We start from the raw sequence: 57,671 nt of genomic DNA on the forward strand, positions 1-57,671 counted from the left end.
GGAAAGCAAATCGATTTTCAGTACAAAGTGATGAAATGACTCTAAAAAGTCTCTAAAAATATCCCTTTTCTGATTTTCATCAGAAAGTTTTTCTAATCCTTTGATATTGTTTAGTAATTCAAACCTATCAATCGGTAACTCATTTCTCTCTAAATATGAGTTAAATCCATCAATAACATCTTTGAATTTGTATTGTCCTATTTCGTTTATTACTTCCCCCTCAACCTCTCTAACTAATCGTATTCCATTCATGTCATAATCAATATAGTTTTTATACAGAATTTCAATCTGATGTCTTATTGACATTGGAGTTTGTCCAGTGTTCAACGTTAACATTCTATATAAGATTCCAAATTTATTAATGCCCAGATAAAGCTCTATCCTTAACTTATTGGAATAAAATCTTTCTAATGCATCTGTATCATCCTTAGATAACTCATTCTCGACCTCCAATATTGTGTATGTTCTTTGTAGACCATCCAAAATAACCAGACTATCAATATTATTATTTATATAACCAAGTATCTCTTCATCCGACAGTTCACGAAAATCTTGGTTAGAACCATTTCCATTGCTAAGAGCCAAAACAATAGGCGGAATTATGCATCCTTTTTTAAGATCGTTTCTTAAAAGTGAATACACAGTATTTGATGATTTTACTCTACGTCTTTGCAAATCATTATTTCCTATAATTCTTCTGGCTATCATCAGATATCTCTCATAATTCATTTCAATAAATATATTTTCAGCATCTATTCTTATATCTGTTATCCGTGAAGTTATTTCCATTCTATCGCCTCCTATAACTCTTGCCGTTCTTTAGCGAGTTGTATAAATGAACCCAAATCCATCAACCAACTTTGCTGACGCGACTTGTAGGTGTCGTGTAGACGCTTAGGTAATACCAATTGCAAACTATTGGCCTGCATCTCATCCGTCTGGTTTTCACTGATACCAGGCTCCATTGTAAACAAGTGTTTGTTATTTATTCTGTTTGCTTCAGCAAGTACCTGCCGCCATCTATCCTTACATGTGGACTTAACACCCAGCATGGTCAGTCTGGACTCAGGGAACGACATATCACGGTAATTACTGATATGTGGGAACAAAAAATCCGGTTTTGACTTGTGCTCTGTCATCTGCGTTCGGGAATATGTAAGGCTGTGAGCCTTGAAGATTTCCTCTAGATGGTTTTCCAGTGCGTATCCAACACGGGATTTTCTCCGATTATGAACACTCAGTGAAAACTGGATAAACCCTTCGACATCAGTAGTTCCATCATCTCTGAAGCCTTCTTCCAATCTCCTAGCCACCATGTGCCGCTCAAGACGCTTGAACAGCTTTTCCTCCTGTTCAATCCACTTCAGTAAGGTCTGATCGGGTTCTTCATAAGGAGAAACGTCTCTTAGAGTCTTTCTGGCCAAATCAGAGAATACAGACGTACTTGGGAAGCCTCCGTTAAAGTATGGCTCAAGAATACTGTCCAAATAGCCGCTATCAGGTTCTTCAATGACTATACCCATTTCTTCGAGGATATAGCGGACAGCGTAGTCAACTTCAGGATCATGACCGTCCTCAATAGCCTGAAAGTTGAAACTGAAGTCCACCTGATCCACACCAAACAACCAAAGTAACTGGCTCTCTAAAGTACTTCCGAAAGGCACGAGTATCATATAAATTTCACCATCTGGTCTTTTGGCCACGATCAGCATGTCGAGTTCTCTGGCCTGATCCATGACTTGATTACTCTTAAAATACAATCTGTACTCTGTGCGTGTTGGATGTGCCTCGCGGGCATCGTACCAAGTTAATGAACCTTCGCAAGAAAAGCCCTCGTTCTCTCCGGCAAGCCAAAGAAAACGGGCTTCATGTGAAACTCGATCATCACCAAAAAGAGTACGAAGTGGTCTGCTCCCATTGAACTCATGTTGGTTTGATACTGCTGTATTAACTTCTACCGCGCTCAGACGCTTGATTGCTATACCTTCAAAATATTGTGATAGAAAACCTCTCTTCATTTATAACACCCTCACAGTCGTGGTCTGTTAGCATTGCCCACCAATCTCTATAGATGTCATATCCGTCGCTTCTAACCACTGGGCACATAGTTCTATTACTTCTTCGCTGTTGATGCGGTATTTTCCTGTTAATGAACATTCCCAAACAATCCCGACTCTCCAGTTCATCTCCTGAAGGCGAGACAAGTTCTCCCTGTCCATTTCCATGTTCCGGTTAATCTTGTTATGCCAGAGTTGCTCATTCGATGATGGCCATTTGAACATATGACAGGAATGGCCATGCCAAAAACATCCATTAGCAAAAATGACCGCCTTGTACCGGGGAAAGACCATATCAGGCATTCCCGGCAAGTTTCGGTCATGAAGTTTATACCTGAAACCAAGTTTGTGAAGTCCTTGTCTGAGAATTATTTCTGGCTTTGTGTCTTTGCCTTTGATCCCGGACATCATCCGGCTTCTTGTCTCAGGTGAAACGAAATCATACATAGGCTTCAACCTTCTCAAAAAGCATTTCAACTTGTTCGGTCTCCTTGTTCGTTCTCATAACCTTGAAGAGGTACGGGAGCATGTGCGCCGCTACTTTCTCAACAACAGGTACAGCAACTGAATTTCCGAACTGCTTATACGCCTGCGTATCGGAAACCGGGATTACAAAGGATTGTTGTCCCGGTTTGTCGAACCCCATCAGTCTTGCACATTCGCGAGGAGTCAGCCGCCTCGGATTCTTGCCTTCCTGCCTGATCAAAATTTCGGAGCCATCTTTGTAATACCGTGCAGACAAAGTGCGCGCGATATCATCAGGGCCAAACAATCCATAACCAAAACCATTTCCCTTCGCCCTGTGCTTCTCCGCATAGTTTTGAAGGTATTCCCACAGCCTATCACTCAAAGTGTACTTTTCCGCAACTCTGCTTTCAGGTTCTTCTGTATATGGTGGTTCAGGCACTTCTGTTCCGTTTTCCGGATGCAGGATCGAACCAAGTTTCGGGCCTGATTGAGGGAGTGCCATATCATTAAAGGCAAATCCAACGTCATCCCGGAATCCTACTATAAAGATACGCTCTCTATGTTGAGGAACAAAATACTTGGCATCAATTACCCGGAAATCTACATGGTAGCCCAGTTCTTCTTTCAATGTTCGCAAGATTACCTTAAAGGTATTTCCCTTATCATGGCTAACCAGATTCTTCACATTTTCAAGCAGAAATGCCTTTGGTCTATGATGTTCTATCATTTGTGCAACGTCGAAGAATAGAGTACCTTGTGTGGCATCATGGAAGCCATGGGGACGACCCAGTGAGTTTTTCTTGGATACTCCTGCGATAGAGAATGGCTGACAAGGGAAGCCCGCCACCAATACGTCGTATTGAGGCATATCGTTCAGATCAACATCTCGAATGTCGCCGTTCACCGGATGATCGCATTCGTAATTAGTCTGATAAGTCTTTCTGCATGCCAAGTCCCACTCACTCGTAAATACACATTTGCCACCAATTGATTCAAACGCCTTCCGCAGACCTCCGATACCTGCAAACAGATCAATGAACCTAAAGTTGATATCATTTTCAGGTTGTTGACCAGAACGCACATTGTAGATGGTTTTAAGCTCTCTTAGTAGGTTTTCCTCTGGCAAGGATTCACCATTTTCCCACCGATAAATGGTACGTTCACTTTTTCCAAGTAATTCAGCAACTTCCTTGACTGAGTATCCAGTCGTCTCTCTTATGTGTGCAAATTCAGTATTTTTAAATGTTTTCATTGTTAACCCCTCCTGTCAAAAACATTCCCAGGGGGAATGTTTTTGACATAAGGATAACACGGGGAACATGCTTTCGCAAATTATTTTTCTAATGGTTCCTCTTTTCTGAGATTATAATATTATGTTGGCCTCAAATTCCCTCTCAAAAAACTGGTAATTTTGACCGATATAACTACTGAATCATCATACCAAATCATCTAAGGGGGAAAAATATATGGACTTTTTATCTTTATATTTTAAGGGAGTTGCCGCAAAAGTATTGAGTTCAGTTGAAATTAATAAATGGAACAGTAATCAGCATGAATTTCATGGAGTTAGAGTTCTGAAAAATATTTTTGGACTCGAAAGACAATACTTTAATGCAAGGTTCATTTACATAAACAAACAGGGGAAAATGATACAAAGCACCGGAAGGCTAACATGGTACGATGCAAGAGAGTATGATCCTTATAGAACAGAACATCGATTATATTATACTGAATCCAGTGCTATTAATAACGCTCATGAGAATGACTTAATGATCGTTGGATTGAGAAGTGACAATACTGTATTGGTCGTCATTGCTAATAAAGAAAGTGAATTTTGTGAAAAACTGAAGCTCCTGTTTGGGATCAAATATATCAGTACTGAATACAAGTCATTTGATCTTGAAAGCAAAGAGGTTAGAACTGATGATGTTGATACACTAGTTAAGATTGGGGTTTTATTATAAAATGTTATCTCTTACGAGTTAGCTTATGCGTTGCTATAATAAAACCAAAACATTGCATCCATATGCTGCTGCTATTGTTGAAGGATGAGGCATCTTTCCTTACAAGGCTACCATTCAAGATGAGTTGATTGAATGCTGCTGTTATTAACAAAAGATCTAAAGACTGATTCTCAAATCATTAATTTTATCTTTAGATGCAATTTCATTTATTTATTCCCTACTCTTCTTCATTAGGAGCTCGCCACCCATGAAATACGACTGCCTAATTGTAGACGATGAAATCGTACTCGCGGAAACCACCAGCGAGTACTTTAACATGTTCGAAGTGAAAACCACCTTCGTAACCACAGCAGAGGAGTGCGAGCGATTCTTCAAGGAGCACGACACATCGCTCATTCTGCTAGACATCAACCTCGGCAAGGCGTCGGGGTTTGAATTGTGCAAAAAGCTGCGGCAGCGGACGCAGATTCCGATCCTGTTCATCAGCGCGCGGTCCAGCGATGATGATATCCTGATCGCCCTCAACATCGGAGGCGATGATTATATTCAGAAGCCGTACACGCTCAGCGTGCTGCTGGCGAAGGTGAAGGCGGTGCTGAAGCGATACGGGAGCGGAAGCCACGCGAACCAAGCCGCCGACAACGTCATCGAATTCGGCCCCGTGAAGATCGACCTATCCCTTAACCGCGTAAGCGTGAACGGCGTAGACACGAAGCTCAAGAAGCTGGAGTACAAGCTGCTGGTGTACCTGGCCCAGCACAAGAACAAAATCGTCACCAAGGAAGAGTTGTTCTACAACGTGTGGGGAGACTCCATCACAAGCGACGGCACGCTGAACGTGCACATCCGACACCTGCGGGAGAAGATTGAGCCGGATCCGAACGATCCGCAATATATCCGCACCGTCTGGGGGACGGGGTATGTGCTGGAGGATGGCACGCGATGAGGACGAAAGGGATCTTTATCACCCTGACGGCGATCTTCCTAGCCGGCATCCTTCTCTCCATCATCATGCTCCGCACGGATACGGAGACAAAGGTTGACCTTGTAGCGGTGAACGAGATCATGAAGACGGTGGAGCAGCATTGGAAAAGCCTGGACGAAGGCGACCTAAACTTAAGCCACATCCAGCAACCCTTCACCGTCCTCGACCTCAACGGCCAGCCCATCTTCCAGAGCAGTCTCGACGCAACGAGAACAATCAACGACGCCCTGAAGAACCGTGACACGATCGTCGACATCCAGATCGACAACGCCATCGTCGGAAAGCTGATCATCCCCTATGACGATCAGCAGACGCTTAACGCCATTAAGATCAGACTGGCCGTCATCCTCCTAACGGCTTTTACTCTTCTGGCGATCCTCTGCGCCCTATACGCGGCGTTTCTCAACCGCACGATCTTCCGCCCGTTCCGTGAGCTGCAGGCTTTTGCGGCGAATGTGGCGAGGGGGAAGCTGGACGTGCCGCTGACGATGAGCCAGGACAACCCGTTCGGGGCGTTCACGGAGAGCTTCGATATTATGCGCGAAGAGCTGGCGGCGGCGAGGCAGAGCGAATATGAGGCGAACCGCAGCAAGAAGGAGTTGGTGGCCAGCCTCAGCCATGATATCAAAACGCCGGTTGCCTCCATTAAGGCGGTGAGCGAGCTGATGCTGCTCAAAGCAACTGACGAGAAAATGCAGAAGCAGCTGAATACGATCTACGCCAAGGCGGAGCAGATCAACCTGCTCGTGACGGACATGTTCCATGCGACGATGGAGGAGCTGAACGAGCTCAAAGTGACCACAACGGAGGAGCTCAGCTCCGTCCTTTACAGAATGATTAACAGCGTGAACATTCACGATCAGATCCACTTCGAGCCGATACCGGACTGCATGATCGTCACGGACGTTCATCGCCTCCAGCAGGTGCTGGACAATATCGTGAGCAACGCCTACAAGTACGCGAATACGCCTATTACCGTTACCTCGCAACTAACTGACTCGTATCTCGAGCTCCACATCACAGACAACGGCCTAGGCATCCCCGAGGACGAGCTGCCGCTGTTGTTCAATAAGTTTTACCGGGGGAGCAATGCGGAGGGACGGAGCGGATCGGGGCTTGGCCTGTACATCTCGATGTATCTCATGCAGCGCATGCAAGGGGACATCGCCTGCCGGAACCGTGAAGGCGGCTTCACCGTGACGGTCGCCATCCCGCTAGCTTAATAGTACGTGTTCAAAAAGTCCAGTTTTCAGCACACATAGCTCATGCTTTTTTGAACTACCTCTAGCAGAATTAAGAATTAGCTAAGAAACAGGCAGAGATTACCTAAGAATTGCCGCGGTATGATGAGGCTGTAATCAACATTACAGTCTTATTTGTACGGAACCGGAAGGTTCAGGAAGGTGGATATACCGATGACGACAACCGAATTATTGCGTACCGACAAATTATGCAAAACCTTCTCCAGCGGCGGCGTTCAGCAGCATGTGCTCAAAAATTTGGACATCACCCTCGTGCAGGGTGACTTCACGGTCATTATGGGCAGCTCAGGATCGGGCAAGTCGACACTGCTCTACGCGCTCAGCGGCATGGATAAGCCGACGCTTGGCGAGATTTACTTCAGCGGGCAGAAGATTTCGAAGCTGAACAACGACCAGCTGGCCGTGTTCCGCCGCAAGAACTGCGGCTTTGTGTTCCAGCAGGTTCATCTGCTCGACCATATGAGCATTCTGGACAACGTGCTGGCGAGCGGCCTGCTCTTGAGCAGAGAACGCCGCGCCCTGGCGGCCAAGGCCAAGAAGCTGTTCGCCCAAGTGGGGCTGAACGAAGCGGCATGGGGCAAGTTCCCGTCCCAGCTATCCGGCGGCGAGGCGCAAAGAGCGGGGATCGTGCGGGCGCTTATTAACGATCCTCATCTTATTTTTGCAGACGAACCGACCGGGGCGCTGAACTCCGCGGCGAGCGACAGCGTGCTGAACGTGCTCACCGACGTGAACCGGAATGGGCAGAGCATTGTGATGGTCACCCATGATCTGAAAACAGCGCTGCGCGGCAACCGCGTCCTCTACCTCCGCGACGGCGTCATCTGCGGCGATCTGTTGCTGGAGCCGTACCAGCCCGAGCAGCAGCATGCGCGGCATGAGAAGCTGACGGCTTTCCTGGCCGAGATGGGGTGGTAACGATGAAGATCTGGCATCTGACCTCGGCCAATATTCGAAGCGGCAAAAGTGCCACCTTCTCGCTGTTTATTCTGATCGTCATCGCCGGCTTGCTCCTGAATCTCGGGTTAGCCGTCATGACGAAGATGGGGAGCTTCTTCGACGAAAAGTCGGAGCAACTGGGCGAGTCGCATATCGTCGTCCTGACCAAACAGTCCAATTACAAGCCGGATTACCGCGAGTATTTCGCGAACCGTCCGGAGGTGGCGGCGACCGAAGAAGAGGCCATTATCCTAATGAACGCGGTGAAATTCCTCTACGGAGAGAACGACATTAACATGGCGGCCGCTTTCCTCAATGCCGATTCAACGGACAGAGCCTTTGGCCAGGTACGGCTGCTCGAAGAGCTGGAGGGTCCCGCCCAGGACGGAGACATCTACGTGCCGCTCAGCTTCCAAGCGAGCGCGGGCTACAAGCTGGGCGATTCGTTCGACATGACTTATCAGAGCCAGACGTTCCGCTATCGGATCAAAGGCTTCTTCGAGACTACCATGATGGGGACCCCGAATATGGGGATTATGAAATATTTTTTGCCGGACGCGTCCTATCACCATCTAGTCGAGAAGGTGGGCGACACGGCAGCCGGAACGCTGATCTCCGCCGGTCTTCATGATTCGAAACAGTCCTCGGAGGTTCGCCAAGACTTCGGCAAGCAATTCCCGGACCATAACATGGATGTCAACAATCCGCTGTTCTGGGAGGGCGACATTGAGCTCGTCAAGAGCGTGGGCTCGATCACGATAAACGTGGTGGCCATGATTCTGGTCGCGTTCGCGGTTGTTATCGTGCTCGTATTCCTGATGGTCATCCAGTTCCGCGTGACGAACAGCATCGATGACGGCATCGTGAATATTGGCGTGCTGAAGGCTCTCGGCTACACCAGCAGGCAGATTATCGCGGCCACGATTCTGCAATTCCTGTTGATCGCGGCGGCAGCGGGCGTCGTCGGTGCGGCGCTCTCTTACGGGGTCCTGCCCGTCTTCGGCCGCATCGTGACGACCTTGTCGGGGCTGATCTGGACGACCGGGTTCGACGCCGTCGTGAACGCGATAAGCGTGCTGCTCATTACGCTGATGGTGCTGGCCGTTACGCTGCTCGCTTCCGCGCGCATCCGTTCGCTCCAGCCCGTCACGGCACTGCGCGGCGGCATCCGGACGCACAGCTTCCGGCGCAACCGGTTCCCGCTCGACCGGGCGGCGGGCAGTCTGAACTGGCTGCTGGCCTGCAAGGCGATGATTATGAACAAGAAGCAGAACATCATGGTCGCCTGCGTCATCGCGGCGATTACGTTCGCCTCTATTTTCTCCGTCGTACTGTACTATAACGTGGCTTCCGACAAAACGGCGTTTGTCCACCTCGTTGGCGCGGAGACGTCGAACGTGATCGTGAACGCGGCTTCTGAGTCGGATAGCGGGAAGCTGATGGCGGACTTGGAAGGGATGGACGGCGTGCGGAAGGCGGCCTTTCTCGATATGACCTCGATGAAGCTGGATGGCCAAAACGTGTTCACGTCGATTTCGGACGATTTCTCCAAGCTGGAGAACCAGAGCGTCTACGAAGGGCGCTACCCGAAATACGACAACGAAATCGCGGTCTCCTGGGTCGTGGCGAAGCTGCTCGGCAAGGAGGTCGGCGATACGGTGACGGCGGAAGCGGGCGAAGCCTCGTATACGTACCTCATCACCGGACTGAGCCAGTCCATTAGCAATTTGGGGCAGGCGGCTTATATGACCGTGCCGGGCGCGCAGCAGGTGATGCCGGACTATGCGGGAACGAGCATCAACGTCTATTTGGACGGCGTGGACAACAGCAGCTTCATGGATGAGGTCAAAGCCCAATACGGGAGCGAGGTCGGCGATATCGTCGATATGGACGAGATGATCGACGGGCAGACCAGCATTTATATAGCCGCCGTGTTCGCCGTTATGGTGATCGTTCTGGTCATCACGATCCTGGTCGTCTCCTTGATTCTGTACCTGGTGATCAAGAAGATGATTTTGAAACGGAAGAAGGAGCTTGGTATTCTGAAAGCAACCGGGTATACGACGTTCCAGCTCATGACGCAGATCGCGCTTAGCTTCGTGCCGGTCGTCATCGCGGGCGTCTTCATTGGTGGCGTGCTGGGCATAATGGGCACGAACACGGTGCTGACGCTGCTGCTGTCCGGAGCGGGCATCCAGAAGGTTGATTTTATCGTACACGTGCCGCTGATCACAGCTCTGTGCACCGGACTGATCGGGTTCGCTTACGGCATCTCGATGCTGGTGTCCCGGGGGATCAAGCGAATTACGGCATACGGGTTGATTACGGAATAGTAGAGAGTAGGAGGGATTTCCCATGGAGGAGCAACAGCTTGGCCGAAAACAAATCCACGTCGTCGGAGCCGTCATCGTCCGGGAAGGCCTGGTGCTCTGCGCCCAGAGGGGGGCTGGCCAGTCTATGGCGTCCCTGTGGGAGTTTCCCGGCGGGAAAATCGAGATTGGGGAGACGCCGCAGGACGCGCTGAAGCGCGAGATCGCGGAGGAGATGCGGTGCCAGATCCGCGTCGGCGAGCGGGTGGAGTATACCGCCCACGAATACGCCTTCGGCATTGTGCATCTGACGACATTCTACTGTGAGGTACTGTCAGGCGAGCCGCAGCTGACGGAGCATGCCGCGATGCGCTGGCTGCGGCCGGAGGAGCTGCTGTCGCTGGAGTGGGCGCCGGCGGATGTGCCGGCCGTTCAGGCCATTATGAGCAAGTATGCTAATCCACATATGTAGCCCCAATCAAATAGTGATACGCCGCTACGGTCACGGAGACCGCTGAAGCGGCGTTTTTTTGCGTTCGTGGGGGTGGACGAGGGGGCAAACCTGACATGAGCGGCAATCTTTTCAGTCTGCTGTCATTTTATTCTGTTAAACTAGCAGGCAGGGACGTGATTCGTAGAATCATAGGAAGAGAGGCAGGGGAATACGTGTTACCATCAACTGTAATGAGCTTGGTTGCCTGGCGGAGACTAATTGCCGCAGGCTTGATCATCGCGCTGCTTGCTGGAATCGTTCAGGGCAGCACTGTCAGCTACGCTGCTGACGATACGGAAATACAAGGGTCAGTGTCCGTAGGAAGTACAGCGGTCCCAGCGGATGGCGTTAGTCAGACTATGGTGTCGTTAACGCTGACGGATACGAACGGCGACAGGGTTGCTGTAGCTGCGGATAAGGTGAGGTTTATGGCTTCTCAAGGTGTTCTGGATGGAAATGTCACGCACACCGCAGGGCAATATTCATTGGTGCTCACCGCACCGACGACGGCGGGGTCTGCGTATATTATGGCCGAGGTGGACGGCGAGTGGGTAGATGATATCGCTTGGGTGAGCTTCACGCCAGGTGCGCCTTCCGCGAATCATTCTGTTGTTCACGCTGCGAGTGCGACGCTTCCTGCCGATGGACTAAGCCAGACGCTGGTGACCATTCAGCTGAAGGACCAATATGGCAATAACGTATCGGAACTAGCGGATTCTCTACAGGTGACGACGTCGCTCGGTAGCTTGAGCGGTGTGTCTCATCAGTCCCATGGCGAATATGCTGCCAAGCTTGTTTCGCCGACATGGGGTGAGCTTGGGAGCTGGGAGGAGAGCGAGGATCTGGAGCAGGATTCTGAACCTCAATTCATAGATGGTGCCATTCCGGATGAGACTCCGAACGATGAGCCAATCTCTGTATTCATTGCATCTGTCTATGAGCGGCACGGCATCTATCAGGCGCTTCTGACGGCTCCAGAGGAAGCGGGCACGGCGACGATTTCGGCTTCTTTGAACGGAACGCCGCTTGTTTCGAGTGTGGATGTGACTTTTACGGAAGGGCCGCCGCCTAATCCGGTGACGGGAATTGTTTTTGGTCAAGGGTCCTATTCGCTTGCTCCGGGTGAAGATGTGGCAACCTTGGTAGAGGCGACGAGGGCGGATGAGAGTAAAGTGAATGTCACTGCGGCTGCGACTTTTTCTATAGCTAATACGGCGATTGCGACGGTAGACAACAGCGGGGTTGTGCGAGGAGCAGGGGTTGGTGAAACGGTACTGACCGCGCAATATGGCGGTTTTACGGCGGAGGCAACGATTCGAGTGGTGGAAGAGGTGGTCACTCCAACACCAACTCCAACACCGACGCCAACACCAACCGCGACATCAACATCAACAACAACGCCAACACCAACGGCGACAACTGCTCCTGTTACATCCACACCGAGTCCCGTTCCGACGGCAACGGGGGGAGCAGATGGCTTGGAAATCGGAGGCAAGACGCAGAATGGTGAATCAAGCCGCTGGTTGGTCACGACTGCTGATATTGAGAAGGGCATGATTGAGGTTGCATTGGAGGAAGGCGGCACCATTGAGGTGACGGCGTCCACGCTGGATGCTATCCGTTCTCGCAACGCGGGAGCGGTGCTTGTCGCCAAGGCTGGCAGCGCCTCAATGTCGCTTCCATTTGCTGAGCTTGACGTGAAGCGCTTCGCGGAGGAGTTCGGCATGCCGGAGGATGCGATCCGCTTCGAGGTTATCATTCAGCCGCCGGATCAGGCAACGAATCTGACGATAAGCCGGACAGTCGAAGGGATGCAAGGGGAGCTGCTGGGAGCTCCGATTGTTTTCGAGATTCAGGTGATTGGGGAGAACGGTCAGAGTGTATTCTTGAATCGATTCGATCGGTACGTGGAACGAACGATTGAGCTTGAGTCCAAGCGTGTAGCGAAGACGGCTACAGGTGTGTGGTGGGACCCCGTCTCGGGCCAGCTAAGGTTTGTTCCAACCTCCTTGGTTAGTAAGAACGGCCAGTGGACGGCAGTTATGAAGCGGCAGGGAGCCAGTGTCTATGCTGTCATTGATCGTCCTGTTACATTCGCAGATGTTAGGGGACATTGGTCATCCGCCGATGTGGAACTCATGGCCTCCAAGCTGCTAGTTAATGGACGAAGTGCTGATGTGTTCGATCCCGATGCGACGATTACTCGTGCGGAGATTGCGGCCTTGCTTGTCAGAGGGCTCGGTTTGGCGGAAGCAGCAGCGTCGAGTCCATTCTCCGATGTGCAAGGCGGCTGGTATGAAGGGGCTGTGAGCGCGGCGAGCCAAGCCGGTCTCGTATCCGGTTATGGGAATGGTACATTCCGGCCAGCGCAGAGGATTACCCGCGAGGAGCTTGTCCTAATGGTTATGCGGGCGTACCGTTACACGGGATCAGATGCGACTGTGGTTGAGATGCCTTATGTGCCGTTTGGCGATGAAGTCGGAATTTCGGGGTGGGCGGTAGACGATATTAAGCTAGCACAACAGCTGGGTATCATTCAAAGGAGCGATTTGTTCCGTCCTGAAGGCACGACAACCCGAGCAGAGGCAGTGACGGTGCTGAGACGAATGCTGGAGCTTATTTCATTCATTTAACTGCGGAATAACGAGAGGAGAACATGGATATGAAGACAAAGTTCACAGGGAAGCTGCTGGCGGCTGTGCTTGTTGTGCTGCTGGGCATTAATATACAAGGCTCGTGGGCAGCCTCCACGGTGGTTGATTTTATCCAGATATGCGTAAGCGACAATGGTAAAATGAACCTGATAGCACCCGAGGCAAGCTGCGCCGCCAACCAGAGGAGTTATACGCTGAATCTGAAGGGCGACCAAGGACCAGTTGGTCCTCGTGGCGAGACTGGCCCGGCCGGCCCAGCAGGAGCGGATGGCGCGCAAGGCCCAGCCGGCCCAGCCGGTCCAGCCGGCCCGGCAGGAGCGGACGGCGCGCAAGGCCCAGCTGGTACAGCGGGAGCAGACGGCGCGCAGGGTCCAGCCGGTCCAGCGGGAGCGGACGGTGCGCAGGGTCCAGCAGGTCCAGCGGGAGCAGACGGCGCGCAGGGTCCAGCAGGTCCAGCAGGTGCGGATGGAGCACAGGGTCCAGCAGGTCCAGCAGGAGCGGACGGCGCGCAGGGTCCAGCCGGTCCAGCAGGAGCGGACGGTGCGCAAGGTCCAGCCGGTCCAGCGGGAGCGGACGGCGCGCAGGGCCCAGCCGGCCCGGCAGGAGCGGACGGCGCGCAAGGCCCAGCTGGTCCAGCCGGTCCAGCAGGAGCGGACGGCGCGCAGGGTCCGGCAGGTCCAGCGGGCCCAGCAGGACCCGCAGGGGCTCCAGGCGCACAGGGACCGATGGGTCCGGCTGGTCCGCAAGGTCCGGCTGGAGGAGGGGACAGCTTGTACGGGGATGGCTCAGCAGGCGCGCTGAATGTCCCAGTTGGCAGTACGCTTGATCTGACGACGGCATCCGGTGTTAATTCACTCCAGGGCAAAGCCAACATGCAGTTCACAAGCATTACCATTGGGGGCACTCTTATTGTACCAAGCGGTACTCTATTACGAGCAACTGAAAATATTCTCATCACGGGTGCCATTAGTGTAGCTACCGGCGCCCAGGATAATGGTCCCGGAAGCCCGGATTCTGGCATTTCATTAGCAGAGGCTGGTGTGCTGAATGGGGGAATCGGCGTCGCTTATTTACAGGCTGCCCAGCTCACAATGCCTTCTGCAACGGCTGGAGGCGCCGGTAATCGAATACCGAATGGTTCAGGCGGGGAGGGCGGCGGCTCTCTTGTGCTAGTAGCCAAGGGCAGCGTAACCTTGAGTGCCAGTGGCACAATTAATGCCAATGGAGCGGACGGTGTACTGAATCCCGTCTCGGGACAAGGCATTATTGGAACGGGCGGCGGCGGTGGCGGAGTTGTGGTAATAGGCTCCAAGAGCAGCATTACTATGCAAGGAATCATTCGTGCACGGGGAGGCAATGGCTCCGATGGTTTTGACGGGAATGGCGGCAACTCCGAAGGCGGTGGCGGCGGAGGAGGCGGTGGCATTGTGCATCTTATTGCGCCGAGTGAACCGTCTGTTACGGGTACAGTGTCTGTGAATGGAGGCTCAGGGGGCAACCATTCCGGCGCCTCTGCCAATATGTCATCCGGCGGAGGTGGCGGAGCGAGCGGAGGCAATGGCGGCAACGGCACTTCGTCAGTGGCCCCAAGCAGCTCAGGTGCAGCAGGTCACTTCATAACGACGGTGGCTAATGCCCCGGAGAATCTGTTTCTGAAGTAGTCGAGCAAGTCAGAGGCTTATCATAACAAGTAGCGGTGCAGGGTTTAAGCTCCCGGCACCGCTATTTGTTGTATATGGTGAGCAGCTGCACGACCGGCGCGCGGCAGGACTGGCTTTAGCTCATTCATCAGACGTGATCACGTGCGCCGAAGAAGGGGTTAGCTGGTGCAATAACCACACGTGGTGTCGTTGTTGCACCGAATCAGCAGATAGTTGGTGCAATAAGCACACGCGGTGTCGTTGTTGCGCCGAATCAGCGGTTAGCTGGTGCCGTAACCACACGTGGAGTCGTTGTTGCGCCGAATTAGCGGTTAGCAGGTGCAATAAGCACACGTGGTGTCGTTGTTGCGGCGAATCAGCGGATAGTTGGTGCCATAACCACACTTGGAGTCGTTGTTGCGCCGAAGAAGGGGTTAGCAGGTGCAATAAGCACACGTGGTGTCGTTGTTGCGGCGAAGAAGCGGTAAGTTGGCGCAATAACCACACGCGGTGTCGTTGTTGCGGCGAATCAGCGGATAGTTGGTGCCATAACCACACTTGGAGTCGTTGTTGCGCCGAAGAAGGGGTTAGTTGGTGCAATAAGCACACGCGGTGTCGTTGTTGCGGCGAATCAGCGGTTAGCTGGTGCCGTAACCACACGTGGAGTCGTTGTTGCACCGAAGAAGGAGCGATGCGGGAATTAGTGGTTCCGCCAGACCGCTTTTCGGCTATTAATCGTTGCCGCAGCCTGCCCGGGCTGCGGTTTTCTTTTCTCTCCCTGCGTATGGAAGGGCGAACGGTATGGACACAATGCATAACAAAACGGATGATGCGGATGAAGATAGAGGGGTGGGCGGTGGATGAAATCACGGATATGGATGCAAGAGGTGCGGCCATTCCCCTCAAGGGGCACGCCTTATGCCGGCGACTTTATCGTGCTGGGCTACAATCGAGAGGCTGACGAGTTCATCGCTGGAGTGCAGCGAGACGGCGCGATCGTGCATATGGGCACGTTCGCTCGCGGTCTGAAGGCGGAGGAGAAGGAGGCGCTGATCCAGGCCATCACGGCGAACCGGAGCGAGAGGGGGGACAGCAGCGATTCCACAACCATTTGGGTGAAGCCTGGCATTTGCGTAGAGCTGGCGTTTGCGTCGCAAGTGGGAGAGGAGCTGGCGGGACTGGTGTTCCGTGCCTTCCGGCTTCAGACAAGCTGGCAGTCCTGCACCTGGAACAAGCTTGTGGTGGACAACGCGCTTGTCGGAACGGGAGTGTCCCTGACAAGCCCGGACAAATGGATCTGGCCGTCGGCCCAGCCGCATATCGACAAGGAGGGCTACCTCGCGTATTTGGCGCAGATGGCTCCGGTGATGCTGCCGTTCCTGGCGAATCGGCTTCTGACGACGATCCGTTACCCTCAAGGGGCGGGGGGAGAGTCCTTTTATCAGAAAAATTGTCCCGACTACGCGCCCTCCTTCATCCCAACCGGTCAGCACGAGGGGATCAACTATATCATCTGCAACGACCTGGCCACCTTGATGTGGCTAGGGAATCAGAATACGATTGAATACCACCTTCCGTTCAATCGGTTCGGAGAGGAGAAGCCGCTCGAGATTGTGCTGGACCTCGATCCTCCTGGGAGAGAGGCGTTTCCGCTGGCTGTGAAGGCCGCCGCCGAGATTCGCAGCATTCTTGACTCCTTCGGCATGACGGGGTATCCCAAGCTGTCAGGCAATAAGGGGCTGCAGGTGCATATCCCGCTGGACCCCAGTCTAGCGCTTACCTACGATGATGCGAGGGTGTTCACGTCATTCGTGGCTCAATATTTGGTGGAGCGGTTCCCGGACAGCTTCACGACGGAGCGGCTGAAGAAGAACAGGGGGAAGCGGCTGTATGTCGATTATGTGCAGCATGCCGCAGGCAAAACCATCATCTGTCCTTATTCCCCGAGAGGGAATGAGCATGCAGGCATCGCGGCGCCCCTGCGATGGGAGGAAGTGAACGAGCGGCTGAGGCCGGAGACGTTCACTATGCCGTTCGTGCTGCAGCGGCTGGCGTCCGAAGGCTGCCCGATGGCGGACTGCTTCGAGACGGGCAACCGTCAAGCAAGCAACGTAATTGCTCTGCTGAGGGAGAAGGCGAGGGTTAGGCGGTAATGTCGACGTATACGATAACAGCCAGAAGGAGGGGCTCATCATGCGAGTCCCTCCTTCTGGCTGTATGGGGATTAGATCTTGAACTGCGAAAGCTTCTCCAGAAGCTCCTCCACCATCTTGCTGAGCGCTGCCGAGGATGCGGCGATCTCTTCCATGGAGGCGAGCTGCTCCTCCGAGGCGGCGGCTACGCTCTGCGAATCGGCTGCAGCCATGGACGCGAGGTCGGCGAGCTGCGACACGTTATCCGTTACCTGATCCGTGCTGGCTGACATCTGCTGCGCGGAGGCGGATACCTCCTGAATCTGCACATTGACGGTAGACATGTCGGACAAAATGAGCTCGAACACCCGTTGGCTCTCATGTATGCTGTGCATGCCGCTTCGCACCTTTTCGCCTCCGGCGGCCATCGTTGTGGAAGCGATGCTGGTATCCTTGCGCACAGCCTCGACGAGGCTGGTTACTTCTTCGGCAGCTTGCTTCGTCTGATCCGCCAGTTTCCGGATTTCGGCGGCGACAACGGCGAAGCCGCGTCCATGCTCGCCGACGCGTGATGCCTCGATCGCCGCGTTCAGCGCCAGAAGATTCGTCTGTGTGCTGATGTTGGAGATCATGTCGATCATGCGAACGATTTGCTCCGAGCGCTCCTCCAGCCGCTTGATAGAGTCTTCCGTCACTTCCACGGAGCGGACGACCTCTCCCATCTCCGACACCGTAGCCTCCAGCCGCTCGCTGCCGGCCTTGGTCTGATTCGTAACATCATCTGCCGTAGAAGACACGGAGGATGAGAACTCCGCGATTCGTCCTGCCCCGAGCTTCATCTCATTCATAGAGCGAGCCGATTCGGACGCTTGCTCGTTCTGGGTCATTGCGCCCTCCGCGATCCGGCCAACCGACACGGCGACCGTGTGCGCGGCGCTGCTGTTCTGCTCGGCGCTTGCGCTTAGCTGCTCCGACGTGGCGCCAACCGCCATCGATAGATCGGAGACGAGCTTGAACATCTCCCGGAGCTTGGCGGTCATATCGTTGAAGTAGCCGCTCATGACGCCGATCTCGTCGCCGGAGCGCACGAGCATTTGCTGCGTCAAATCGCCTTGGGCCATCAGCTGAAGCTTGCCTGACAGAACACGAAGCGGCTTCGTGACCAGCCGTTGAATCATAAACATCAGGATGCCGATGAGAAGGGCAATGCCCACAACTGAAGTGATAATGGCTGCACTGCGCGCCTTATAATAGTCCCCCATGATCGTGCTTTCGGGAATAGAAGCTTGCGTGTACCAGACCTGGTCGCTGCCTGGCATGGAGATAGGTTCGAATACGCGCAGCACCCGGTTGCCCTTGGAATTCAGCGTAAAGCCCTCCAGGCTCTCCCCGGCAATCACCTTCTGCCACAGCTCTTCCTTCTGTGGATTGTCTCCGTAATGCTGCATAATGGATTCCGGATCATTGGGATTGGCGACATACGTTCCGCTGCCGGTGAGGAGAGACACGTAGCCCCCCATAGGCTTGTATTGAGCAGCGTCCTGTTCCATTTGCTCCAGCGTCAAGTCGATGCCGACAATGCCGAGGAACTCGCCTTCTCGGCTGAGAATAGGCTGAGTGACGGACATGATGTTGGTTTTGACACCGCCAGCTTCATAGACATAAGGATCGATGTACGTTACCTTCTTGCTCTCTTTGGGCAGCCAATAATAGTCCCCGGCTCCTGAAGCTTCGTAATCAAGGGATGCTTCCATTTGGATCTGGCCGTCCTTTCGGAACAAGTACGGGACGAATCGACCGGACGCGTCGTCATACTGTGCTTTGTTCACATTGGCCTCGTCATTGCTGTCGAAGGCGTTCGGCTCCCATAATGTATAGATGCCAAATAGATCGGAGCTCCTGTTTAATTTATGCTCCATGATGGCAATGACTTGCTCCCTCGACAGAGATTGGTCCTCTCGGGTAACGGCCAGCTGCTGGGCGAATGACTGGAGAACACCATGTATATGGGACATTCTTGTCTGCAGATTTGTCGCATACTGCACGCCTGCAGTACGACCTTCCAGTGAGCCTTTGTCGATGCTCAAGGTATGAAGCTGATTAAGGCTCATGATGAGATTGCCGCCGAGAATAAGCACGATCGACAGGATGAGTGCAATGGTAGCTTTAACGGAAATAGACATATTACGAAAAATACGGTTCATGATGCCACTCCTTGTTGTCGAATGATGTAGAAGTTAGATATTATTTCGTCATTATTCGACAAAAAGTGAAGAGGTGAAGATGAAAATAATAAAATAATGCTCGACCTCCGCCAGACCAAGCGTCTCCAGCAGCGGCGGACGCTGAGGCTGGCTCAGTCTGCTCCTAAGCCCTCATCGAAGCCAACACCAACGGTACTAAGCCATATTGGTACTATACGCGTCATACCTTCTCATCCATAATGGAAGAAACATAGAGAAGGCGAGGGAGGAATATGGCTGTCTATATCACAAGCATGGGCAAGTTCCTGCCGGGAGAGCCCGTTGGCAACGAGGAGATCGAGGATTACCTAGGGCGAATCGGGGGTAAAGGCTCGAAGTCGAGACGACGTATCTTGGAGCAAAATAGGATTCAATTCAGGCATTACGCTATCGATAAGCAGCAGAACAGCCGTCATTCCAATGCGGAGATGGCGGCCTGCGCCATCCGGGATGCTCTGGAGCGGCAAGCTGGCGGGCAACAGGAGATCGGCTTCCTGGCGGCGGCCACGACGCAGGGGGATCTGCTTGTGCCGGGCTTCGCCAGTATGGTGCATGCCGAGACGAAGCTGCCCGTTCTGGAAATATCGACACATCACGGCGTCTGCGGCAGCGGCATGCAGGCCATGAAGAACGCCTACCTGCAGGTGCAGGCGGGCGAGCATGAACGGGCTGTCGCATGCGCGAGCGAGTTCCCGAGCAGAGCTTTCAAGCATACCCGATTCCAGCAGCAGGCCGCTTACAGGGACGCGCCGATGCCGTTCGACACCGATTTCCTGCGGTTTATGCTGTCGGACGGCGCTGGGGCTGCGGTGCTGCAGAGGGAGCCGGCGGCAAGCGGGCTGTCGCTGCGCGTCGAGTGGATCGACAACCAGTCTTATGCGAATCGCTACGACGTCTGCATGTATGCGGGCCAGACGCACGGCAGCGCCAGCAGCTTGTCCTCCTGGCTGGACTACCCCTCTGTCCACGAGGCGGCGGATGACGGCGCGATGAATTTGAAGCAGGACATCCGACTCGTGAACGAGATGCCGAAGGTTGGGGTGAATCGCTTCTTCGAGCTGGTGGAGGAGGGGCGGATCGATCCCCATAGAATCGATTGGATGGTGTGCCATTATTCCTCTCACTTCTTCCGCGAGGAGATCTTCCGGCTCCTCCAGCTTGGGGGCTTGACGATTCCAGAGGAGAAGTGGTTCACGAACCTGTACGAGAAGGGCAATACGGGAGCGGCTTCCATCTATATCATGCTGGAGGAGCTGCTATATTCGGGACGGCTGAAGCCAGGGGAGCGGGTTCTGTGCATGGTGCCGGAGAGCGGCCGGTTCCAGACCTCCTACATGCTGCTGACCGTTGTTGGGTCCGAAGGGGAGTCGGCAAGCTCGTCCGCCGTTCCGCAACAGCAACGGGAGCCGGAGGCGCCGCAGCTCGAATACGACGCAGGCAATCTGGTGCAGGAGCGGCTCGTCCGGCGGCTTGTGCAGGTGTGGATCGACTTCGAGCAGAGGCTGGCAGGGGTGCCAATCATTCGCAAGCTATATGAAGGCCGCTTCACGATGGACGACTACAAGCGGCTGATGGTCAATATCCGCCAGCAGGTGATCGACGGCTCGCAATGGATCGCCCGCGCTGCCTCGTACATCCCAATCGAGCATATCGAGCTGCGATCGGCGTTCATCGCGCATGCCCGCGACGAGCATCGCGATTTTCAAATTCTTGAACGCAACTATGTGGCGGTGGGCGGCAGGCTGCAGGATATCCAGTCCGGCGAGAAGAACATTGGCAGCGAAGCGTTGTCCGCCTATCTGTTCCAGCGGGCGAGCCGCGAGGCGCCTTACGACCTGCTTGGCGCGATGTGGATTATCGAGGGCCTGGGCTGCCGGATGGCCCGTTATTGGGGCGAGATGATTCAGACGCAGCTGAACCTGACCGACGAGCAGGTGAACTTCCTTCTGTATCACAGCGAGTCGGACGAAAATCACTTTGAGCGGCTGGAGAGGGCCGTTCAGCATCCTATGCTGACGGAGGAGATCGCGTCGCGGATCGTGAAGACGGCCAAGACAACGGCGCGGCTGTATCTGCTGCAGCTTGAGGAGTTGGATCACGTATGAGCCAGGCGGACTATTTTAACCAAATGCCCCATGACAAAAACGACCCTAACCCGTTCCTCGCTATCTTCCTGGACACGAGCATTCCGTTCGACGAGGAAGCGAAGGCGATGTATCTGAGGGACTGCTCCAGCAAGACGCGTCAATTTCTGCTGCCGCTGCTGCGGCCGCTTGCTAGATTGGCCATTATCCTGCTGCAAATCTACAAGAGCATTGTGCCGAACGCGTTGACTTCCTCCAAGGCGCTGCATCGCGTGCTGTACTGGGGGATGAAGACGTTCGTCAGTCCCAGCGCGAACCATATGATTCTGCGGCATTTCTACCTGGGCTCGGAGGTGCTGCAGTTCATTCGCGATAACGTGCCGGGCGTGGACGTGGCGATGAACCCGCTGAAGCCTGTTAATCTGGAGCCGGTGAAGGACGATTTGTTCCTGATTCACGACCTGAATCTGTATAACTTCATTATTAACCTGAACCGCGAGCTGCGCGACAAGGGGCTGGAGGTGAAGAAGCAGGAGCGGCTGGACTTCGGCGCCATTACGTCGACCCGCATCCCGATTGAACCTTTGCCGAACAGGTGGACCAACTTCCTCGACCTGACGTCGGCGATAGAGATTTTTACGCCAGTCTACCAGCTCTTCCTGACCGACAACGACTTCTGGCGCGCCACCAACTCGCTGCAGCTCGATGAGACGGTTGGCCTGCTGGCGTCGAAGATTATCGGGAGCAACGACCGGCTGGCGCTCATCAACAACAAGCATCCCATGGTGCCGCTCACCACGCTTCGCGCCGGCTTCCGCCTCGTGCTCCACGGCCTCGCGACGGAGCAACTGCACGCGCTGCTGATCGAGCTCAAGCACAAGCAGGAGCAGGCGGACCTTAAGCGTGGCGAGGGTTAGGATACTTTGTCCGAAACCGCCGGTTTTGATGTATAATGAACAGACCGGACAACGACGATACCATCCGGCTAATCGCGAATAGAGAAGGACTTATCGGCATGAGAGGATTACAGCTTCTGCTCAAAAATAAAATATTCTTTTTTGTCGTGGCCATTGTTATTTTGGCTGCGCTGACTTGCTCCAAGCTCTACTTCTCCTATCATATTGTCAACCAGTCAGCGGAAATCGCCGTTGCGCAGCAATATATCTCCATCGCCCAGAAGGTGGAGAGCGGCCTGGACAAGGAGCTGTATGCGCGGTTTCTGCAGAACAGGGGGTACGGGGAGGACTGGGAGCGGATTAACGACTATCTGGAGCAGTTCCGGGAGCCGTCGAACGCTCTGTTTGTCTACACCCTCTGGCTGGATGAGACGGATGTGTCCAAGGTGATGGCGTACGCCATTCCGGCAGATATCCCGAGTCTGCCCATTGGCGCCCCGTGCACCGTGCCGGCAGAGCAGGTCAGGCAGGCGAAGCAGGGGGACAGCTATTATACCGGCATCATTCACGACGAGCATTATGGCGAATACCTGTCCGTGGGCGTTCCGTTGCTTGGCGAGAATGGAGAGATGCTGGGGGTCGTCGGCATGGATGTGTCGGCGGAAAATATGGGGCGCTTGGGCTCGCAGGTGGTCAAGAGCAACGGCATTGTGTTCGGCATTGACATCCTGTTCGCGGTGTTCCTCCTTGCAGCTATCTTCCTTCTGAACCAGTGGTACCGGCACAAGCTCAGGATGGATCTCAAGGAAAGCGAAAGCGTCTATATGGCAGAGCTTGGCAAAATTATTGAAAGCATGAAGCTCAGCAGGCATGATCGGCTCAATCACCTTCAGGTGCTGAGAGGACTGCTGCAGATGAAATATTACGATCGCGCCCTGGACTATTTGAAGCGGATGTCCGTAGATTCCCGTTCCCTGGATCTGTCGATGCGCGTGCAGAATCCGGTGCTCATGGTGCTGTTCCAGAGCAAGTGGGAGCTGGCGAATTCCAAGGGGATCGCGATTGAATACGAGACGGACCCGGACGCCTTCGATCGTGTGGACAGTATGGATTTGGTCAAAATATTCTCCAACCTGCTAGACAACGCTATAGAAGCGGCGGAAATCTATGAAGGCGATCTGCCCCGTGAGATTCGGGTGGTGTGCCAGGCCAGGAAGGGCCGTTATGTATTTGCGGTAGAGAACCCGGCCTGCCTAAGCTCCAGAGATCAGAAGTGCTTGTTCCAGCAGGGCTACACCACAAAGGCAGCACTCGGCAAGCATAGAGGCAACGGTCTAACCATCATTAAGCGAACCGCCCAGAAGTATAACGGAGATATACATTTCCAGTTCGAGCATGGCAAGGTGCTGATTCGCATTACGATTTAACACCCTCGGCATGAAACGCGCTGCGCCGCCAAGGGCGGCGACAGCCGTTTCACCTTGACAGCTCTAATCCCGGGACAGACGGTCCTGCGCCAGCCGGATCAGCTCGCGTACCATCGAGCCGCCGATCCGTCCGCCGACATGTCCGGCCTCTTCTGTTGTCAGATCACCGTTGAAGCCTTGCTTCAGCGGTACGCCAAGCTCCTTCGCCACCTCGAACTTCACGTCATCGGGCCGGTTGGGGTCCACCGCATAGCCCTCCCGCCGCATGACCTCCGCCTTGAATGTGCGCATGCCCTGCTCTACGCCTGGCACCGCATAGCTTCTTCTACGTCTTCTAGCCATATCCCTCAGCTCCCTTCTTAGATGTTACACCTCAATAATGATGGGCAGAATCATCGGTCTGCGTTTGGTTTTGGCATAGAGGAACCCGCCGATGGAATCCTTCACCTTCGACTTCAGCATAGACCAGTTCCAGTCATGATCCGCCCGCTGCAGCTCCTCCACCGCGAACACGACGAGGCGGCTGACCTCGCTCAGGAGCCCCTCGGATTCCCTTACATAGACGAAGCCGCGCGTGATGACATCGGGATCGGACAGCAGCTCGCCGTCCTGGCTGCTGAGCGTAATGACGACGATCAGAATGCCGTCCTCCGATAGATGCTTGCGATCTCTCAGCACGATATTGCCGACATCGCCGATGCCGAAGCCGTCAACGAGCATATTGCCAGCCGCAACCTGTCGAGTGCGGGACGCTTGTCCGCTCTGAATATCCAGGAGCTCTCCGATCCGCAGGATGAAGATGTTCTCGGGCTCGACGCCCACCGATTCCGCAAGCTGGCGGTGATGGTGGAGCATCCGGTATTCCCCGTGAATAGGGACGAAATAAGTCGGCTTCATCAGAGCCAGCATCAGCTTCAGCTCCTCCTGGCTGCCGTGGCCCGACACATGCATCCCTGTAGCAGAGCTGCCGCCATGGATGACATTCGCTCCCAGCAGGTATAGGTGGTCAAGCGTGGCGGACACATTTTTTTCATTGCCAGGGATGGGGGAGGATGCAAAAATGACGGTATCGCCAGGCTGGATCGCGATTAGCGGGTGCGTAGACGTCGCAAGCCGCGACAAGGCCGCAAGCGGCTCGCCCTGGCTGCCGGTGCATAAGACGGCCAGGCGCTCCCGCGGCAGATTGGCGGCTTCCTTCGGCTCCACGATCGTCCCCTCCGGTATGCTGAGATAGCCCAGCTCCGTTGCGACCTTCACAACGTTCACCATGCTGCGGCCAAGCAGCAGAAGTCGTCGGTTCGTCAGCAGCGCGGCGTCGGCGACCTGCTGCAGCCTGTTCACGTTAGAGGCGAAGGTGGTCAGGAAGATTGTGTTGCGAGCCTTCTGGAACGCTTCCTGAATTTTCTCGCCGACCATGTGCTCGGAGGGCGTAAAGCCCGGCCGCTCCGCATTCGTGCTCTCGGAGAGCAGCAGGAGCACGCCCTGCTCGCCGATACGGGCCATTTTGTGCAGATCAGGGAATTGACGGTTGACGGGCGACAGATCGAACTTGAAATCCCCGGTATGAACGACGGTTCCCTCTGGCGTATGGATCGCGATGCCGACACAATCCGGAATGCTGTGATTGGTACGGAAGAAGGTGACGGGAAGCTGTCCCAGCTTCATCTCGGAGTCGGGCTGAATGGTATGCAGCCCGCTGTCGCTTAAGCCATGCTCCTTCAGCTTGCCGCGAATAAGGCCGAGCGTCAGCGGGGTGCCGTATACGGGCACATCCAGCTGCCTCAGCACATATGGGATCGCGCCAATATGATCCTCATGGCCATGCGTGATGATCAGCGCGCGAAGCTGATGGGCTCGCTCCTTCAGGTAGCTGATATCCGGTATGATCAGGTCAATGCCAAGCATGGTTTCGTCAGGAAATTTGGAGCCGCAGTCGATCATAAGAATATCGTCGCCATACTGCACGACATACATGTTTTTGCCGATTTCGAAGACGCCGCCCAGCGCGAAGACGGATAACGTCGGTTGTTTGGCTTGTGATGAGTTATTGGGATTCATGGAAGCTTTCCTCCGTATAGCGGCATGTGAGTGAATGACAAAAACCTGCGTTTTAGGCAGGTTTCCGTATCATAGGGTAGATGGAGTTAGGTTGTGCGAAAGCTCCCAATTTATGCGCGGTTATTCCTCTTGGCTCTGACGGCCGGGGTCGCTGCTGCTGGCATGCGCTGGATGTTGATCAAGCGCCTGCAATACCGTACGTTTGATGAGGGCCTTATTCTCGAACGGGATGCCCTCGCTGATGAAGAGCTTGACGATTTCGGGACCAATGCCGGTGAATATGGTCTCGCAGCCCATTCGCTTCGTGCCGTCGATAATGTCGTTGAACCGACGGATCGCTGCCGCCTCCAGACCAGTAACGCCTGACAAATCAATAATCAGCGTAGCGGCTCCGCTTCTGCCGACTGCGGCAAGCACTCTGTCTTCAATAGCGGAAGAGCGCGACGAATCAATAGGTCCCACCACCGCTGCCATTAACGTTGTTGGGTTGAGCGGGATGATGGGCATAGACAGCTCCTCGACCAGACTGTGGTGGGCGTGAAGGGGCTCGTTATGATTCTGCCCGAAGCTCATAGCGAGCTGGGACAGGAATTGATCTAAGAGACCGTTAACCCGTTTCTCCAGCGCGAAAAAAAACGCCTTCCCATGGAATGCCGACTTGCCCTTGGCGAATTGGTTCAAGCTGGTCCATAACGCACGTCTCACCGCTTGCGTCCAGTTCAGCTTGGATGCCAGCGTCAGTGACTCTGGAGACCACGTGACGCCTGCTTGTCCCGCGAGCTGGAGCAGCTCCTGCTCTCTGCCGTCCACAACGTGCAGCGCAAGCTGGTAAGCATCCTCAATCAGCCGACTGTCGCTTCTCAGCTGATCCGCGAGGCTGCCCCGTATGGCCGCCGCCTCCGCAAGCAGCAGCTCTTGGAATGTATCACGATGCTGGAGGAACCATTCGCGGAGCGTCGCCAGCTCCTTGGCCTCAAGAAGCTCGGGCTGCTCCTGCAGCTCGGCGGTCAGCGGCTGCTCCGACTCTCGAACGCTTCTGCGTCGATCCCTTGCGAAGGTCAGCGTGAACGTTGTGCCCACGCCTTGCTCGCTGGCTACCTCAATGGAGCCGTTATTCTGATAGATGACGGAATAGACGAAGGCGAGCCCCATGCCTGTCCCATGCTCCTTGGTTGTATAGAAGGGAGTGCCCAGCAGCTTCAGCTTGTCGGCTGGAATGCCGGAGCCGGTGTCGGACACCTTGATGACAATGGTATCCTCCTGCAAGGCATGGCTAATGACGATGGAGCCCTTGCCCGGGATGGCTTCAAAAGCGTTTTTGAGCAGGTTAAAAAAAGCTCGCTTCAATTGATTTCTTTTGCCATAAATGAAGGTGCCCGAATGATCCAGAATCGTCGTGACCGCCACTCGGTAGAACTGGTCCTGGAATAGCTGTACGATGGATTCCAGCTCGACAGTCAGGTCGATGGGCTCGAACGGCTCGTCCAGATCGGGCTTCGACACCTGAAGCAGGTTTTGCAGAACGTCTAGCGCGTTGTTCAGCTCGTTCTCCGCGATATCGATGTAGCGATGCTCGTTCTTCTCCTTCAGCAGCTGCAAGAAACCTTTGACTGCTGTAAGCGGATTCTTAACTTCATGCGCAATTCCTGCTGCAATCTGTCCGACGGATGCAAGCTGGCTCAGATGGGCATTGCTGTTCTTGTCTATAGGCAATTGATCGTCGTTATCCACTTTACTTCCCTCCCGTGGTCCTCCATCGACTATGGGTGCCGTCACATTTCTTTCAGTAAAGTATATCAAGCCTGATAGACGCTGGTCTATCTATTTTTTGCGGATTTAGTGCAGCTTGCGGAACCGATCCGGCGGCATGCCGACCGCCCGGCGGAACGTCGCGGTGAAGTGGCTGACATCCCGAAAGCCCGTGGCGGCGGCTACCGCTTTGACGGTCAGGCGGGGATCATTTAGCAGCATAGTCTTGGCCTGCCTGATTCGGATATGCAGCAAATAAGCGTAAGGCGTCAGCCCGAACGTCTCGCGAAACAAGGAGTTCAGCGTGCGCATAGAGACATGGAGCCTGCTCGCCATGCGCTCGATTCCGATGGATGCGTCATCATAGTTGGTCTCCAGCCAGCGTATGAGCGGCTGGAGCTTGCGGGCGTTGCCGGCAACGGAGCCGTCGGGCTCCGTGTGGCCATATTTCTGCAGATGAATGAGGAAGCGGTACACATCTGTCGAGCCGCCAAGGCCGAACATATCCGACTCGTCCTCGACGCGCCGCAGCATATCCGCTGGCAGAGTGGAGAGGGGCGATTCGTCCTCCCAATGATAGACGCCGGATTCAAGACCAAGGGATGCGACGACTGCCTGCGCCGCGGTGCCCCCGAATGTAATATAGAGCGTCTCCCAGCGCTCGGTCAGCGGCTCGTAGTGATGGGGCACATTGGGATGGAGGAAGATGCCCTGCCGAACAGGCAGCTTCGTCTCTCCGCCCTGGAATCTTACGGCGCCTTCGCCGGACAAGGTCTGAATCCAGTGGAAGAACGGGTAGCCGGCCTGTCGGTCCACTAGCGCTTCGTGGGTATTGTCGCCGATGCTCTCGATGTAGAGGGGCAGCGTATTCTCATAGGCGGGGGTCAGCACGAACCGCCTTCTGGTGACGGATGACATGTGGATATCACCTCGAATGATATGGAATATGAATTGCAATATTCTTATAGTTGGAATCAGGATGATTATATTTTAAGCCCATAAGCCTATCTATACAATAGAATTAAACTTATAGGATTGGGGATGGGAAGCAAGTGAAAACTCTGAAGAGCAAGCCGAAATTCATCTATACGCCGCCCGCTAACGGTTATCCGGAGTGGAATAATAATCCTGACATTTTTGCGCTTAACCGTATGGAAGCGCATGCAGCTCGCGCTTATGGCGCTGAGCGTACGCTTTCCCTTAACGGGCAATGGAGGTTTTCGTTCGCGGAGTCGCCGGACAAGCGGAACACATCCTTTTACCAATTGGATTACGACACCTCGGCTTGGGCGGAGATTGCAGTTCCGGGCCACTGGCAGCTGCAGGGCTATGATTATCCGCAATACGTCAATGTGCGCTATCCATGGATAGAGCATGACGATATTAAGGCGCCCTTCGCGCCAACGAATTATAATCCCGTCGTCTCCTATACGCGGGAGTTCACTGTGCCCAAGGCATGGGACGGCCAGCCTGTATTCCTCAGCTTCCAGGGCGTGGAGTCCGCCTTCTACGTATGGGTGAATGGGGATTTGGTCGGCTATAGCGAGGATACGTTCACGCCGGCCGAGTTCGACATCTCTCCTTATTTGGTTGAGGGGGCCAACAAGCTGGCGGTGGAGGTGTACCGCTGGTGCGATGCAAGCTGGCTGGAGGATCAGGATTTCTGGCGGCTAAGCGGCATATTCCGTGATGTCTATCTGTATTCGGTGCCGACGGTTCATCTGTATGATTATTTTGTCCGTACCGAGCTGGACGAGTCTGGCCGTGATGCGGAGCTCCAGCTGGACCTTACGCTGCTGAATTATGCCGGTGAGAGCCGTGGGGTGTGCCGCGTCGAGGGGATGCTGTACAGCTCGGACGGCCAGCCCGCGCTAACGGATAAGCTGGTGGTGCAGGGCGAGCTCGGCGAAGAAGAACGCGTGTCGATGAGCGGAGCTGTTCATGTGCAGAATCCGTTGAAATGGAGCGCGGAGAAGCCTAATCTGTATAGGCTGGAGCTGAACGTGTTCGACGCAAGCGGAGAGCGGGTGGACACGCTTCGTACCCGAGTAGGCTTCCGCAAGGTCGAGATTAAGGGGAATCTGCTGTTTGTGAACGGGCAGGCGGTGAAATTCAAGGGCGTCAATCGCCATGAGTTTTCCAGCCATCAAGGCAGGGCGCTGGGGCGCGAGGAGATGCTGCAGGATATCCTGCTTATGAAGCGGCATAACGTGAATGCGGTCCGCACCTCCCACTATCCCAATCAGACGGCTTGGTATGAGCTGTGCGACGAATACGGCCTGTATGTTATCGACGAGACGAACCTGGAGACGCATGGCACTTGGACCTACGCCCAGAAGGAGCTGGGAGAGACGATTCCCGGCAGTCGTCCGGAGTGGACGGACAACGTGCTGGATCGCTGCCATTCCATGTTCCAGCGCGATAAGAATCATCCCTCCATCGTTATCTGGTCGCTGGGTAACGAGTCCTTCGGCGGAGACAACTTCCTGAAGATGCACGAGCTTCTGCATCGTCTGGACGGGACGCGTCCCGTTCATTATGAGGGCACGTTCCACTATCGGGCGTCGGAAGCCGCGACGGATATTGAAAGCCATATGTACTCAACTGTGGAGACGATTGAGCAATATGCCAAGAACAACCCGCCGAAGCCGTTTATCATCTGCGAATACAGCCATGCGATGGGCAATTCCTGTGGGGGGCTGCATAAATACTGGGAGTTGTTCTATCGCTATCCCGTGCTTCAAGGCGGCTTCATCTGGGATTGGGTGGATCAGGCGCTCCGTACAACAACAAGCGACGGCATCGAATATTTGGCGTATGGCGGCGACTTTGGCGAATCTCCGCATGACGGCACATTCTCGGGCAACGGGCTGGTGTTCGCGGATCGCTCCATCTCGCCGAAGCTGCTGGAGACGAAGAAGGTGTATCAGAACGTGCTGCTGGAGGGGCTGGACTGGGGGGCCGGAACTGTGCGGATAGAGAACCGCTTCTGCTTCACGGATCTGGACGAGTTCCGTCTGGCTTGGGAGCTCCTGCGCAACGGGAAGCCTGTCAGCAGCGGCTCGTTCGGGACGTCGCTTGCTCCGGGCGAAGCGAAGCTCATCGAGCTGCCGCAGGAGGCCGTGGAGCTGGCTGGCGCCGACTGGCGGGATGAATATGTGCTGACGCTGTCGGTTGTGCTGGCGCAGGAGACGACCTGGGCTGCGGCGGGCCATGAGCTGGCATTCCAGCAATTCGTCCGGACGCCGTTCCTTGGGGGCGGGCTTCGGGCCGCAGCGGGCGGCGGGGTATCTGCCGCTCAGGAGGACGGCAAGCTTGTGGTGAAGGGCGAGGCGTTCACAGCGGCTTTCGCCCTCGACACAGGAGATTTCATCTCCTATACCGTTAACGGCTCCGAGCTGCTGAAGCAGCCGGCAGCGCCTAATTTCTGGCGCGCGGTGACGGATAACGATCGCGGCAGCAAGCACGACGAGCGCTGCGCGCCGTGGCGCGAGGCGGGTGCAGGCCGCAAGCTGCTCGGCATGGAGTGGCTGGCGGAGCCGGACCGCGTCCATGTGCGAGCGGCATACTCGCTGCCTGAAGCGGGCGGTTCTGCCTGCGCGCTAGCGTATACGCTTTTCGCCGATGGCGAGATCGAGGTGCGGCAAGATCTTGCGCCTGCCGGCGGACTGCCGGAAATTCCGGAGATCGGCGTCATGCTGGAGCTGGACGCCTCGTTCGATCGGCTGACGTGGTATGGCAAAGGCCCGCACGAGTCCTATTGGGACCGTCAGGAGGGCGCCAAACTGGGGATATTCAGCGGGAATGTCGCGGAGCAGCTCGTTCCGTATCTGAGGCCGCAGGAATGCGGCAACAAGACGGAGGTACGCTGGGCCGAGCTGGCGAACGCTGAGGGCCAGGGCTTGCGGATTACGGCAGACAGCTCCTTCGACGTGAACGCGCTGCCGTACACGCCGTCTGAGCTGGAGGCTCATGATCATGCCTACAAGCTTCCGGCGTCCGACAAGACCGTGCTTCGCATCAACTACAAGCAGATGGGCGTCGGCGGGGATGACAGCTGGGGAGCCCGCACGCATAAGGAATATACGCTGTATGCCAGCCGCTCCACCACCTTCGCGTTCCGCCTGAAGGGGCTGGGACTTTAGCGCGCCATATATGAACAAAGAACAACAATGAAACTGCCTCCGGCGTTGCTGCCGGGGCAGTTTCTTTGTTGTCGGGAGCCGGGGCGGGTGGTGTGAGGAAATAGACGTGCCAGAAACGTCTAAATGTGTTGGGGCGGGTGGTAGCGAGCGAATAGACGTGCCAGGAACGTATAAATGTGCTGGGGCGGGTGTTTGTGGGCAAATAGACGTGCCAGGAACGTCTAAATGAGCTGGAGTATGTGTTTTGGAGTAAATAGACGTGCCAGAAACGTCTAAATGAGCCGGGGCGGGTGTTTGTGGGCAAATAGACGTGCCAGGAACGTCTAAATGAGCTGGAGTGTGTGTTTTGGAGCAAATAGACGTGCCAGAAACGTCTATTCGCCAATGGGCGGATGGTTTGGAGTGTGTGGGAGCGGCTCAAGCGCGGCGGTGTGCCCGAATGTTGGCGCAGCGCCATGAGGGGTGGCGGCCCAGCGTACCGCGTTGGCGATTACGCGCCGAATTTCGTTGTTATAGTAGGTTGGATGCGTCTCATGGCCGGGCTGAAAATAAAAAATTTTGCCCAGACGCCTGTAGAAGCAGCAGCCGCTCCGGAACACCTCGCCGCCCTGGAACCAGCCGATGTATACCAGCTCGTCGGGAGCGGGGATGTCGAAAAACTCTCCATACATCTCCTCCTCCGTCAGCTCGATGAACTCGCCAAGCCCTGCCGTGATGGGATGCGCGGGATCGACGACCCACAGCCGCTCCCGTTCATTCGCCTCGCGCCACTTCAGATCGCAGGTGGTTCCCATCAGCTTGCGGAACAGCTTGGAGAAATGCCCGGAGTGCAGCACAATCAGCCCCATGCCGTTCAGCACCCGTCGGTACGCCCGCTCCACCACCTCGTCGCTCACCTGCTCATGCGCGTCATGGCCCCACCAGATCAGCACATCGGTCTGGTCCAGCGCCTCCTCGGTCAAGCCATGCTGCAGCTCCTCCAATGTAGCGATTCGAATGTGAAACCCGTAGGGCGCAAGCCCCTCCTCAAGCGCGCGGTGAATCCCGAGGGGATAGACGGCCGCGACTTCAGGCTTTGTTTTCTCCGCGACAAACTCATTCCAGATAGTCACCCGGATCGGCCGCGCCTCCTGGTAAGCTCTGGTGCCGATAATAGCTCTAATCATGTTAGCTCATTCTCCCGTTGTCTGATGCTGTATCTTATGCTGTTGCCCAGCGATTGTGAGGGTTGAAAGCTACGCGGCGAACATACATATGATGTTAAAATGTTATAGGCGAAGGGTGGGGTCAGTGCGATGGAGGATCACGCGGCGAGAAGGGGAGCGGCATGTGAAGGGGCATCCCTGCCAAATAACACCGGGCACCAAGGGGACAGTTGGTTCCATCGACCGGATGACAGCTATCAGGTGCCGGGCACGGCCACTGCCATTACTGGCTCTGCTGGCGCTTTTGCGTGTCCGCCAACGGATCCGGCTCCTTATTTGAACGCATGGGTGCCGCTAACGTCGCTGGATGATATGGCCCAAACGGAATACGATGCGCTAATAATCGGCTCGGGAATGGGTGGTGGTGCGGCCCTGTGGCGACTCTGTATGCAATGGGCTGGCAGCGGCAGAAGGATCGGCGTCATAGAGCGGGGCGGCTTGCTCCTGCAGACGCATAGCTGGAATGTGCCAACCTTAAGCGAGGAGCGGGCGGCCAGACTGTTCGTGAATCCCTCCGTGTCGTTCCCAATTGGCCGAACGCTGCCGCAATTTGCGGGAGCTCGCGAGGTGTATTCACTTGGCGGCCGAACGCAGTTTTGGGGTACTGTAAGCCCGCGTATCCCCGATTGGGAGCTGGAGGGGTGGCCGGTTGCCAAGCAGGAGATGGAGCTCTATTACAATATTGCGGAAGAGGCGATGGGCATATCGACGGATTACACCAAGAACTCCACCGTTACGCGTATTGTGCTGAATCGGCTATGGTCGCGCGGCTATACGGGGGCTGCTGCCACCCCGATGGCCGTGGATACAACGCCTACCGCCTTCGGAGATATCCGCTCAAGTCCGGCCTTCAGCTCCATCGACTTCATCGCATCCGCGCTGAATATGGATACTGGCTTTGATCTGGCCGTTGGCGCCTACGCCACTCGAATTCTGTTAAGCGGGGGGCGCGCGATTGGAGCGGAGGCGTACGGACCGGTCGGAAGAGCGCATACGCTTCGTGCCAAAAGGGTAATTGTTGCGACGAGCGCCCTGCAGGCGCCTCGGCTGCTGCTGTATTCCGGTATTCAGGGCCGGGCGATCGGCCATTATCTGGCGAATCATTCCTTCGTGGTGGGAAATGCCATACTGAACACAACGGGCTTTCCAGAGGTGGGCGGCGTGCTTGCGGTGCTGGTGCCCCCGACACCATCGAAGCCATATCAGGTGCAGCTTCAAGGCCCGAGCTTATATTATTGGTATCATGACCGTCCCAAGCCCGACCAAAGCGAGTGGGCGCTTAATTTCTTTGGCGGCTTCGGTCCCGTTCAGTCCCGTTATGAAAATTATGTGTATCTGGATCCCTCACGCCTGGACCCATACGGTGTGCCTCAGATTGGCGTAAGCTTCGCTTACAGTCCACGCGATTTGGCGATCATTGAGCGGATCAAGGCGGATATGCCGCGTATAGCGGAGGCGTCCGGCATGGTCCTGGCCGGACCTGACGGCGTGCCCGAGCTATGCGTGCTGCCTCCAGGGGCGGACTTTCATGAGCATGGGACCTTGCGTATGGGCTATGATCCCGCTACGTCGGCAACTAATCCGTATGGGCAAATTCACGGAGTGCCGGGCTTGTTCGCGGCGGGCAACAGTGTGCTGCCGTCGCTGGGTGCCAGCAATCCCTCCGTTACAGCAGCCGCTATGGCTATGCGGACGGCCGACTATATCGCCTTTTCACCAGAGTCATCATGTATGTAGGTTGTGGCGCAATGTTTTCGAAGGCTTCTCATTTATAGTTGCAGCGCACAGCCGCCCTTGCAAGCATCCCATTGGAGCTGCAAGGGCGGCTGTTTCGTTGCCAACGTCAACCTCAACGTTAACGGCGGGATAGGCCCACTAGAGCGGCAATCGTGATCAATGCGAAGCAAGCGATCAGCGATAAAACAATGATCGGAACGTAAGCCTTTGGCAGGAATGCCGTAACGATGAGCAGAAATCCTGTGACAACCATCAGTCTGCCTTGGAAGCGGGCAAATTTGCGCTGCGAGGCATCGGACAGCCTCGGCCATTGTGTCGACCCCTGCGGCATGCGCGGAAGCAGATTGCCGATGATGAGGAACACGCCGCCGACAGCAAATGCGGCCACCGTGAATGGACTGATGTCATAGCCTAAGTTGAAGGCCAGAATCGCGCCATGAATGGCAAGCAGCAAGAGCGATACAGCGGCAGCGACGGTCGGCATCGCAGCTTCAGCCTTCGCTCGTTTGTTCTCATCCTTCTCAAAGCGGGCAGTGAATAAGACGGTCCATGCGACAAACACGATCAATACAGGGCTGAGGAACGCGCCGAACGACTTCCTCATATAATTGTCCGGCTCATTGGCGGCGCTGAAGTGAACGGCCATGTCCGCTGGCAAGCTATCGTATACAAGTAGGCTGGCGAGCAATGCGGCGAAGGCGGAGAAGAGGGGAATTATCCATTTATTCATGTTCATCATCCTTTCGATTGTTGGAGATCCATCATCCATTTCATGACGTCCTGGAATACCGTTAGATTCAGGGAATAAAGCATAGTTTGCCCTTGGCGCTGAACCCAGACCAGCTCAGCCTGCTTCAGAATATTAAGGTGGTTGGAGATGCTGGGCTTTGTCATCTCGAAGTGATCAGCGATCTCGCCGGCAGTCAGGTCAGATTGCTTGAGCAGGTCTAGAATTTTGCGCCGTGTCGGATCAGCCAGCGCTTTGAAGGCTTCGTTAATGGACATGGCGTAGGGTATGCTCCTTTCAACATTTAGTTATTTAGATATTTTTCTAATTAATTAATATTCTAATCCCTGAGGTGTCTCTTGTCAACAGGGGGATCTGTATCGCGCAAAAAAAAATTCATTGTAATACTTTCGCCATGTTCCATCTTGGTATGTTCTGGCATGATGAAGAAGGTTAATCGCTTGCTGCAGGGCTCCTTGGCGCGAACATCCGAACTGTTCCGCAGTGCCGGGCAAGTATGCTCCGGTATGCTGGGCATGCTGCAGGGCGTTAATCCGACAATGTAGTAGTCAATCGCCTTTGAAGCGAACGCTCGTTACAGAGCACTCGATGTGGGATCGAGCAACTATCCTATTGTGATCTTCGCGGGAACGGCCAGGTGGAGATGTCACTGGGGCTGGCTTGACTTAAGTATGCGCGTCTACCGGCATGCCGAGTCGGAGCCTTTGCCTAGTCAGGCATTCCGCCGCTGCGGGCGGGCTCTGCAATCGGCGGCTCTGGGAAATGTGAGAGGCCGGCCTGGCAAGGAGACGGGAGGAACAAGATAGAGCGGGATGAAAGCGGCCCCGACTCACCTTGTTCGGGACTTCTCTGCCCTGCCGGATGACGCTTCTTATCAGTCGATTCCGCTCAAGCTCGGAGGGACCATTCCCGGCGAATGATCAATCAAACATGAAAATGAGGTGGGTACAGATAATGAAAAGGTTATTCAAGACCGTTATCATCAAAAACGATGAGCGTGGCCTGTTATTTGAGAAGGGCAGCTATGTCAAGCTGCTTCGCCCGGGGGTATATCGACTGGCAGTTTGGTCGGGACGAGATGTTATTGTAATGGATACAGCCAAGCCGTTCGTGGTGAAGGGCAAGGACCTCAGCGTCTTTCGGCATGATACCGAACTGCTAAATGAGCTTAGTGTCGTGGATGTGGAGGATCATGAATATGCGCTCCATTACGAAGACGGGCGATTCATTTCGCTGCTGACTCCAGGGGCTTATGCGTTCTGGAACACGCTGAAGCGGCACACCTTCAAGCTTGCTGACATTCGTGAGCCTGAGCTATCGAAGGAGATCGGCGCATCGGTGCAGCCTAAGCTTATGGCCTACTGTACGATGACGGAAATCGCAAGCTACGAGCGGGGATTGCTTTTCTTCAACAACGTGTTTCAGAGAGAGCTGGAGCCGGGCAAATATTATTTTTGGAAAGGACCAGTCAGTGTGCAGGTGAAGATTGTCGACCTGCGACGTCAGCAACTTGATATGACGGGTCAGGAGATGATGACCGAGGATAAGGTTACGCTGCGGTTGAACTTTGTCTGCCAATACCGAATAACGGATCCCCTAAAGTCACTTGAAATCAGAGGCTTTGAGGAGCAGGTATACATCATGCTGCAGCTTATTCTGCGCGAATATGTGGGCACGCTAAGGCTGGACGATTTGCTGCGCGTGAAGCAGGGGGTTGGGACGTATGTACTTGAGAAACTCAGCGAGAAAAACGAAACGTTCGGCGTTGAGTTCCTGTCCGCAGGTGTCAAGGATATTATTCTGCCGGGCGAGGTGCGTGACATACTCAATACGGTACTGCTAGCGGAGAAGAAGGCCCAGGCTAATCTTATCACGCGCCGAGAGGAGACTGCTTCGACCCGGAGCTTGCTGAACACGGCGAAGCTGATGGAGGAGAACGGCACGCTGTACCGGCTCAAGGAGCTGGAGTTTCTTGAGAAGATTTGCGACAGGATCGGCAGCATATCCCTGACAGGCGGCGGTAATATGTTGGAGCAGTTGAATTCTTTCTTAGGCGCAAAAGCTGAACAAGGCAAATCATAAGGAACGGGCAGGCTTGGCGGCCCGTTTCTTTTTTTCTGCCCAGAGGCGGTACCCTTATCCAGAGTAGGTGCGCTAGATAAGATGTGTTACACTGTGAGCAAATTACGATACGAGGAGGAATAGGCATGAATGATGAGGCTATCCATTCCGTGGCCTATCAGCCCCAATTCAATGAAGCGCGCACGGCAACCTTCGGAATGGGCTGCTTCTGGAGCCCAGAGGCGTTGTTCGGCCAGCTGCCCGGCGTGATCCGCACGCGAGTGGGCTATGCGGGTGGCCAAGCGGAGAGTCCGACCTACCGCGAGATGGGCGATCATACGGAGACCGTGCAAATTGTATATGATCCGGGTCTGCTGACTCTTCCGCAGATTGCCAGCCTCTTCTGGGATAGCCATAAGCCTGCGAACATCAATGATTACAAGGGCAGGCAATATCAATCGCTGTTCTTCTACGAAGACGACGCGCAGCGAGCTGACATCGAGAGTGTGCTTGAGTTTCGAATGAGTCGAGGACTGGAGCGGCCGGATACGGAAATAGCTTTGCTGGAGGCGTTTTACCCCGCGGAGGAGCGCCATCAGAAATATTATTTGAAGCGATTCCCCCGTGCCATGGACATGCTGCTCGTCTGGTACGGGAACGAAGCGGCACTGAACGGGGCCACGCTTGCCGCGCGATTGAACGGGCTGGCCAAGGGATACGCCAACATGGAGCGAATTAAACGGGAAGTCGCGGGCTGGCCGATGAACGAGGAGGAGCGCTCCGCTATTCTGGAAGGAATCTCTCGAATCAAGTGGTGAACGCCAAGTGCCGACTTGCGCAATGAAGTGGTTAATATAGCATAAAAGAAACAGTCCCAGGGGAAATTACCTTCTGTCCCATACCATGACAGGAGGTCGGTTCCATATGTTTTTTCACATCAAGGAAACGCAGTACCATACGAAGCCGGATAAGCCCGACGCGTTATACGCGAAAAAGCTGCAAGAGGTGCTGGGCGGTCAGTTCGGCGAGATCAGTGTAATGATGCAATACCTGTTCCAAGGCTGGAACTGCCGTGCGGAGGCGAAATATAAAGACATGCTTCTGGACATCGGCACAGAGGAGATTGGTCATGTGGAAATGCTCGCGACCATGATCGCAAGACTTCTTGAGGGAGCTCCCGTCGACCAACTGGAGAAGGCAGCCCAGGATCCCGTCATCCATGCGGTGCTGGGGGGCATGAACCCGCAGCATGTGATTGTATCCGGCTTAGGCGCAATGCCTGCTGACAGCGTAGGTTATCCTTGGAGCGCGCGTTATATGATTGCAAGCGGCAATTTGCTTGCCGATTTCCGCGCGAATCTGAATGCGGAATCCCAAGGGCGTCTGCAGGTTGTTCGATTATACGAGCAGACGACGGATCGCGGTGTAAGAGATATGTTATCCTTCCTGATTGCGAGGGATACGATGCATCAGAATCAATGGATGGCGGCGATCGAGGAAATCGAGCAGAATCAGAAGCCGATTGTTCCGTCTTCGTTCCCACAGCATCTGGAGCGTCAGGACGTATCATACAAATTTATGGATTTCTCCAAGGGACAGGAGAGCAGCCAGGGACGTTGGGCAAGCGGCGCATCGATGGACGGCCAAGGCCAGTTCGAATATGTCGCAGAGCCTAAGGCAATGGGCGACGCTCCAGAGCTGGCCGCTCCTCCTGCGTTTGTGCATTCCGCGCCGGCTATGGAGCCCGTCTTAGCTAACCAGTAAGGATAAGGGAGGACGTTCCATGCTGAAGTTTCTGTTGAAATTCCTTGTGAACGGCTTGATTGTGGCCACCTATCTCTATTATTACACAGAAATATCCTATTGGAGCGCGGTTGTTGTCGCCACGGGCCTGGTGGTGCTGGCTTATCTCATTGGAGATCAGATCATCCTTCGTGCTACGAATAATGCATTCGCGACGGTGTGTGATGTTGTGCTTGCAGCGGGTTATCTTGGCCTCCTCTCCTACTTGTATGATTGGAGTCTGTCGCTCGGAGAGACGGTTATGATCGCGCTCACGCTAGGATTAGCGGAATGGCTTATGCATCGGTTCCTGTTTCAAGAGGAGATACGTGTATAACACCACGGGCAAAACAAACAAAGGGCGTCCAGCCAGGCTGCCATAAGCACCTGGGGACGCCCTTTTTTTGTGTGTCACCTTATTGCGCTTCGGGCCAATAAGGCTTTGCCGCTGCAAGCGTATGCTCGAACAAGGAGCGGAGCTCAATGTCTTGAAGCTTCTCCAGCAGAGGGCGAAGCTCGTTCGACGCGTGGCGCTCCTGCCAGACGATGAGGTCGACGAACGCTGAAGGCTCCCAGCCACTCTCGGATTGGAAGGATAAGAGCGTTCCTCTTACATCGGGATCCGTGACGGCACTCATTGCTTGTTGCGCCGCTGCGCCCCCAAGCCACTCTGCCACCCGTGTTTGTGTCAGCTTCATGGCAGGATGATGCCCTGCTTGTCGGAACCAATATTTCGAATTGTAGAAATCGCCTTCCATACGGTGCATAATACCGTGCCAGTAAGCGCCGGTCGCGTCATGCTCGATTTCCTGCGCGAATGCGTGTGAGCGGTCCAGGCTGTCGTTCCGCAGATGAAGTCCGGCCATCAAAGCAATAACCGTCGTCTCCGCAGGGAACCCATCCTGCGTGAGAGCTGCGATTCGCGAATCAAGCGCCTCGTCCCATATACGCTTCGGCAGCAATGGAGACACGGTCTCACGGCCATCCAAGCTATTCATGATTGCAAGTAATTCCTGCTTCATACAACAAACGACCTCCCCCAGTTCTTATACCCCAAGTGTACCATACGCCTGGGAAGAAGGGGGAGGTCACGGAACTTAACTTAGATCTGAACGCCAGTATCGGCGGCTGGCTCCAGGCGCGCCTTGCCGCCTTTGTCCAGCCACTTGTTGCGCCAGCTGAGTTGAGCAACCGCCAGAAGCACGAGCGCGGCAAGCGCAACTGCGCTAAGCACGAGGAAGCCTGGCGTATACGAGCCAGTGGATTGGTACAGACGGCCCAGCACCAGCGGCAAAGCGTAGCCGCCGAGACCGCCGGCTGCGCCGACGATGCCGGTCAACAGGCCGATCTCGCTGCCGAAGCGTTGAGGCACGAGCTGGAATACGGCGCCGTTGCCCATGCCAAGGCACATCATGGCGACGAACAGCAGCGTGATAACAACAGGCAGAGCCGGCAGGGAAGCCACAGACGCCAGCATAATGCCAGCTCCTCCGTACAGGAATAAGAGCATGCGTGTTCCGCCGAGCTTATCGGACAGATAGCCGCCGACCGGACGGAAGAAGCTGCCCGCGATAACGGCTGTAGTCGTGAAGTCCGCCGCGCGAACGGGCTCCAGGCCATATTGTGTATTGAAGAAAATCGTCAGATAGTTGGACAAGCCAACGAAGAAGCCGAAGGTGACGCAGTAGAAAGCACAGAAGATCCAAGTGTCGCGCTGCTTGAAGGCATTGCCGTATTGAGCAAGCGTTCTTGGAGCGGGACGATTCGGGCTGTTTTTGGCGAAGATGGTGAAAAAGATGAAAACAGCGATGATCGGAATGAGTGCCAGGCCGAACACGACCTCCCAGCTGCCAAAATGCTGAGCAATACGGTTAGCGAACAGCGTCGTAATAACCGTACCGCTGTTCCCTGCGCCGGCGATCCCCATCGCAAGGCCTTGATGCTCCTTGGAATACCACTGGCTGGCGAGCGGCAGAGCTGCGGCGAAGGAAGCGCCGGCGACGCCGAGCAGCAAAGCTACAATATAAAGCTGATCCAGCGATTGCACGAATTGCCAGCCCATCACAAGCGGGATAATGGTAACCAGCATGCCGATTTGCGCCGTTCTTTTGGGACCGATATAGTCTGTCAGGTAGCCCAGCACCAGGCGCAGAATCGAGCCGCCCAGAATCGGCAGCGCCACCAGGTTGGCCTTCTCCACAGGAGTCATCGGATAGTCCTGCGCAATAATAACGGCAAGAGGTCCAATCAGCACCCAGATCATAAAGCTGATATCAAAATACAGGAACGAGCTCAATAAGGTTGGTCGGTGACCGCTTTGCCAAAAACTTTTTCTGTCCATCTCCATCTCTCCCTTTTCTACTGTTTCTAGTGTATCAATAAAAGCCGCATTTCACCCAAGTGATTGGGGAAAATGCGGCTTCGTTGCCGGTGGCTCACAGCCTTGTGCGCCTTGTTATAGTGGAGCACGATGTTGTGCTCTCAACACGAATTATAGAATGACGGAAGAATCATGTCAATATACCTTACACAATAAGTTTCATAAATTTCCACCATCTTTTTATGTTATAAATATTGACACGATCACACTCATGCACTACTCTAATTTTATAAAGAGAGCGGCACAATGGGGTGCAGTGCTCGACGGCGACGATGCCTTTTCTCGAAACGATGTTCGAGAAAGGGCTTTTCATGCTTATTTTCACCATACCATGTTAAGTATCGGAATAAGGAGGGGGCCATATGACGGCTGTGCTTGCAGCTGATTTGTTACATGCTTCTGTCGCCAAGGCCGTTTCCTTGCTGGTTAACCATATCGAAGCTCCGGCCGCCGAGGAGGTGCCGATCTGGGACGCTGGCGGAAGAGTGCTGGCCGCCGATGTTAAAAGCCCGATCTCGGTGCCGCCATTCCGGAGATCTGCCATGGACGGCTACGCTGTTCGTTGGTCTGCTGTCTCGGGAGCCTCGCCGGAAGCGCCGGTGCGCCTCGATATTATAGGAGAGGTACGATCGGGCGACCGCTCAGAGCAAACGTTCCAAGGGGAAGAGAGCTATGGTGCTGTCCGTATTTTTACCGGGGCGCCTGTCCCTGATGGTTATGATTGTATTATTATTCAAGAGATGGCGCCTGTGTCGAAAAGTGTCCGGGGCAAGCCCTGTATCCGCGTAGACCGACCGCCTGCCCGCGGCCAGCATATCGCTGAACGAGGGGAAGACATTCCCGAAGGGTTAACCGTTCTCTATCGCGGGACCGCCATAAGGGCCAAGGAAATAGCTATTCTGGCTTCATTAGGAGTGCACGCCATTCCCGTATACCGGAAGCCGGTCATTGCGGTTATTCCCATTGGCGACGAGCTGATACTGCCGGGCGAGCCGCTTGCGCGTGGAGGCATCTACGATGCCAACGGGTTTATGGTGGGCGCGAGGCTGCTGGAGCTGGGCGCGGTGCCGCTGCAGCGGAGTCCGGTGCCGGACAGCTTGCTGGCGATTCAGGCGGAGATGAGGCGAGCCTTGGCGGAGGCAGATGCCGTGATTACAATTGGCGGCGTGTCAGTAGGGGATTACGATTACGTCAGAAGGGCGGCGGAGGAGACAGGAGCCAAGCCGCTGTTCACCAAGGTGCTGATGCGTCCAGGGACGCCGACGTCTGCTTATGCAGCTGACGGTAAAGTCATGATCTGCCTGTCAGGTAATCCCTCCGCTTGCTTTACGGGGCTTGAGCTGCTTGTTCGTTCGGCCGTGCTTAAGGCGTCGGGAAGAACGGAATATGGCGCGGAATGGTTGGATGGCAGATTATCTGACGCGGTAATGAAGCCATGCCCATATTCTAGATTCGCAAGGGCGTTCGCTTACCGCGATAACAGGGAGTGGGTCGTTGAACCCCTTCATCACGATAAGTCCGGCAACGTAGCGGCGTTCGCAAGAGCGAATGCGCTGGTCTGTATCCCGGCAGGAGGCGGCGGAGCCGCTTCAGGCCAGGAGGTACGTTTCCTCACGATAGGCAAATCGTAAGAGTGGATGTGAGCATAGATGAACAAACCGAGATTGGTTGTAGTTGGCAATGGCATGGCCGGCGTTCGCTGCGTTGAAGAGATATTGAAGCTGGAGCCAGACCGGTTCCAGATTACGATTTTTGGCAGCGAGCCCAGGCCTAATTATAATCGCATCTTGTTGTCCAAGGTGCTGCAGGGCAATTCGGCAATGGATGAAATTATGATTAACGATTGGTCTTGGTATGATGAGAACGGCATTCGGCTGTACACGGGCGAGACTGTCGTCAAGCTGGATTCCGCGAGAAAGCTGGTAGAGACGAAGTCAGGCATTCGCGTCGAATACGATATTTTAATACTGGCGACAGGCTCCTCCCCCTTCCTACCGCCGATTGACGGCGTGAAGAAGCCCGGCGTGATCGCGTTCCGGAATATGGACGATTGCCGCATTATGATGGAGCACGCGGAGAAATACCGCAAGGCTGCCGTAATCGGCGGCGGCTTGCTGGGTCTTGAGGCGGCGCGCGGGCTGTTGAACCTCGGCATGGAGACGGATGTTATTCATAATGCGCCTTACTTGATGAATCGCCAGCTGGATTACCTCTCGGCGGAGCTGCTGCGCAAGGAGCTGGAGGCCCAGGGCATGCGATTCTGGCTGAACGCGAATACCGAGAGCATTACAGGACGAAGCCGCGCCAAGGGCATTCGCTTCGCCAGCGGGACGTCAATCGACGTGGATCTTGTCATTGTTGCGGTTGGCATTATTCCAAACGTGGAGCTGGCCAAAAGCGGCGGCATCCGAACCAATCGGGCGATTGTCGTAGATGATTACATGCGAACCAGCGTGCCAGATATATATGCGGTTGGCGAATGCGCGGAGCATCGCGGCATCGCGTACGGACTGGTTGCGCCGCTTTACGAGCAGGGCAAGGTACTGGCGCAGCTGCTATGCCGTCCTGATGAGGAGTGCCAGCCGTATACGGGCTCTGTCCCGTCGGCGCAGCTGAAGGTATCCGGCGTGGAGATGTTCTCGGTGGGCGAAATTCAAGAGCAGGTTGCGGGAACGGCGCTGCAGATTTTCGACGGGGTGAAGGGCACCTACAAGAAAGTAACGATGATGGACGGTGCGGTATGCGGTGCGATTCTGTACGGCGACACCTCGGAGTCGAACGCGCTGCTTAAGCTTGTGAAGGAGAACGCCCCGGTGTCTGCGTTGGCTGCAGCCGCAGCACAGTCAGGTTCGGAAGGCCAAGACGAGCGCATTGCGGCGATGCCGGATAAGGAAACGGTGTGCGCGTGCAATGCCGTCTCCAAGGGCGCGATTATGTGCTGCGTGATCCAGGATGGCTTGGACACGGCGCAGCAGGTGAAGGAGAAGACCAAGGCGTCCGGCTCCTGCGGCGGCTGCAAATCGATGGTCGAGGCCATCGTCAGCTACGCCAAGCGGAAGGGCAGCCTGGATTCCGCCGCGGCCGCTCCGATCTGCGCGTGTACGGACTGCTCGCATGAACGCGCGAAGGAAGCTATTGTTCAGGGGACATACGGAAGTGTGTCGCAGATTATGGCGTCGCTCGGCTGGAAGCGTCCGGCGGGATGCGACACCTGCGTGCCGGCTCTCCAGTATTACCTTGCTCTCAAGACCGGAGACGTCACCCAAGCGGCGGAAGGCCAACCGGGGGCCAAAGCCTACATCGGCTTATCCGTTACTGTCGCAGACGAAGGAGACGACAAGCTGCTGCGTCCTTATTCTGCCCGCGCAATGGGAGGCGAGCTGAGCGGGCTTAGTCGCAAGCTTGCGTTCCCGACCAAGCTCAAAGCGGTTGTTGCTTCAGGCCTGCATCAAGCCGCGGGCGTGCTTGTGCACGATATTGGCATCACGGCTACTCCGGCGGGATGGCAGATTTTTATCGCGGGACATGCGGAGAATCCGGTGAAGCAAGGGCAGCTGCTGGGCTTGACGGAGGCCTACGGCGAAGCGCTGGAGCTGGCAGCGGCGTGCCTGCAGCTTTATAGAGAGAATGCGGAATTCCAGGAGCCGCTGTGGAAGTGGGTAGAGAGAGAAGGCTTGGTGGAGCTTCGGGAAACGCTGTACGACAGTGATTATCGGATGTCGCTGTTTGCTTCGTTCCACACGGTGGAGCAAGAAGCTTTGGCATGAGACAGGGAGGGGGAGAAACCATGCAGCAATTGCTGAATCGCACGCCTATGCTGAAGCCGGGCATGCATGTCGACACGCAGTGTCCCTTCTGCAGCGTGCAGTGCAAGATCCGGCTGACGCGGCAAGAGGCAGTGCCTGGAGAGAGAAAGCCGTCCTATATAGTAGAAGGGATCCCGAACAAAGCGTCGGAAGGACGCGTCTGCGTCAAGGGCATGAACGCACATCAGCATGTCATGAGCGGCGAGCGGATCGTGCAGCCGCTGGTCAGAGTGAACGGCAAGCTGGAGCCTGCCACCTGGGAGGAGGCGCTGGGCCGCATTGTCGACAGCTTTACCTCCGTTACAGAGGAGCATGGCGCGGATGCAATCGGCTTGTACGGCGGAGGTTCCTTGACCAACGAGTCGGCGTATTTGCTGGGCAAGTTCGCCCGGATTGGGCTCGGCACCCGCTACGTCGATTATAACGGCCGCTTCTGCATGTCCGCCGCTGCTTCGGCCGGCGTCAAGACGTTCGGCATCGACCGCGGCCTGACATGCCGGCTGGAGGACATTCCGAAGGCTCAATGTCTGATTCTGGCCGGCACGAATATTGCGGAATGCCAGCCTACCCTTATGCCTTACCTCACCCGAGCCAAGGAAAATGGGGCCACCATCATCGTCATTGACCCTCGTGTGACGGGGACGTCGGAGCTGGCGGATCTTCATCTTCAGATCCGGCCGGGTACGGACGCCGGGCTGGCTAATGGTCTGCTGAAGGCTGTGCAGCTGGGCGGCTGGATGGATGAAGCGTTTATTAAGGAGCGCACCAACGGCATCGAGGAGCTGCTGAAGCATCTGGAGACGGTGTCGCTGGCGGAGATCGCGGAGCTGACTGGCCTGGAGCAGTCGCTGATTGAGAAGGCGGCGGAGCAGTATGGGCGTGCGGAGACGGGCATTATTCTCACAGCGCGCGGGGTGGAGCAGCAGACCGACGGCCATGTGGCCGTGCGTAATTTCCTGAATCTTGTGCTGGCTACGGGCAAGATTGGCAAGCCAGGCTGCGGTTACGGCGCGGTAACCGGTCAGGGCAACGGGCAAGGCGGCCGCGAGCACGGGCAGAAGGCGGATCAGCTGCCGGGCTACCGGCTGATCGAGAACGAGGAGGATCGCCGCTATGTGGCGGGTGTGTGGGGCGTGGAGCCTGACAGCCTCCCTCGCAAGGGTGTGTCCGCCTACGAGATGATGGAGCTGGTGCACCAAGGCGCGATTCGCTCCTTGTTCGTTATGGGGTCGAATCCCATTATGTCCAATCCCAATGCGGATCTCGTTGAGGAAGCGCTGGAGAAGGTGGAGTTCCTGGCCGTCGCCGATCTCTTCCTGTCGGAAACAGCGCGTCTGGCGGACGTTGTGCTCCCTGTTACGGCATATCTGGAGAATGACGGCACCCTGACGAATCTGGAGGGGCGAGTCCTGCTCCGGGAATCCAAGGTGGAGGCGCCTGGCGAAGCGCGGCACGACTGGTCCATCCTATGCGATCTGGCTGCTAGACTGGGCAAGGCCGACTACTTCAGCTTCCATTCCGCCGAGCAAATATTCGAAGAGCTCCGTATCGCTACCAAAGGCGGCGTTGCCGATTATTACGGCATCACGTACGAGCGGCTCAGACGCGAAGGCGGCGTCTATTGGCCATGTCCTTCCGTGGATGAGTCGCCGGGTACAGGCATCATGTTCGAGAAGCGGTTTGCCCATCCGGATGGCAAAGCGGTGTTCTTCCCAGTGCCAAGCCGTCAGCCGCAGGAGCTGCCCGATGAGGAGTTTCCGCTGACGCTGACGAACGGGCGGGTGCTGTCGCATTATTTGACCGGCGTACAGACGCGAAGAAGCGCGACGCTGGCAGCGCGGAATGTCGACAACTTTGTAGAGATACATCCCAAGACGGCCAAGGCCTATAAGATTGAGGACGGCGACTGGGTGGAAATCCGCTCCCGCCGCGGCGCGTTCAGCGTAAGATGCAAGATCAGCGCTGGCATTCTGGAGAACACCCTGTTTGTGCCGATGCACTGGGGAGGCGCTCAGAACGTCAACAAGGCCACAAGTCCCGAGCTGGACCCCAATTGCAAAATGCCGGGCTTCAAGACGGCGACCGTTTCCATCCGGGCGCTTAAAGCCTCGCTGATGTAGCTGGTGGAACGTATGGGGAAGCGTTGCAGGCCAATAGAATAAATGCTGAAGAAGACCGAGGGCGTACGTGGCTCCGGTCTTCTTCTGTTGGTACAGAAGTCTGTCCTAGTGCAGCTCCCTCGACTCTCCGGAGACTTCCATGCCGGTCATTGCGCCGGGGAGCTCCGCCTGCTGCAAGTCCTCCTTCCGGCCAGGCTCTCGGCGCGGCTGTTCCAAGCCTGACAGGTCGACCCACTCCCGAATCGCCGCATGTATCTCCGAGGCCGCTTTGGTCGGCAGCTGATGCTTCTTCTGATTCAGAAGGACCAGAGAAGCATGGCGCAGGCTGTTCATCAGCTTGAGGCGGTATCTCTTGAAGCCCCAATCCTTCTCCCCATACAGGAGCAGGACAGGGCTTGTGATGCGCGCTAAGCGGTCGGTGCAATTGTACGATAGGGAACAGCGGTAATATTGATGAATGCTGCGCGGGCTGCCTAGCCGGGTCCGTTTGATCATCTGGCGGAAGGTCTGCGAGCTGTCCGAGTTGCCCCAGGTAATCGCCAGCATGAGGAGGCGTATAGCGGGCTTCCAGGCGGACAGTCCTATGGCGATCCGTATACGGGTACGCAGGACGAGATCGCTGGCCTCTGACATGGCGCTTAATAGGATTCCGCCAAGGAAGCGATCGGGATAAGCCAGCATCGCTTCCAGCGCTACCGTGCCCCCTGTGGAGTAGCCGCACAGAATCGCCTTGTCTATGCCGAGATGATCCAGCAGCTGACGAATATCCTCCGCGATAAGGGCGTATGTGATGGGCGCTTCCGATTGATCGCTTGCGCCATGTCCCCTGATGTCGAAGGTGATTACTCTGAACGCGTCGGAAAGCTGCTCCGATTGATAATTGAAGTTGGCGCTTGTCAGGAGAGGCGGGTGGATGCAGACGATGGGTAGTCCTGAGCCTCTGTCTTTGTAATAGAGCTTGATTCCGTTAACCGTTGCAAAAGGCATGTCTGGCTAGCTCCTCCTCCGAAGTGAGATGTCGATGATTACCATTTCAATGTGCCTCAGAAGGGGGTATACTATACTTATATAACCATTCTTTCCATTGAAAGGATATGATAGCTCTAACACTTGAAGAAAGGAGGCCGACGGCCATGACTTTAACAACAACTCGATTCCCGTTGCAGGGCAGCCTGTCTAACCATACGTTCATCAATATCGCCCAGGATACTCCCGTCTTCTATAAGCGGGGGAGGAATGGGCGTCCGGCATTAGCCGGAATGATATTTGGTGTGTTCTTGTTCTCCCTACTATGCTAAAATTAGTATAGTGAGGAGGCGAACGTATGATCGTTACTGTGACGGCGAAAATCAAAATCAAACCGTCAGACAGTCAAATGATGGCCCTGCAACAAACGATGATCGCTTATCGTCAAGGCTGTAATTTTGTCTCTGCCCTTGTGTTTGAGACGAGCGAGCGCCGGCAGTCTGCCCTGCACCGAATGACGTATCGAACCCTGCGCAGCACGATGGGCCTGCGCTCTCAAATGGCTCAGTCGGTATTGAAAACGGTACGGGCTAAATACAAGACCATCTTGAGCAGCGGACATGCTTGGACACGCGTACAATTTAAGAAGCCGGAATACGATCTCGTCTGGAGACGGGATTACTCGCTAAGCGCAAAGCTATTCTCCGTCAATACGCTGCAAGGCCGCATTAAGATTCGCTTCGAAGCCAAAGGAATGGAGACTTATTTCGACGGCACATGGACATTCGGTACAGCCAAGCTGGTATGCAAAAAACAGAAGTGGTTTTTGCATATTCCAGTGTCTAAGGAAATGGCCTCTCCTGAGCTTAAGGAGATTGAACACGTTGCAGGGATTGATCTGGGCATCAACTTTGTAGCTACGGTGTATGACACCGAGGGGAGAACGCTGTTTTTTCGGGGAAGGGGACTGAAACACAAACGAGCAAACTACCAACGATTGCGTTCCGAGCTGCAACGCAAACAAACGGCTTCGTCCCGCCGCAGGCTGAAGAAAATCGGAGAACGAGAAAACCGCTGGATGACCGATGTGAACCATCAGGTAAGTAAGGCACTCGTTACCCGATATGGGGCGAATACGCTGTTTGTGCTGGAGGATTTGACAGGGATCCGCCGCAGGGCGGAAAAGGCAAAGCTGAAGTATCGGTATGTGACGGTATCGTGGGCGTTCTATCAGCTGCGTCAGATGGTGACGTATAAGGCGAAGCTTGCAGGATCGATGGCGATAGCCGTGGATCCGAAGCACACCTCGCAGGCGTGTCCCCTATGCCGCCACACGGTGAAAGAAAACCGGGATAAACGCAGGCATCGCTTTCGTTGCCAGGCATGCGGATATGCAAGCAATGATGACCGGATCGGCGCCATGAATCTCTGTTTGAAGGGAAAAGAGTACCTTCTTGAAGGTGCAGGCTTAGCATGACTAGGCTTGCAGGGCAGTTGTCAGTCTGCCCATCGGTAGGCAAAGGCTTACTCGAGGATGTAACACCACGTTCTTCGGAACGCCAAAAGATCGGAGTCGCAAGACGTTCGTACGATCGGGTTGTTATAAGCCCCACTTCAAACGTTAGTTAAGTGGGGGTCATTGACTGTCCGCCGGCCTCTACGGGCCTAAGCAAGGAAGAATGACGGAGCGCGCAGCATGCCAGATCCTGGAGAAGGCTCGTCATCACGCGATTTCTCCTCTAGCTTTCTCTATACTGGAAGACTGTGAGCGCTGAGGCTTGCGGTCTTCTTTGTTTTCTAATGATGCGTGTTCAAAAAGGCCAGTTTTCAGCACCAGAGTTCATGCTTACGATGCTGCGTTTTTTTCAAAAACGCTGTAGAAGATCGGATGAAGCTAGGAAGTGAGGAGTGGAGCGTAGTGGAGCTACGTGAGCACCTCCAGTGTTTCCGGAGGAAACACACTTCGTAAGCATACGCTTGTTCCGGCTGAATTCGATATTCGATGCCGAGTATGCTTCCTGATTGGCTTCGTGATCAAAAGTGGGTTTTTTGAACTACCTCTAATGATACAAATGGAAAGGAAATTCTAAACATATGAGCAACGAACAAGCCTATTACAGGCGAATCGACCTGCCCGCAGGCGATCTGCACGTCTATGCCAGCGATCCGCTGTTCCGCGACATGGGACACAAGGTGCTGGAGATGGCGAACAACAATTTGCAAATTCCGAACATCCGCTATATGAGCTACACGCCTGACGCGCACGTGGGAGTCGGAACGTGTATCGGCACGACGGCCGTGTGGGAGATGGAGGGCGGGTACGTCTCGCCATCTATCGTGGGCAGCGATATTGGCTGCGGCATGCGTGTTCACGTAACCAACCTGAAGGCGGAGGAGCTGAAGGATGTGAAGCTCCGGCGCAAGCTGGTGAAGGCGATTGAACGATTCATTCCTGTGGAGAATCACGCCAGAGGACACTTCTCCGATATCCGGCTGGAGCAGGTGCTTCTCAAGGGGCTTCACGGCCTGCCGGGCAAATACGTGCCGGATTCGTACACGCCGAAGAGGGCCACCTCGCTGACGCATGTCGAGAGCAGTGCCTTCCGCTTCGACGAGAACGCGCTGAACCGGCTGCCTGAGCCGCTCTGGCATCGATCGCACCGCCAGCTTGGCACGCTGGGAGGCGGCAATCATTTTGTCGAGATTCAAGCGGTTCAGGTGGATGAAGGCGGTCGCGCCACGGCGGAGAAGTGGGGGCTGGAGGATGGCCAGGTCATTGTGATGCTCCATAGCGGCTCTCGCGCTTGGGGAGGGGCGGTCAATCAATATTGCGTCTCTGAAGTGGCCAAAACGATGAGCAAGCTCGGACTCGGCACCGCCGATCCCAAGCTGAAGTACGCGCCGCTGGACAGCGCTGCGGGCGACGCCTACCTGAACCTGATGTACTCCGCGCTGAACTATGCGATCGTGAATCGGCATCTGCTGGCGTATGCGGTGCGCGAGGCGTTCCGCGATACGCTGGGCAAAGCGGTTGAGATGCGGACACTCTACGACCTGATGCACAATTACGCCTGCGAGGAAGAGGAGAACGGTGAGTCGTTGTTCATCCATCGCAAGGGCGCTACGCGGGCGCTTCCAGCCGGTCATCCCGGCAATCCGGAGCCGTACAGGGAGACGGGTCATCCCGCGCTTATTCCCGGCTCCATGGGGACGTCCTCGTACTTGATGGTTGGAGCTGATGCAGGCACGGCCAACTATTATTCCATCTGCCACGGAGCGGGACGTATCCGTTCGCGGAACGCGACCAAGCAGCTGGTGACCGTCGACGAGTTCGCCTCGTCGATGCGCGTGGGGCGGGACGACGAGATTGTCGTCAATCACCGCGCCCTGGAGGCGATCCTCGACGAGTCGCCGCAGGCCTACAAGAACGTCGATCATATTATTGAAAGCGTCGTTGGCGCGGGATTGGCGTCCGTTGTGGCCAAGTGCAGTCCGCTGGCGACGGTTAAGGGAGTGTAGCCATAGATGAAGATGGTGAACAAAAACGCAAACGCGAACGTAAAATCAAACGGAAATACAAAGCCAAACGTCGCTTCGTTTGCTGCTGCTGCCAAGCAAAGGGCGTTTATCGCGCCTTCGCCAGGCAAGCTGCAGACAGCCGCGCGAGGGGAGAAGCGGTATTTTGACTACACGGATACGGTTCGTCGCATCCTGTTCGGGCTGGAGGAGAGGTTCGGCTGCTCCTTCCGTCTCTATTATCAGGACGACAGCAACGACATGTGGGATTTGCTGGAGGAGGATCTTCGCAGAGGCGATCCCGGCGTGGAGCATGCGGCGAGTCTGTACGATCTCGTGGAGACGGACACGTTCCGCTATGAGGCGGATCCGCTGGGCGCGGGTCTGCTGAGCGGCGGGTACGAGATCAGACCGTCCGTCCGCAACAATCTGTTCCAGTATCCGTTGTTCCGCATCGCTTTTGCGAGGATTCCTCGCGAGACGATGCACGGGCTTGGCTACGAGGACCTGATCTTCGCTCCCGATGACGAGTCGCTGCGCGAATTCCTGATGGATATGCGGGAGAGACAGCTGGCGGATCGCAAAATCATCGTATACAGCGACACAAGAGACGGTCTGGAGAGGGAGAGCATGGCCGCCGCTGCCGTCACACGCGATGACGTGTTTATGGATGAGTCGTTGAAGACGCATATTTACCGCTCGGTGGATGAGTTTTTTTCGGAGGAGGCTTCGTTCTTCAAGACCTACAGTATCCCGTACAAGAGGGGAATTCTGCTGTACGGGAAGCCAGGCAACGGCAAGACGACGCTGGTGAAGTCGATCGCCTCGACGATCGGGGCGCCCGTCGCTTACTGGCAGATTACGGAGTTTACGAACAGCGAATCCATCTCCGAGGTATTCTCCGCCGCAGTGCGTATGGCGCCCATGGTGCTGGTCATCGAGGACATCGACTCTATGCCGGAGTCGTGCCGCTCCTTCTTCCTCAACATTCTGGACGGCGTCGCCTCCAAGGAAGGTGTGTTCCTCATCGGTACAACCAACTATCCGGAGCGGATCGACCCCGCTCTGATGAATCGAGCCGGCCGATTCGACCGCGCGTACGAGGTGAAGCTCCCGGACGAACGGCTGAGGCTTGCCTACCTGCTGCGGAAGGGCATGGAGCGGGTTGTGGATCGCGGCGAAGTAGAGGTGTTGGCCCGCAAAACGGATGGCTTCACGTTCGCACAGCTCAGCGAGCTGTACGTATCGGCGGCGTTGCAGCTCCATTATGAGGGCAAGGCCGATCCCGCTCGCATCGCGGACGAGATGAAGTCGGATTTCGGCAAAAGCCGCACCGGCGACTGGATGAGCGAAGACAAAGCGAAGTCGGTAGGGTTTGTATAGGAGTGCTGGGAGAGGTCCATGGAATGGGCCTCTTCTTGCATAAGAGGGGTGAACTCCGTTCACAAACGTTGTATGCTAAGGACAGAACCCTTATTGATAGAAACGGAGCGTGGTTGTTCGTGAAGACGTTAAGCAGAATGCTGGAGCATCAATATTGGGCCAATGGAAGGCTGGCTGCCGCGATGAAGGAGCAGGGGGCGGATCAGCCGGAAGCGCTGCGGCTGCTGCGGCATATGGTGATGGCGGAGCGGGTATGGCTGACCCGGCTGCAGGGGAGCGACAGCTCGCAGCTCTCTATATGGGACACCTCTGAGACGTTAGACGAGCTGCTTGCGATGCTTGGTCAGAATGAGCAGGGATACCGAGAATATTTCGATAGGCTCAGCGAGGAGAGGCTGGATGACATCGTGGATTACAGGAATCAAAGCGGAACGCCGTTTCGCACCTCCATCCGCGACATCCTGACTCATGTGACGCTTCATGGACACTATCACCGGGGCCAGATCAATCGGATCCTGCGGATGGAGTCGCTGGAGCCGGCGGGACTGGATTTTATTTTGTTCGCGCGTCAGATGTGAAGGTGAAGGTGCCCTCGGAGTGACATGTCAAGAAGGAAATAGGTCTTATGGCATAGAAAATAGTGGGATCGTACTGGATGGCAAGGAATTGGGGTTGAGCAAGTGCCGGGGAAGCGAATGCACGTTTGGGCGCGGTATGTGAAGGCTGCGCTGCAGGACAACCGAATAGAAGAAGCCGTCTGCAGGCTGGAGAACGCCGTTCTGCTCGGGGAGAGGATAGAGCTGGAAGCGCTGCTTCTGCTGCCGGAAGAGGCCGTCTCCGCATCTCCCCTGCTGCAGAAAGCTCGCTGTGAGGAATGGATGCAGCGGGGAGAGCTGCTGGAGGCGAGGGATGGGCTGAAGGAGCTTCTGGCCCCGCTTGCCGCCAGCGGACTGCGAGCGCCGTTCCTCTCGGCGCTCGCTCAGCTCGCTGTCCTGCATATCCGGATCGGCCAATGCGGGGAGGCGAAGCCGATGCTGCGGTTTCTGCTCGATGAGCGGCGGACGACGGATGAGGGGCTGGAGCTTGTCGGAGACGTCGACTATGCGCTTGCGAGAGGCTGTCGTCTTGTGGAAGAGGAGGGCGCAGCCTATTCGCAGCCGTATGGCTGCTACGATTGCGCCGTAGAGGCTTACGAGAGAGACGGGCAGCCGGTGAAGGCGGCCTTGGCCGCCCTGGATGCCTTAATCGCGGGAGCTGCCGGCATGCCGGAGGAGCTATGGCATGAACGGCTGGCCGCATTCGAGCAGCGGGTGAGGGGTGCAAGTCTTAGCGAGGCGTATGTGGATTATGCGCGGGCTCTTCGTTATGCGGAGCGTGACCATGCGGCCTTGATGTCGGATACTGCTGCGCCTGGCCAATGGAGCCGGAGGGAGTCTCGCTTCATCATCGAGACGGACAAGCTTGCTTATCCCTATGGCGTTCGGGCGGAGCTGCTGCTGCTCCGGCTGACGATGGCTGAGGGCTTGGACGGAGAAGGCCTGGAGAGGATAGAGCGTTCGCTTCACACAAGCTCGGCGAAGGAAGCGGTAGACCTTGAGCTTCGTTTCGAATGGCTGACAGCGCGTGTAGAATTTGCCGTTCTGAAGGGTGAGCAGGAGCGGGCGCTGCGGCTGCTTGCGCAAGCGAAGGCGGCCGTTCAGATGGGCAGCCTTGCGGAAGGGGAGGCGAGGCTTGCTCGGCTGGAGGAGCGGGTGCGCCTGGGACAATCCGCCGCTGTGCAGGAGCGCTCCGGGAAGCTCGCCTCGGAGAGCGCTGTCTCGCCTTGGCGTGTGCGGCTTTTCGATGATTTTGCCTTCGAGCAGGAGGGCAGGAGCATTCGGGACATTCGCTGGAAGCGGAGCAAGACGAGAGAGCTGCTGCTGTATCTCCTTCTGCAGCCCGGCTATACGGCGCGCCGGGAGCAGGCCGCCGAAGCGCTGTTTCCGGCCTGCGAGGCGGACAAGATCGACAACCGGTTTTATGTCGTTGTTCATCAGTTGAAGGGAACGCTGCTCCAGTATTTGGGCTCGGAGAACAGCGTTGTGGTGAAGGATGGCATCATCAGGCTGAAGGACGGGCTCATCGACGAGGCGGATGCGGAGCGTTACATGGCGCTTGGGCGGGTTGCCGCCCAGCTGTGGCCGACAGATCCGGGGATTGCCATCGCGATGATGGAGCAGGCGGTGCCGATGTACGGCGTTATCGCGCCTGATATGCATGGCGCGGATTGGCTTGAGAGCCTGCGGGAGCGGCTGCTCGTCATGCAGGGAGAGATGCTGGGCAGGCTGTATGCGTCGGCGCTGGCGAGCGGACAGCTGGAGGCGGGCGAAGCGGCTGCGAGGGAAAGGATAAGGCTGCAGCCGCTCCATGAGGAGGCCTATCAGGTGCTCTTCGACATTCTGCGGCGCCAAGGCCGAAGCGCGGAGGCCGAATATGAATTCAGGCGGCTCTCGGACCTTCTGGAGCGAGAGCTGGGTATTGGGCCGGCAGCCGACACGCTGCGCAGCATGGGAGGGCGTTCATCATGAGGATCGAGGGAGAAGCTGGACTTGCGCTTAGATTCCTTGGACTGTTCGGAGCGGGAGCGGCGCTTGTACTCTTCTGGATTACCATGGAGAGCCTGTTTATTAAGCGGCTGACCTTCGCCTACTTATTCGAATTTTCGCTGCCCGCTACGCTGGGGCTTCTGGCAGGCATGATGGTTATGCTCGAAGGCTATGTGCTGTCCAGATTCAGGCGAATTGCAAGGCTGAGCGCGGACCGGGTGAACGATGATGCCGTCAGCAAGCTGCTGCTGCGGCTTCCCTACGAGCTGTTCTGGCTGACGGTTGCGTATGCGCTGCTTTTTATCCCCTTCTACCATGTTATCCATTACGCCTTCGAGGGGCATTCGTTCGTTCAGGTGGATGAATATTACCGGTTAAACTTCGTCAGAAGCTTTCTGTACGAGCTCGCGATCAGCTTGACGGCTGCGATCCTGCATTTTGCCGTTGCGCGCAGGCTCATTCGGCCGGCTCTGCTCGGGCTGACGAATGCCAAGGGAGAGCGCCGGAAGGGGCGCAGCTTCATGTCTATGCTGACGACGGCCTTCTGCGTGCTTCTGCTCGTCAATCTGCTGTCCATTCTGTGGTATGTGCTGGTAGCGCGAATTAAGCATCATCCTATAGATATTGGCATTATGGCTTGGATTGTCGGGCTGGAGCTTGTATTCGCCGCGTCCATCTATTGGCTGCTTGCCTCGCAATTCCGCCGGGAGCTTATGGTGCTGACGGACAGACTGCGCGGCCTGCTCGCGGGAGGCAGGAGCGAAGGGGCGGCTATGCCGATTCTCTCCGACGACGAGACGGGAACGCTGGCGGCTGCTTACAACCGTCTTCATGAGCAAATGAGCCAAAGCTACGAGGAGCTGGCCACGGAGCTCCGTCTCGCCCGGCAATTCCAGGAGCAGCTGCTGCCTCCCTCGATGGAGCGCGCGGGGCGATATGCCATGGCCGCCTGCTCAAGCCCGAGGACGGAGGTAGGCAGCGGCTTCTACGATATGATTCCGCTGGAGGGCGGCAGGCTTGCCGTTGTGGCGGGCGAGGTATCCGGCGAGGGCTTGCCGGCCGCCTTGCAGATGTCGGCGCTGCTGCTTCTGCTGCGCGCCGAAATTCACGTCGACGGTTCACCGCGATCCATGCTGGATCGCTTCAATCGCTCGCTGGCGGATGTTTTTCCGAAGGAGGCCCGAATATCGGCTGCATTGGCTGTCATGGATGCCGCTCGAGGCACAGTTGAGCTCGCGGTGGAAGGGGCTATGAGCGCCTGGCTGAGCGAGGGAGAGGGGGAGCCAGCCGGTGTGGTGCTGAACGGGGAAGCGCACTTCGGGGCGGGCAGGCGCCTGGTGCTCTACTCGGAGGAAGTCTCCCGAATATGGCTGGAGGAGCAGGAGAGAGACCTCCGTCTTCATGGGCTGCGGGCGGATGAGGAGCTTGATCGTCAGCTTGCTCCCGAATGGTCCAGATACCGGGAGAAGGCGCTGGTGGCGACGGGCGACTTCACTGTCCTGGTTATTGCATGCGGTACCGAAGAGGAGGAAGCCGGATGAGCCGTACACGGTCTTTTTTGACCCCTGTATTCGTCATCTATATGCTGCTTATGGTCTTGCCCGTGTCCATTCTGCTTCTGTACATCGGGCTGAGCAGCAATGCTGCCGCAAATATGAAGCTAGCGCCGCTTGCGCTCGTATCCGTAGCGGGCTTCGGACTTGGCTGCCTGTTGTTCCGGCTGTATACCAGACGCCTTGCCAACCGCATGCGTGAGATAACGGCCGGTATGAAAGCGGTGGTCGAAGCTGCTGCAGTGCCAGAGCGCTCCGCGGAAGCTCGACCCGATCAGGACGATGAGATCGCGCGACTTGAGCAAGCGATTAGTGACATGCGGC

Annotated in this window: 45 protein-coding genes (2 of these 45 running past the window's edge); 30 read left to right on the forward strand and 15 right to left on the reverse strand. The window is 55.6% G+C overall.

The window, feature by feature from the left end:
* The 4 genes in view from AB1S56_RS03900 to dcm are tightly spaced (at most 27 nt apart) and all read right to left on the reverse strand, a layout consistent with a single transcriptional unit that may run on beyond the window.
* Positions 1 to 789, reverse strand: partial view of a hypothetical protein gene (locus AB1S56_RS03900; RefSeq protein ID WP_340870769.1) — the 5' portion only. 396 nt of this gene lie to the left of the window's left edge; the window shows 789 of its 1,185 coding nt (coding positions 1-789); its start codon is at positions 787 to 789; its stop codon lies off the left edge, out of view.
* A gap of 11 nt (positions 790 to 800) precedes the next feature.
* A complete protein-coding gene (locus AB1S56_RS03905) occupies positions 801 to 2,018 on the reverse strand; it encodes a type II restriction endonuclease (RefSeq protein ID WP_340870768.1) in 1,218 nt (405 codons plus the stop codon).
* A gap of 27 nt (positions 2,019 to 2,045) precedes the next feature.
* The gene (locus tag AB1S56_RS03910) at positions 2,046 to 2,504 is read right to left on the reverse strand and encodes a very short patch repair endonuclease (RefSeq protein WP_340870766.1); all 459 of its coding nucleotides are present in this window, start codon (positions 2,502 to 2,504) and stop codon (positions 2,046 to 2,048) included.
* Positions 2,497 to 3,777, reverse strand: coding sequence for a DNA (cytosine-5-)-methyltransferase (gene dcm / locus AB1S56_RS03915; protein WP_340870765.1), 1,281 nt, complete (start codon positions 3,775 to 3,777; stop codon positions 2,497 to 2,499). Before dcm ends, AB1S56_RS03910 begins: the two co-directional genes overlap by 8 nt.
* Before the next feature lie 214 nt (positions 3,778 to 3,991).
* On the opposite strand from dcm, the gene AB1S56_RS03920 reads away from it, so the two are divergent.
* From AB1S56_RS03920 to ligD, 9 genes are all read left to right on the forward strand, one after another.
* On the forward strand, positions 3,992 to 4,489 hold the full coding sequence (locus AB1S56_RS03920) for a hypothetical protein (RefSeq protein ID WP_340870764.1): 498 nt from the start codon (positions 3,992 to 3,994) through the stop codon (positions 4,487 to 4,489).
* A gap of 247 nt (positions 4,490 to 4,736) precedes the next feature.
* On the forward strand, positions 4,737 to 5,435 hold the full coding sequence (locus AB1S56_RS03925) for a response regulator transcription factor (protein ID WP_340870763.1): 699 nt from the start codon (positions 4,737 to 4,739) through the stop codon (positions 5,433 to 5,435).
* Positions 5,432 to 6,697, forward strand: a complete 1,266-nt coding sequence (locus AB1S56_RS03930; RefSeq protein ID WP_340870762.1) for a HAMP domain-containing sensor histidine kinase — start codon at positions 5,432 to 5,434, stop codon at positions 6,695 to 6,697. The genes AB1S56_RS03925 and AB1S56_RS03930 overlap by 4 nt, the downstream gene beginning before the upstream one ends.
* Positions 6,698 to 6,889: 192 nt before the next feature.
* Positions 6,890 to 7,654, forward strand: coding sequence for an ABC transporter ATP-binding protein (locus AB1S56_RS03935; RefSeq protein WP_340870761.1), 765 nt, complete (start codon positions 6,890 to 6,892; stop codon positions 7,652 to 7,654).
* A gap of 2 nt (positions 7,655 to 7,656) precedes the next feature.
* Positions 7,657 to 10,008 (forward strand): ABC transporter permease, encoded by a 2,352-nt coding sequence (locus AB1S56_RS03940; RefSeq protein ID WP_340870760.1) that lies wholly within the window; start codon positions 7,657 to 7,659, stop codon positions 10,006 to 10,008.
* Between the two features lie 22 nt (positions 10,009 to 10,030).
* The gene (locus AB1S56_RS03945) at positions 10,031 to 10,456 is read left to right on the forward strand and encodes a (deoxy)nucleoside triphosphate pyrophosphohydrolase (RefSeq protein WP_340870759.1); all 426 of its coding nucleotides are present in this window, start codon (positions 10,031 to 10,033) and stop codon (positions 10,454 to 10,456) included.
* A gap of 194 nt (positions 10,457 to 10,650) precedes the next feature.
* Positions 10,651 to 13,110 carry an invasin domain 3-containing protein gene (locus AB1S56_RS03950; RefSeq protein WP_340870758.1) on the forward strand — a complete coding sequence of 820 codons (2,460 nt, stop codon included), beginning with the start codon at positions 10,651 to 10,653 and terminating at the stop codon, positions 13,108 to 13,110.
* Positions 13,111 to 13,139: 29 nt separating this feature from the next.
* Positions 13,140 to 14,792, forward strand: coding sequence for a hypothetical protein (locus AB1S56_RS03955; protein ID WP_340870757.1), 1,653 nt, complete (start codon positions 13,140 to 13,142; stop codon positions 14,790 to 14,792).
* Between the two features lie 839 nt (positions 14,793 to 15,631).
* Positions 15,632 to 16,924 carry a non-homologous end-joining DNA ligase gene (gene ligD / locus AB1S56_RS03960; RefSeq protein ID WP_340870756.1) on the forward strand — a complete coding sequence of 431 codons (1,293 nt, stop codon included), beginning with the start codon at positions 15,632 to 15,634 and terminating at the stop codon, positions 16,922 to 16,924.
* A gap of 71 nt (positions 16,925 to 16,995) precedes the next feature.
* On the opposite strand, the gene AB1S56_RS03965 is transcribed toward ligD, so the two are convergent.
* Entirely contained in the window at positions 16,996 to 19,107 is a 2,112-nt protein-coding gene (locus tag AB1S56_RS03965; RefSeq protein ID WP_340870755.1) for a methyl-accepting chemotaxis protein, read from the reverse strand.
* 272 nt (positions 19,108 to 19,379) lie between these two features.
* Between AB1S56_RS03965 and AB1S56_RS03970 the strand changes: the two genes are divergently transcribed.
* From AB1S56_RS03970 to AB1S56_RS03980, 3 genes are read left to right on the forward strand one after another with little or no spacing between them, the layout of a single operon-like run.
* On the forward strand, positions 19,380 to 21,251 hold the full coding sequence (locus AB1S56_RS03970) for a beta-ketoacyl-ACP synthase III (protein WP_340870754.1): 1,872 nt from the start codon (positions 19,380 to 19,382) through the stop codon (positions 21,249 to 21,251).
* Positions 21,248 to 22,147 (forward strand): hypothetical protein, encoded by a 900-nt coding sequence (locus AB1S56_RS03975; RefSeq protein ID WP_340870753.1) that lies wholly within the window; start codon positions 21,248 to 21,250, stop codon positions 22,145 to 22,147. Before AB1S56_RS03970 ends, AB1S56_RS03975 begins: the two co-directional genes overlap by 4 nt.
* A 35-nt stretch (positions 22,148 to 22,182) precedes the next feature.
* Positions 22,183 to 23,553: a GHKL domain-containing protein gene (locus AB1S56_RS03980; RefSeq protein WP_340870752.1), complete on the forward strand. Its 1,371-nt coding sequence runs from the start codon at positions 22,183 to 22,185 to the stop codon at positions 23,551 to 23,553.
* A gap of 63 nt (positions 23,554 to 23,616) precedes the next feature.
* On the opposite strand, the gene AB1S56_RS03985 is transcribed toward AB1S56_RS03980, so the two are convergent.
* From AB1S56_RS03985 to AB1S56_RS04000, 4 genes are all read right to left on the reverse strand, one after another.
* A complete protein-coding gene (locus tag AB1S56_RS03985) occupies positions 23,617 to 23,895 on the reverse strand; it encodes an alpha/beta-type small acid-soluble spore protein (protein ID WP_340870751.1) in 279 nt (92 codons plus the stop codon).
* 24 nt (positions 23,896 to 23,919) lie between these two features.
* The gene (locus AB1S56_RS03990; RefSeq protein ID WP_340870750.1) at positions 23,920 to 25,611 is read right to left on the reverse strand and encodes a ribonuclease J; all 1,692 of its coding nucleotides are present in this window, start codon (positions 25,609 to 25,611) and stop codon (positions 23,920 to 23,922) included.
* 120 nt (positions 25,612 to 25,731) lie between these two features.
* Entirely contained in the window at positions 25,732 to 27,342 is a 1,611-nt protein-coding gene (locus AB1S56_RS03995; protein ID WP_340870749.1) for an ATP-binding protein, read from the reverse strand.
* Between the two features lie 105 nt (positions 27,343 to 27,447).
* Positions 27,448 to 28,278, reverse strand: coding sequence for an AraC family transcriptional regulator (locus AB1S56_RS04000; protein ID WP_340870748.1), 831 nt, complete (start codon positions 28,276 to 28,278; stop codon positions 27,448 to 27,450).
* Between the two features lie 134 nt (positions 28,279 to 28,412).
* Between AB1S56_RS04000 and AB1S56_RS04005 the strand changes: the two genes are divergently transcribed.
* Entirely contained in the window at positions 28,413 to 31,505 is a 3,093-nt protein-coding gene (locus AB1S56_RS04005; RefSeq protein WP_340870747.1) for a glycoside hydrolase family 2 TIM barrel-domain containing protein, read from the forward strand.
* A 374-nt stretch (positions 31,506 to 31,879) separates the two neighbouring features.
* Here AB1S56_RS04005 and AB1S56_RS04010 read toward each other — a convergent pair whose 3' ends face one another.
* Entirely contained in the window at positions 31,880 to 32,671 is a 792-nt protein-coding gene (locus AB1S56_RS04010; RefSeq protein ID WP_340870746.1) for a ThuA domain-containing protein, read from the reverse strand.
* A 129-nt stretch (positions 32,672 to 32,800) separates the two neighbouring features.
* Here AB1S56_RS04010 and AB1S56_RS04015 point away from each other — a divergent pair, with 129 nt between their 5' ends.
* Complete coding sequence (locus tag AB1S56_RS04015) at positions 32,801 to 34,447, forward strand: GMC family oxidoreductase (protein ID WP_340870745.1); 1,647 nt, start codon at positions 32,801 to 32,803, stop codon at positions 34,445 to 34,447.
* 118 nt (positions 34,448 to 34,565) lie between these two features.
* Here AB1S56_RS04015 and AB1S56_RS04020 read toward each other — a convergent pair whose 3' ends face one another.
* Both AB1S56_RS04020 and AB1S56_RS04025 read right to left on the reverse strand, forming a co-directional pair.
* The gene (locus AB1S56_RS04020; protein WP_340870744.1) at positions 34,566 to 35,177 is read right to left on the reverse strand and encodes a DUF1648 domain-containing protein; all 612 of its coding nucleotides are present in this window, start codon (positions 35,175 to 35,177) and stop codon (positions 34,566 to 34,568) included.
* A 5-nt stretch (positions 35,178 to 35,182) separates the two neighbouring features.
* On the reverse strand, positions 35,183 to 35,452 hold the full coding sequence (locus AB1S56_RS04025) for an autorepressor SdpR family transcription factor (protein WP_340870743.1): 270 nt from the start codon (positions 35,450 to 35,452) through the stop codon (positions 35,183 to 35,185).
* 162 nt (positions 35,453 to 35,614) lie between these two features.
* On the opposite strand from AB1S56_RS04025, the gene AB1S56_RS04030 reads away from it, so the two are divergent.
* From AB1S56_RS04030 to AB1S56_RS04050, 5 genes are all read left to right on the forward strand, one after another.
* Positions 35,615 to 35,740, forward strand: coding sequence for a hypothetical protein (locus tag AB1S56_RS04030; protein WP_340870742.1), 126 nt, complete (start codon positions 35,615 to 35,617; stop codon positions 35,738 to 35,740).
* 409 nt (positions 35,741 to 36,149) lie between these two features.
* Positions 36,150 to 37,277 carry a slipin family protein gene (locus AB1S56_RS04035; protein ID WP_340870741.1) on the forward strand — a complete coding sequence of 376 codons (1,128 nt, stop codon included), beginning with the start codon at positions 36,150 to 36,152 and terminating at the stop codon, positions 37,275 to 37,277.
* A 125-nt stretch (positions 37,278 to 37,402) separates the two neighbouring features.
* On the forward strand, positions 37,403 to 38,074 hold the full coding sequence (gene msrA, locus AB1S56_RS04040; RefSeq protein ID WP_340870740.1) for a peptide-methionine (S)-S-oxide reductase MsrA: 672 nt from the start codon (positions 37,403 to 37,405) through the stop codon (positions 38,072 to 38,074).
* A 106-nt stretch (positions 38,075 to 38,180) separates the two neighbouring features.
* On the forward strand, positions 38,181 to 39,020 hold the full coding sequence (locus tag AB1S56_RS04045; protein ID WP_340870738.1) for a manganese catalase family protein: 840 nt from the start codon (positions 38,181 to 38,183) through the stop codon (positions 39,018 to 39,020).
* A gap of 19 nt (positions 39,021 to 39,039) precedes the next feature.
* Positions 39,040 to 39,375: a DUF2512 family protein gene (locus tag AB1S56_RS04050; protein WP_340870737.1), complete on the forward strand. Its 336-nt coding sequence runs from the start codon at positions 39,040 to 39,042 to the stop codon at positions 39,373 to 39,375.
* A gap of 79 nt (positions 39,376 to 39,454) precedes the next feature.
* On the opposite strand, the gene AB1S56_RS04055 is transcribed toward AB1S56_RS04050, so the two are convergent.
* Both AB1S56_RS04055 and AB1S56_RS04060 read right to left on the reverse strand, forming a co-directional pair.
* Entirely contained in the window at positions 39,455 to 40,060 is a 606-nt protein-coding gene (locus tag AB1S56_RS04055) for a hypothetical protein (protein ID WP_340870736.1), read from the reverse strand.
* 80 nt (positions 40,061 to 40,140) lie between these two features.
* The gene (locus tag AB1S56_RS04060; RefSeq protein ID WP_340870735.1) at positions 40,141 to 41,379 is read right to left on the reverse strand and encodes a nitrate/nitrite transporter; all 1,239 of its coding nucleotides are present in this window, start codon (positions 41,377 to 41,379) and stop codon (positions 40,141 to 40,143) included.
* A 401-nt stretch (positions 41,380 to 41,780) separates the two neighbouring features.
* Here AB1S56_RS04060 and glp point away from each other — a divergent pair, with 401 nt between their 5' ends.
* The 3 genes from glp to AB1S56_RS04075 are packed head-to-tail and all read left to right on the forward strand — an operon-like array spanning position 41,781 to position 47,344.
* Positions 41,781 to 43,049, forward strand: a complete 1,269-nt coding sequence (glp, locus tag AB1S56_RS04065) for a gephyrin-like molybdotransferase Glp (protein ID WP_340870734.1) — start codon at positions 41,781 to 41,783, stop codon at positions 43,047 to 43,049.
* 18 nt (positions 43,050 to 43,067) lie between these two features.
* Positions 43,068 to 45,185, forward strand: a complete 2,118-nt coding sequence (gene nirB, locus AB1S56_RS04070; RefSeq protein ID WP_340870733.1) for a nitrite reductase large subunit NirB — start codon at positions 43,068 to 43,070, stop codon at positions 45,183 to 45,185.
* A gap of 20 nt (positions 45,186 to 45,205) precedes the next feature.
* Positions 45,206 to 47,344: a nitrate reductase gene (locus AB1S56_RS04075; protein WP_340870732.1), complete on the forward strand. Its 2,139-nt coding sequence runs from the start codon at positions 45,206 to 45,208 to the stop codon at positions 47,342 to 47,344.
* A 105-nt stretch (positions 47,345 to 47,449) separates the two neighbouring features.
* On the opposite strand, the gene AB1S56_RS04080 is transcribed toward AB1S56_RS04075, so the two are convergent.
* Entirely contained in the window at positions 47,450 to 48,331 is an 882-nt protein-coding gene (locus tag AB1S56_RS04080) for an alpha/beta hydrolase (protein WP_340870731.1), read from the reverse strand.
* Positions 48,332 to 48,477: 146 nt separating this feature from the next.
* Between AB1S56_RS04080 and AB1S56_RS04085 the strand changes: the two genes are divergently transcribed.
* The 8 genes from AB1S56_RS04085 to AB1S56_RS04120 form a co-directional block, all read left to right on the forward strand.
* Positions 48,478 to 48,642 carry a hypothetical protein gene (locus AB1S56_RS04085; RefSeq protein ID WP_367903424.1) on the forward strand — a complete coding sequence of 55 codons (165 nt, stop codon included), beginning with the start codon at positions 48,478 to 48,480 and terminating at the stop codon, positions 48,640 to 48,642.
* A 26-nt stretch (positions 48,643 to 48,668) separates the two neighbouring features.
* The gene (locus AB1S56_RS04090; protein WP_367903425.1) at positions 48,669 to 49,787 is read left to right on the forward strand and encodes an RNA-guided endonuclease InsQ/TnpB family protein; all 1,119 of its coding nucleotides are present in this window, start codon (positions 48,669 to 48,671) and stop codon (positions 49,785 to 49,787) included.
* 617 nt (positions 49,788 to 50,404) lie between these two features.
* On the forward strand, positions 50,405 to 51,829 hold the full coding sequence (locus AB1S56_RS04095; RefSeq protein WP_340873423.1) for an RtcB family protein: 1,425 nt from the start codon (positions 50,405 to 50,407) through the stop codon (positions 51,827 to 51,829).
* 6 nt (positions 51,830 to 51,835) lie between these two features.
* Complete coding sequence (locus AB1S56_RS04100; protein ID WP_340873425.1) at positions 51,836 to 53,209, forward strand: AAA family ATPase; 1,374 nt, start codon at positions 51,836 to 51,838, stop codon at positions 53,207 to 53,209.
* A 119-nt stretch (positions 53,210 to 53,328) separates the two neighbouring features.
* Entirely contained in the window at positions 53,329 to 53,787 is a 459-nt protein-coding gene (locus tag AB1S56_RS04105) for a DinB family protein (protein ID WP_340873426.1), read from the forward strand.
* Positions 53,788 to 53,889: 102 nt separating this feature from the next.
* On the forward strand, positions 53,890 to 55,776 hold the full coding sequence (locus AB1S56_RS04110) for a bacterial transcriptional activator domain-containing protein (protein WP_340873427.1): 1,887 nt from the start codon (positions 53,890 to 53,892) through the stop codon (positions 55,774 to 55,776).
* Complete coding sequence (locus AB1S56_RS04115) at positions 55,773 to 57,335, forward strand: SpoIIE family protein phosphatase (protein WP_340873428.1); 1,563 nt, start codon at positions 55,773 to 55,775, stop codon at positions 57,333 to 57,335. Before AB1S56_RS04110 ends, AB1S56_RS04115 begins: the two co-directional genes overlap by 4 nt.
* Positions 57,332 to 57,671, forward strand: partial view of a PP2C family protein-serine/threonine phosphatase gene (locus AB1S56_RS04120; RefSeq protein ID WP_340873430.1) — the 5' portion only. Its footprint extends 767 nt past the window's final position; the window shows 340 of its 1,107 coding nt (coding positions 1-340); it begins with the start codon at positions 57,332 to 57,334; the stop codon falls past the right edge of the window. The genes AB1S56_RS04115 and AB1S56_RS04120 overlap by 4 nt, the downstream gene beginning before the upstream one ends.

The organism is Paenibacillus sp. PL2-23 (assembly GCF_040834005.1).
GTDB lineage: Bacteria > Bacillota > Bacilli > Paenibacillales > Paenibacillaceae > Pristimantibacillus.

What these genes read in the sequence shown, in the direction of transcription:
- AB1S56_RS03905 (WP_340870768.1), bottom strand. Translation starts at nt 2,018, where the DNA reads ATGAAGAGAGGTTTTCTATCACAATATTTTGAAGGTATAGCAATCAAG.
- AB1S56_RS03910 (WP_340870766.1), bottom strand. Translation starts at nt 2,504, where the DNA reads ATGTATGATTTCGTTTCACCTGAGACAAGAAGCCGGATGATGTCCGGG.
- dcm (WP_340870765.1), bottom strand. Translation starts at nt 3,777, where the DNA reads ATGAAAACATTTAAAAATACTGAATTTGCACACATAAGAGAGACGACT.
- AB1S56_RS03920 (WP_340870764.1), top strand. Translation starts at nt 3,992, where the DNA reads ATGGACTTTTTATCTTTATATTTTAAGGGAGTTGCCGCAAAAGTATTG.
- AB1S56_RS03925 (WP_340870763.1), top strand. Translation starts at nt 4,737, where the DNA reads ATGAAATACGACTGCCTAATTGTAGACGATGAAATCGTACTCGCGGAA.
- AB1S56_RS03930 (WP_340870762.1), top strand. Translation starts at nt 5,432, where the DNA reads ATGAGGACGAAAGGGATCTTTATCACCCTGACGGCGATCTTCCTAGCC.
- AB1S56_RS03935 (WP_340870761.1), top strand. Translation starts at nt 6,890, where the DNA reads ATGACGACAACCGAATTATTGCGTACCGACAAATTATGCAAAACCTTC.
- AB1S56_RS03940 (WP_340870760.1), top strand. Translation starts at nt 7,657, where the DNA reads ATGAAGATCTGGCATCTGACCTCGGCCAATATTCGAAGCGGCAAAAGT.
- AB1S56_RS03945 (WP_340870759.1), top strand. Translation starts at nt 10,031, where the DNA reads ATGGAGGAGCAACAGCTTGGCCGAAAACAAATCCACGTCGTCGGAGCC.
- AB1S56_RS03955 (WP_340870757.1), top strand. Translation starts at nt 13,140, where the DNA reads ATGAAGACAAAGTTCACAGGGAAGCTGCTGGCGGCTGTGCTTGTTGTG.
- ligD (WP_340870756.1), top strand. Translation starts at nt 15,632, where the DNA reads ATGAAATCACGGATATGGATGCAAGAGGTGCGGCCATTCCCCTCAAGG.
- AB1S56_RS03965 (WP_340870755.1), bottom strand. Translation starts at nt 19,107, where the DNA reads ATGAACCGTATTTTTCGTAATATGTCTATTTCCGTTAAAGCTACCATT.
- AB1S56_RS03970 (WP_340870754.1), top strand. Translation starts at nt 19,380, where the DNA reads ATGGCTGTCTATATCACAAGCATGGGCAAGTTCCTGCCGGGAGAGCCC.
- AB1S56_RS03975 (WP_340870753.1), top strand. Translation starts at nt 21,248, where the DNA reads ATGAGCCAGGCGGACTATTTTAACCAAATGCCCCATGACAAAAACGAC.
- AB1S56_RS03980 (WP_340870752.1), top strand. Translation starts at nt 22,183, where the DNA reads ATGAACAGACCGGACAACGACGATACCATCCGGCTAATCGCGAATAGA.
- AB1S56_RS03985 (WP_340870751.1), bottom strand. Translation starts at nt 23,895, where the DNA reads ATGGCTAGAAGACGTAGAAGAAGCTATGCGGTGCCAGGCGTAGAGCAG.
- AB1S56_RS03990 (WP_340870750.1), bottom strand. Translation starts at nt 25,611, where the DNA reads ATGAATCCCAATAACTCATCACAAGCCAAACAACCGACGTTATCCGTC.
- AB1S56_RS04000 (WP_340870748.1), bottom strand. Translation starts at nt 28,278, where the DNA reads ATGTCATCCGTCACCAGAAGGCGGTTCGTGCTGACCCCCGCCTATGAG.
- AB1S56_RS04010 (WP_340870746.1), bottom strand. Translation starts at nt 32,671, where the DNA reads ATGATTAGAGCTATTATCGGCACCAGAGCTTACCAGGAGGCGCGGCCG.
- AB1S56_RS04015 (WP_340870745.1), top strand. Translation starts at nt 32,801, where the DNA reads ATGGAGGATCACGCGGCGAGAAGGGGAGCGGCATGTGAAGGGGCATCC.
- AB1S56_RS04020 (WP_340870744.1), bottom strand. Translation starts at nt 35,177, where the DNA reads ATGAATAAATGGATAATTCCCCTCTTCTCCGCCTTCGCCGCATTGCTC.
- AB1S56_RS04025 (WP_340870743.1), bottom strand. Translation starts at nt 35,452, where the DNA reads ATGTCCATTAACGAAGCCTTCAAAGCGCTGGCTGATCCGACACGGCGC.
- AB1S56_RS04030 (WP_340870742.1), top strand. Translation starts at nt 35,615, where the DNA reads ATGATGAAGAAGGTTAATCGCTTGCTGCAGGGCTCCTTGGCGCGAACA.
- AB1S56_RS04035 (WP_340870741.1), top strand. Translation starts at nt 36,150, where the DNA reads ATGAAAAGGTTATTCAAGACCGTTATCATCAAAAACGATGAGCGTGGC.
- msrA (WP_340870740.1), top strand. Translation starts at nt 37,403, where the DNA reads ATGAATGATGAGGCTATCCATTCCGTGGCCTATCAGCCCCAATTCAAT.
- AB1S56_RS04045 (WP_340870738.1), top strand. Translation starts at nt 38,181, where the DNA reads ATGTTTTTTCACATCAAGGAAACGCAGTACCATACGAAGCCGGATAAG.
- AB1S56_RS04050 (WP_340870737.1), top strand. Translation starts at nt 39,040, where the DNA reads ATGCTGAAGTTTCTGTTGAAATTCCTTGTGAACGGCTTGATTGTGGCC.
- AB1S56_RS04055 (WP_340870736.1), bottom strand. Translation starts at nt 40,060, where the DNA reads ATGAAGCAGGAATTACTTGCAATCATGAATAGCTTGGATGGCCGTGAG.
- AB1S56_RS04060 (WP_340870735.1), bottom strand. Translation starts at nt 41,379, where the DNA reads ATGGACAGAAAAAGTTTTTGGCAAAGCGGTCACCGACCAACCTTATTG.
- glp (WP_340870734.1), top strand. Translation starts at nt 41,781, where the DNA reads ATGACGGCTGTGCTTGCAGCTGATTTGTTACATGCTTCTGTCGCCAAG.
- nirB (WP_340870733.1), top strand. Translation starts at nt 43,068, where the DNA reads ATGAACAAACCGAGATTGGTTGTAGTTGGCAATGGCATGGCCGGCGTT.
- AB1S56_RS04075 (WP_340870732.1), top strand. Translation starts at nt 45,206, where the DNA reads ATGCAGCAATTGCTGAATCGCACGCCTATGCTGAAGCCGGGCATGCAT.
- AB1S56_RS04080 (WP_340870731.1), bottom strand. Translation starts at nt 48,331, where the DNA reads ATGCCTTTTGCAACGGTTAACGGAATCAAGCTCTATTACAAAGACAGA.
- AB1S56_RS04085 (WP_367903424.1), top strand. Translation starts at nt 48,478, where the DNA reads ATGACTTTAACAACAACTCGATTCCCGTTGCAGGGCAGCCTGTCTAAC.
- AB1S56_RS04090 (WP_367903425.1), top strand. Translation starts at nt 48,669, where the DNA reads ATGATCGTTACTGTGACGGCGAAAATCAAAATCAAACCGTCAGACAGT.
- AB1S56_RS04095 (WP_340873423.1), top strand. Translation starts at nt 50,405, where the DNA reads ATGAGCAACGAACAAGCCTATTACAGGCGAATCGACCTGCCCGCAGGC.
- AB1S56_RS04100 (WP_340873425.1), top strand. Translation starts at nt 51,836, where the DNA reads ATGAAGATGGTGAACAAAAACGCAAACGCGAACGTAAAATCAAACGGA.
- AB1S56_RS04115 (WP_340873428.1), top strand. Translation starts at nt 55,773, where the DNA reads ATGAGGATCGAGGGAGAAGCTGGACTTGCGCTTAGATTCCTTGGACTG.